The organism is Lentibacillus sp. L22, assembly GCF_040812445.1.
In the GTDB taxonomy this organism is placed as follows: domain Bacteria; phylum Bacillota; class Bacilli; order Bacillales; family Amphibacillaceae; genus Lentibacillus_C; species Lentibacillus_C daqui.
In genome coordinates this window covers 1-57,671 of sequence record NZ_JBFNXI010000007.1, presented here as the reverse complement: position 1 = coordinate 57,671, position 57,671 = coordinate 1, and the positions used below count along the sequence as shown (strand labels likewise).

The window sequence follows — 57,671 nt, the reverse complement described above, 5'->3', positions numbered from 1 at the left end:
TACATAAATGGTGCAACCAGCCAAGCTGATCATAAGTTAGCATCAATCGATTTTGATGATATATCGACCTTGGAATCCGAACATCGACTGAATTTGTGGTATTATCGACCTTAGTGTGCGAACATCAACCTAACCGACAAAAACATCGACCACATAGCCTAAATATCAACCCAATTCATGAAAATATCAACCTTGGGAGTGAACATCAACCGATTCCGCGAAACTATAATCTTGGAGCAAGCATTATATTAGACCTCCCACATTGAAAGACGTATCATTTCTCGTAAGGAATTATTACAAGGAGTGAATCAAATGACTTCTAATAAAGCAAAAACTTTTCATCATATCCCACTATCTGTTTTGGATCTTTCCCCCATTAATGAGGGAAGCAACCCTGGTGAATCATTAGCCAATAGTACAGATTTAGCTCAGCATGTGGACAAATGGGGATTCAATCGTTATTGGCTGGCGGAACATCACAATATGCCCGGAATTGCCAGCTCTGCAACATCTGTATTAATTGGCCACATTGCCGGGGCAACAAATCGTATTCGCGTTGGATCCGGTGGCGTAATGCTGCCAAACCATGCATCATTGGTGATCGCTGAACAATTTGGCACCTTGGAAACACTCTATCCTGGACGTATTGACCTGGGTCTTGGACGGGCACCAGGCAGTGATCAGGCAACCGCCTTTGCATTAAGACGAACATTAAATATGAGTGTAGAGGACTTTCCTTTACAGGTTGAGGAATTGCAAGGATATTTCGCAGGAACTGAACGGGTTCATGCAGTTCCTGGTGAAGGATTGGATATTCCTATCTGGCTGCTTGGTTCCAGTGACTTTAGTGCACAGCTTTCTGCACATAAAGGATTGCCATTCTCGTTTGCCAGTCACTTTTCACCGAATTACACCATTCCAGCGTTACATTTATACAGGGAGCGGTTCCAACCATCGAAGTCGCTTGAAAAGCCTTATGCTATGCTAGGTGTCAATGTTATTGCTGCAGATACGGATGAAGAAGCACAATATTTAGCAACGTCCCATCAGCAACAGTTTTTAAATATCCGCAATGGACGCCCGGCGAAATTACAACCGCCAATTGAAGATACAAAAAACGCTTGGTCAGAAATGGAACAGGCGGCGGTTGCAAGTTCCATGGAATCACCTGCTACCATTGTTGGCGGGCCGGAGACTGTGAAACGTGGTCTGGAAAGCTTTTTGGAACAGACCAAAGCCGATGAGTTCATTATCAGTTCGCAAATTTTTGACCATCAAGCCCGTTTGCATTCGTATGAAGTTATCAGTGACTTAATGGATTAAACCTCTTATCATAAGCTTGGACATCAATGATATACTTCCTTAACCGAAGAAAAAAGGCATGATTTTTCAATATATCATGCTTTTTTCTATTTCAAGATAATGCCTTTAGTCCAACAACGCCAATAATGATCACTATTAAACTCAACATCCGAAAGTAACTTTTCGATTCCCCGAAAAATATCATATTTAAAAGCACCGCTCCTGCTGTACCGATGCCAATGAAGACGGCATAGGCAACACTAATCTGCAAATATAAAAACGCCATGTATAAAAATGCAAATGACCCGCCAAGGCCACCCAGGTAAATAACCCCATTTTTCACTGTCCTTGCATGACTAAACAGCTTCAGTCCCAGCACGCCAATCACTTCAAACACTGCCGCCAAAAATATATACATCCAACCCATTAGTTTGTTGCTCCTTCTGTTTGTTGTTCATCGGAAAGTTTTAAGCCAACGACACCGGTAACGATAACTATCATAAACAAGATTTTTCCAGTGGTTAACTGCCGGTCAAAGAGAAATACATCCATCAGTGCTGTTCCAACTGTACCTGCAGCAGCAAAAATAGCGTATACCGTACCTGTAGGAAGATTTTCACACGCCTTGGCAAGAAAGTGCAAATCAAATGGAATTACACACAAGATTAATACCCAGTGCCACCACTCTGATGCAGTGTTAAATCCATACACCCACACTAATTCAAACAAACTTGTTAATACAACATATATCCATGATTTATTCAACATGTTCACTCCATTCATGACTGACAATCAGTCACTATAAACTTAAAAAACACTAGTCACGCAGACCCAGCGCATATTCTGCAAACATTAATACAGCTTTCTTTTTCATATCAATGGTTTCATCGTCCATTTGTGAATACAAAAAGCATTGTTCTGCAGTTGATTCAATCAATCCAATGAGTACTTCTGCGGTTCGCTGAATATCAAGTGCTTCCCGAATTGCTCCATCCGCTTTAGCCTGCATTAAAAAGTCACGCATCCACCAATAATATGGTTCATATATGGCTTCCCATTCCTTCAGATAATCTGTTGCTGCCAGCCCGGAATAGATCAAAGCAAAAATTTCCCGATACTCATCTGTTATTGCAAATACTACGTCAACCACTGTTTCGAGTTGTTTAGAAAAGGGAAGATTCTCATCCACATTTTCTTTTATCTGAACAAGTGTTTTCTCCATCATCTCTTCAGCTATTGACGGCATTACGGCAAACTTGGAAGAAAAGTATAAGTAAAATGTCCCTTGTGCAATACCAGCATCTTTGACAATATCAGATATTTTTGTTTTTTCAATGCCTTTTTCCCGAAAAACATGAATTGCGGATTGAATGATGCGATCTTTTTTATCCTCCACAAAATCCCTCCGTAACTGACTGATTATCATTCATTTTATCGACTTCATTTTAACCTGTCAATGAATAATATTTACTACCGGATTGTCAAATACTAAAACAAAACCAAAGACAAGAGAGGTGTACAATCATGCAACATCTGAAAGCATTAGGACTTAAATTTTTGGCCATAGCGTTTACCATATATACCATCTTCGGCATCTTTTCCGGTGCGGGGTGGGTAAACTTATTTTGGATTAGCCTATTCGTTACAGCCATTTCTTATCTGATTGGTGATATGATCATATTGAGACAGTTTGGCAATATTACCGCGACTATCGCTGACTTTGCCTTAACCTTCTTTTCGTTATTTATTCTGGGAGGCCTATTTCTCAATGCCAATATCCCAATCATTACGACCTCGATCCTATCAGCCTTTTTTATAACTTGTTGTGAACCATTCATCCACGGTTTTATTGTTAACCATTTTTCCCCTGATGAATATGAACGAAAAGACTGGCGAACGATGAACCAGCTGCAAACGGAATTCGCTGAGGAAACAAATGAACATACCTTAAGAGTTGAAAAAGAAAAGGACGATAAAAAGGACCGGGATAGATGATTATCCAGGATTTTTTACAACTAAAAATGGCTAACCGAAAATGATTCCGGTTAGCCATTTATGATTATTACTTATTTATTTCCCGCTTTAATCCGGCTAGCAATATCAACAGTCCGTTTTGCTTGTACTTCCACTGCTGGTTGTACATTGTTGACAATATTTCCTTCCGCATCAACGGTGGCACTTGCGCCATATGGATTTCCGCCGGTTGTGAACAATACAGGGTCAGTGTATCCTGGTGCAGCAATAATCGCGCCCCAGTGCATAAAGGAAGTATAAAGAGAGAGAATACTTGCTTCCTGACCACCGTGATCATTTTGGGCAGAAGACATTGCACTAACGACCTTATTTACTAATGCACCACTCGCCCATAGTCCGCCTTGCATATCAAGGAATTGCTTCATTTGCGAGGCAATGCCGCCAAATCGTGTAGCTGTACTAAAGATGATGGCATCTGCCCATTGCAAATCATCAGAGGTTGCCTCCTGGATATCTGCTGTTGCTTCATGATTGGCCTTCCAAGCTGGATTGGATGCAATTGCTGCTTCTGGAGCCAATTCCGTAACTTTCAACAGACGTACTTCGGCACCGGCTTTTGTTGCGGCATCTTCAGCCCATTTCGCCATTTTATAGTTTGTTCCAGTTGAACTGTAATAGATAATTGCTAATTTAACATTTTCCATCTTGTTTGTTGTCTCCTTCTTGGTTGAATGATTTCAAAATAATTTTTCCAAAAATCCAATGGTTTAAGTCTCCTTAAGCCACATCAGATTGAAATAAGTATCCATCACAAGGATGCATATTTATGTGTGTCCATAAAGTGAAACTTAAAATACTCCTGTACTTCGTTTTGTCTATTCTTTGCAAAAACCTCCTTTATTATTTACTTTTCTATATCAAAACGAAATTACAATACGTATTTTTATCAAGTTAGTTACTTTATGTAAGTATTATACATAAACATTACAATTGTGTCAAGTAAGTTTGTTATTATATGTAACCTTAGTGCATTACATTATCAAAATACAGATCAAACACGAAATTGTATGTCTATCCATTAATGATATCTAACAATTTCTAGTATAATGAACATAAATGATCATGGGGGTATGAAAAATGAACCTAACAGACATTATCGCAAAGCTAAACGGTCGAAAACCTACCATTCTTGGTTATGATAATTTTCACAAACACGCCATCCTGCTGCCGTTAATCGAGAAAAACAATGAAGTCCATATACTATTTGAGGTAAGGTCCATGAAACTGCGCAGCCAGCCCGGGGATATTTGTTTTCCGGGCGGCAAAATTGACCCGACCGATCCTGATCCTGAGTATTGTGCGATTCGCGAAACGACGGAAGAACTAGGGATATCGAAAACATCGATTGAGAATATCAGTCCGCTTGATTACATTGTTGCGGATAACGGACGGATGATTTTCCCGTTTACAGGTACGATCAAAAACGCTGAACAAATAAACCCAAGTCAAGCAGAAGTTGGAGAAATTTTCACCGTACCTTTATCCTATTTCCTTCAGGTAAAACCCGAGATATATAAAGTCTATTTTAAAGTAATACCAGCGGATGATTTTCCATTTGATTTAATTGTTGGGGGAGAAGATTATAATTGGCAGGTACGTCATAAGGATGAGCTCTTTTACCAATATAACGGTAAAGTGATTTGGGGTTTGACCGCCAGAATATTATACCACTTCCTACATTTAATAGACTCCTAATAAGCAGCTAATTCAATATTAGCTGCTCTTTTTTGCACTTTTTCTTAAACACGCCCCTTTCTCTCTTATTCATTCGTTAATAGTAGTGAATAGGCGATGACAATCATGGAAATTGGCAATTAAAAAGACGTCTGTCCAATTGCCATTTTTCCAACTGTCATACGCTATTATTGAAAAAAGAAAGAATGGGGGATATTTAAATGAAACTTTATTTGGATCCTGGTCATGGCGGCAATGATCCGGGTGCACAGGGAAAAGAACTAAAGGAAAAAGATGTTACGCTTGCTATAGCAAAGCACATCCATTCCATTTTAACGCAAGACTATGAAAATGTCAGCGTGAAAATGAGTCGAACCAGCGATAAGACTGTCAGTTTAACCCAACGCACCGATGAGGCGAATAACTGGGGAGCTGACTACTTTTTGTCGATTCACTGTAATTCGTTTAATGGTTCTGCCAAAGGATATGAGGATTATATTCATAGCAGCCTTTCCAGTTCATCCAAAACTGCTGCCTATCAGAATACCATCCATAAAGAAGTCGTCAAGAAAAACCAGTTAAATGATCGGGGTAAAAAGAAGGCTGACTATCATGTATTGCGAGAATCGAAAATGCCAGCACTTTTGACGGAAAACGGATTTATTGACAATTCCCATGATGCTGCATTGATGAAACAGGATGCATGGTGCAAAAAGGTAGCCCAGGGACACGTAAACGGGCTGGCAAAAACTTTTGATCTAAAAAAAAAGAAGGGTAGCTCCAAAACTATTTATCGGGTCATTGCCGGTTCCTTCACTTCTAAAGCAAACGCCAAAAAGCGTGCAGATATGCTGAAAAAGAAAGATATCGATGCATTTGTTGATACGATAATGATTTCCGGTAAGCAATGGTATCGCGTACAGGCAGGGGCATTTTCTGATCAGAAGCATGCGGAAAAACAGTTGAAAAAGGTGATTGATGCTGGTGTGAAAGATGCTTTTATCGCGAAAGAAAACCGGTAGACTGCAAGAACAGGCAATCCAAATGTTTGTATTTGCGATTGCCTAATTTATTTCTCTCTTCATTAATTTAGTTTCGCCAAGGCAACTATATTGCGAATATGAAGTTGAATAGTTTGCCTGCCCTCTGTTTCCCAGTGCCGAAGTGGAAGAAATATTAATGATACGTCCGAACCTATTTTTCACCATATATTTTTGCGCAGCACGTGTAGCGTTAAAAGAGCCTTTTAAATGGACGTCCATCACTTGCTGCCAGTCCTCATTGGTCATTTTAAACAACATATTATCCCGAATAACACCTGCATTATTGACCAGAATATCCAGTGAGCCAAATCTTTCTACCACTTCATCCATCGCTGTCTCTACTTCTTCGGAATGAACAATATTGACATTCTTTGTGTAATAGTCGTAACCGTTGTCTTCGAAAACATCGGCCGCCTCTTGTAACGCTTCGGCATTAATATCAACAATTGCTACTTTAGCACCTTCTTCAGCGAACCATTCTGTAATTCCTCTTCCAATACCTCGACTCCCGCCAGTGACAAATGCTACTTTTCCTTTAAATCTGTTTGTCATTATGAATTCCTCCCACCAATTAAGTATTGAACCTTCTTATTCTTTCTCGATCGGCTCAGCTTGAATATCACGCGTTTTCCCTAGTTTCAATTCAAATCTTCTATCGTTGTAGCATTCCCAGCTACCTATTATCGCGCTATTCCCTAATTAGCTTAAATGTTCCAGTGCCCTTTGCGAGCATCTCACCCTGCTCATCCAGTATTTCCCCTTCTGCTGTAACAGTACGATAACCCTGTTGAAGTATTCTTCCTTGGGCAAATAGGCTTCCACTATCGGCTGGAGCAAAGTAATTTACATTTAAGTTCATGGTGATACAACGGGTTCTGGTCGTTGATCGTATAACCATTCCCAGCACAAAATCAATCATGCTGGCATGCACACCTCCATGCAGTATCTGGTTTGCATTTAAAAGCTGCCTGGTAACAGGTAATTTTAAGCGAACATCCCCTTCTTGAAAATGGGTGATTTCAAAACCTAGATGGTAGAAAAACGGGCTTGTTTCAAAACTTTTTCGTACCTCTTCCAGCTGTTGCATCGTAAATAATCCTCCGATCTTTCTTCAATGGTTATAAGAAACTTCCCATTCGACAATATACGACAAAACCTGGGAAGTAACAGGCACCATTAAATACGCTCCATCATCACAGCCATACCCTGACCGCCACCTGCACACAATGTGGCAATACCAAGCTCATTCCCACGTTTGGTCATTTCGTGTAGTAAAGTAGTGATAATTCTAGCACCGCTCGCTCCTACTGGATGCCCTAAAGCAATCGCCCCTCCATTTACATTCACAATTTCAGGATCGAGTGATAACTCACGTATGACTGCCAGAGATTGCGATGCAAAGGCTTCATTCAGCTCGATTAAATCAATATCTTTCACTTGTTTGGATGTTCGGTTTAATAACTTTTTAACAGCTGGAACAGGGCCAATCCCCATCACTTCCGGAGAAACACCGGCAGTTGCCCAATCGACGACCCGGGCTAACGGTTTGAGCCCCATCTTTTTCGCCTGCGATTCTTTCATCATAACCATTGCCGTAGCGCCATCATTACGGCCGCACGCATTTCCAGCCGTCACAGTGCCATTTTCTTTAAACGCAGGCCGCAATTTTGCAAGCTTCTCCATCGTTGTTCCCGGTCGCGGATGTTCATCCTGCTCTACGATTCGTGTTTGCTTTTTCTCTTTTACTTCTACTGGGACAATTTCATCTTTGAACGTTCCCTTTTCGATTGCTCTTGCTGCCCGCCTTTGACTTTCTACCGCAAAAGCGTCCTGGTCTTCTCTTGATATATCATATCTTTCAGCGAGGTTTTCCGCTGTCATCCCCATACCTAAATTTTTCCCATACATTTCAATGGGTTGCTGACCGGCCTCTGTATTAGCATCAACCAGTGTTGGATGGTCTCCACCGAAACGGGCATTTCGCAAATAAAAAGGTGATCGGCTCATGCTTTCGGTTCCACCTGTCACAAGTACATCAGCTTGTTCAGAGTAAATTTGTTGCACCCCCGAAGCGAGCGCTTGCATTCCTGAGGCACACAGTCGATTAATCGTAAAAGCAGGAGAAGATTCCGGTATACCTGATCGTAATGCTGCGACTCTTGCAACATTCGAGGATTCTGTGGTTTGGCGGACTTCTCCCATAATCGTTTCATCCACTTGTTCCGGTTTGATGCCTGCTTTTCTGATCGCTCCTTCTATCGCAATGGAAGCCAAATGCCCGGAACTAATATCTTTCAAGGAGCCACCATATCTTCCTATTGGTGTTCTGGCGGCACTGACAATAACAATATTTTCGTTCATCGCTATCCCCCCAATTTGTTTAGCTATATTCCTTTTTCAACTGCCCGGCAATAATGTTCTTCTGAATTTCCGATGTTCCTTCATATATCCTGGTAATCCTTGCGTCACGGAAGAAACGTTCAATTGGGAAATCTGCAATGTAGCCAATTCCCCCATGAACCTGAACCGCCTTATCTGCCACCCTGTTATATACTTCTGATCCGTACAGTTTTAACATAGATGCTTCTTTAATTACTTTCTCCCCGTCATCAACCATCGAAGCAATCCGATAAGTAAAAGCACGTAAAGCTTCTGTTTCCATGGCCATCTCCGCTACCATATGCGCGACTGCTTGATGCTCAATTATTGGAGTACCAAATTGCTCTCGTTCCTGTACATATTGCATGGATAAATCCAATAATTTTTGACATGATCCCAGATTCCTGGCTGCCAATCCCGCACGACCATTAGCTAAAATTTTTAATGCGTTAACATATCCTTTTCCTTCTTCGCCTAAAACATTTTCAACAGGAACCTCGCAATCTTCTAAAATAAGTTCCGCAGACTGCGAGCCTTTTAACCCCATCTTCGGTTCAATGGCGCCAACTTGAAAACCGGGAAAATCCTTTTCAACAATAAATGATGTAATCCCCTTTGCCCCTTTATCAGGATCGGTAACAGCCATTACGGTGAAAATATCCGCATCTGTTGCATTCGTAATATAATGCTTTGTCCCATTTAAAATATATTTATCTCCCTTCTTAACCGCTGTTGTTTTTAAATTACTGGCATTTGACCCGGCACTTGGTTCTGTTAGTGCAAAGGCTCCAATTTTCTCACCAGTGGCAAGCGAAGGTAAATACTTGCTTTTTTGCTCCTCATTACCCAGTTCGACAATACCGACCGTTCCAATTCCGGTGTGTGCTCCAATGAGTGTCGTATAGCCATTGTGTGTTGCACCGATTTCTTCGTATAGCGCACATTTACCAACCATTCCAATTCCCAGGCCACCATACACTTCAGGAATACTTAAACCGAAAAGTCCCATCTCTTTTGACAGCTCAAGAATACGCTCCGGAATCCGGTTCTCTTTTTCAATGTCCATCGCAACCGCTTCCACTTCTGTTTGCACAAAATCGCGTACATTTTTCTTCAAGAAAGCAATATCTTCGTCTAAATGAAAATTCATGTTTTCCTCTCCTTTTTGTGCCGGGTACACATATTACGCATAATTGTTCAAACCCCAGGCAATTAAATAAAAAATAGATTATTTTTCCCATTAACTTTTTTCAGACTCAATCAGTTTTCGTTTTAAAATCTTTCCAACAGTGTTCCGAGGAAGTGATTCTCTTAGTTCAAATTGCTTTGGAACTTTATACGGTGTTAAGTTTCGGTAACAAAATCCTTTTAATTCCTCTACATCAATAGAATATTCTTCTTTTGGGACGATATAAGCTTTCACAATCTCACCTTTTTCGGGATTGGGTATCCCTGCGACTGCCGCTTCCTTCACATAAGGATGCTGATATAAAACACCCTCAATCTCTTGCGGGTAAATATTGAATCCGCCTGTAATTACCATTTCTTTTTTTCGGCCTACAATGTAGAAATAACCATCTTCATCCTGCATAGCTAAATCGCCAGTATGCATCCAGCCGTTTTGCAATGCACGATTTGTCTCCGTTTCATTATTCCAATAACCTTTCATAACTTGTGGGCCTTTGACAACCAATTCGCCAACCTCATACAGTCCAAGCTCATTTTGGTTGTTATCGATAATTTTACTATCTGTTTCAGGAACGGGAATCCCTACACTACCCGGTTTCACCTCTCCATTAACCGGGGTTCGATGCGTCGTTGGAGAGGTTTCAGACATACCAAAGCCCTCTGATATTTTCGATCCTGTTAGCTTTTCAAATTTATTCAGTATTTCTACAGGCAGTGGAGCTGAGCCACATGAGCAAACTCGAAAACAATCTAACCCATACTTCTCTGCATCCGGGTAATTAACAAAAGCGATATACATTTGCGGAACTCCCGGAAACACCGTGGGCTGGTGTTTTTTGATCAGGGGCATCACTTCATCCACCTTAAATTTAGTAACTAACAGTATATTGGCGCCCATAAAAATCCCTAAATTCATAGCACCTGTCATTGCATACACATGGTATAACGGTGTAGCAGCAAGAACAGTATCTTGACTCGCAGAAAGATTTTCCCTGTACATGATAAAACTTTGAATCACATTTGTTACCAGATTTTTATGAGTCAGCATAGCTCCTTTCATTTTCCCTGTTGTACCCCCTGTATATTGAATAACCGCGACATCATCTTCCGCATTAATAGCAACAGGGGTATTCAACTTCTCACCAGTTTCTGTCAGCGCTTTCAATTGGTGGGTTTGCTTATCTAATTCCAATTCTGCTAATTGTGATGTAACGATCGTTTGAAATGGATAAATATCCTTAACCGCCTGAACAGTCTCTATCGATTTGGGATCAGCCAAAATATAGGTTAACTGTACATCTGTTACGATTTGCAAAAGCTCTCTAGCTGTATAAGATGGATTGATTTGCACAACGATTAACCCTAATGCGTGGGCTGCATAATAAGACACAATATAATCAGGATGGTTTTGAATCATCAAACCTATCCTTTCGCCCTGTTTAAATCCCATCCGTCCCCAGTTCCCAGCCAAATGGTCAATCTTGTTTTTTAGTTCTTCATAAGTTATTGTCTTTTCCCGAAAAGTAATTGCTGTACGTGTCGCATACTTTTTTGCGCTTGTATTAAAAAATTCATAAAGAGAGATATTATTGGATCCGGCATCCTGTAATGAAAGTGTATAATATTTTTCCCAGGGTCGCTCTTTTGCTTCGTTCATTAAATCTCCTCCCTTTCTATGAGGTTCAAGTTTATCCTATTTAAACCGAATGAGCTTCCGAAGAGATATTATCAACTCTTCCCGGCCTTACGAATAACAAGAACAAGGTTGCAAAAATGAATACAATAGCAGCCATAAATAACACAGAATAATTGTAACCAAGCATCTTATTCGCCCCGGAAAGACTAATGATAAATCCAGTAATCATAGGACCGACAATACCTGCAAGATTTCCCGAGGAGGTTAAAATACTGGTCATTAGTCCTCCTCTTTCAGGCATTTCATTGATCATGATGGTTGGGCCAATAGGTATAATAGAGTATGTTAACCCTTTCCCTAAACTCATTGCAATAATGACCCAGATTGGATTCTGAACAATCATTAGAGATGCCATAATCACTGCCCCGACGATCATTGCGATACCGATAACATATACCCTGGAGATACGCCAGTTATTATTCTTCTTAAACAAACGATCGGACAGCACGGAAACCCCCATATATATGGCTACAGAAATAATGCCAATGATCATGACTACAACCCCCATTTGTGCTGAAGGCATCTCGATAACTTCCTCAAGATAAATCGGCAGCCATACGGAAAACCATACAATCAAGATATAAGTCGAGAAATAGGCTAGTGTCGTAAATAAGGCAGAGGGCGAAACAAGTAATTTTCCAAAATCCTTAAGTTTTATTTTTTCTAGTTTTTCCTTCTTTTTCTTCTGTACATTTTTATATGCTTCAACCGGACTCTCCTTCGTAAAAAATTGAAAAATTATCGCCCATACCAAACTCGCCAAACCTAACGTAGCAAATGCAATCTTCCAACCAAACATGGTGATCAAAGCGACCAGAACCGGAGCAATAATCATCGCTCCTACCGTTCCTCCAGAAACAATGACAGAATTGGCAAAACCACGTAATTTTGGAGGAAACCATTTATGGGCATGGCTATACGCAATCGGGCTGTATGGTCCTTCGAAAGTTCCCAATAGTATCCGATAAACAACTAATAGCGGTAAAGCTGTAACCGCCAAAACTCCAAATTGTAAGACCGACCAAATAACCATTAAACCAACTAATACTCTTTTGGCTCCTATTTTATCTGCCCAGGCAGCACCAAAAATTCCGGTAACAGGATAGAGCCAATAATAACTACTGCCCACTAATCCCCATTCCGTATAAGACAAATCCAGTTCATTCATAATTGGGACAGCAGCAAGGCCAACGATTGATTTATCAGCAAAGTTTAGAATCGCTCCGAAGAATAGTAGAATAAGAACAATCCAGCGCATACACTCCCTCTTTTCTTCTATTAATTTGCTACCTGTTTAGTTTTCTTCAAGTACCTTCCTTGCAATAACTAACCGTTGAACCTCACTTGTTCCTTCATAAATTTTCGTAATCCGGGCATCGCGATAAAACCGCTCCACAGCATATTCGTTTATGTATCCGATCCCGCCATGAATTTGCAGCGCCTTATCTGCCACTTTATTAAAAACCTCTGACGCATAAAGTTTTGCCATAGATGCTTCTTTGATAACCTTTTTCCCTTCATCTACCTTTTCTGCAGCCATCATTGTTAAAGTACGTGCAGCTTCGGTTTCGGTAGCCATATCCGCCAACATCCATTGAATACCTTGATTGTCTGCAATTGGCTTGCCAAACTGAACACGCTCTTTCGCATAACTGGCAGATAGCTCAATTAACTTTTCACAGGATCCGACCGCTCTGGCTGCCAAACCGATTCGGCCCTCTCCAAGAATTTTTAGTGCATTGATATATCCCATCCCTACTTCACCAATGACATTCTCTTCCGGTACCATACAATCCTCGAGGATAACCTGAGCAGTGTAAGAGCCTCGCAACCCCATTTTTTTGTCCGTTTTCCCAATATGTAGCCCCGGAAAGTCCTTTTCGATAAAAAATGCCGTAATACCGCCTTTTGCCCTCTTTTCTTTATCGGTTAGAGCAAATACAGTGAAAACGTCGGCGATTGGAGCATTTGTTATAAAATGCTTCATGCCGTTGACCACCCAATGATCTCCGCTTTTTTCTGCTTGAGTGGAGAGATTCGTAGCGTCAGACCCTGCACCTGGTTCGGAAAGTGCAAACGATGCGATTTTATTCCCGGCAGCCATCTCCGGTAAATATTTCTGCTTTAAATAGTCGGAACCAAGTTTGACTAATCCTGTGCTGCCAATTCCGGTATGAGCACTGATTAATGAAACCAGTCCGTTATGTGCTCTTCCCAATTGTTCCAGGACTATTGCCTTTTCCACCGTATTTAAACCAATTCCGCCATATACTTCGGGAATGCTCATACCGAACAAACCCAATTCCTTCATTTCATCTACCAAATGCGGTGGGATTTCATCTTGATCTTCTATTTGTTGACTATATGGTTCTACCTCCTTATCTACAAAGTTTTTTATCATGGTTTTCATCTGTTGCATTTCGTCTGTCATCACAGTCGACATCGCTATTCCACCCCTTACTTGATCTTCTTTCCATTTGGGAATGCAACTACAATGCCAACTTTTAATCTTTATCCAAAAAATAGTCAAAATCCGTAATACACACGCATTTATTGTTAATCCTATTTTCCATTGTTTATATGTAGCATTCAAAAACAATACAAAATTGAATCATTCTTATGTAAAAGTCAGTTTTCATCGATTCATTTTTAAATCAATGATTCATTTATGTATTAAAAGTCGGTTTTCTTTTTCGCAGCAATTCCTTTTACTAGACTCATCACAAAATAAAAATGCAACGGTATGAAATAATGGTACATAACGTTGCACTTGATTTAATAAAAGAACTTATTAACCTATTTTATCTTTAAGTTATATTTATTCAGTTTTCTAACGACTGTCGGTTGGCTTATTTCCAATGCCTTCGCAATTTCGTAACTGCTTTTATACTTTTCAACTGCATGTGATAATACCTTTTTTTCGGTTGTTTCTACTGCATACCTTAAAGGAACAGTTGAATCCATTTTTACATTAGTTGCGTCATCATATTCTGAGGGGAGATTATCTATATCGATAACTTCATCAGGCGTCGTAACAACCAGCCTTTCGATCAGATTAGAGAGCTCCCTTATATTACCAGGCCAATGATACGAATAAAAAAAGTCCTTCAGCTCATAACCTAATTGCTTTGTCATCCCATATTTCTCGTTTGTCTGCATTAAAAACAATTGGGCCAAAGATAAAATATCATCTTTCCTCTCTTTTAATGACGGTAAGGTAAACGGAATAACATTTAATCTATAGTATAAATCCTCCCGAAAATCTCCTTGTTTAACCTTTTCCAATAAATTTTGGTTAGTAGCCGCTATGATTCTTACATCTACTTTTTTCGGATTCGTTCCTCCGATTTTTTGAATGTCACCTTCTTGAATCACACGTAATAGTTTCACCTGTAATGCTAAAGGTAATTCACCAATCTCATCAAGAAATAGCATGCCTTTATCCGCAATTTCAAACATCCCGGGTTTCCCTTTTTGATTTGCTCCGGTGAATGCACCTTTTTCATAGCCAAATAATTCAGATTCCAATAAATCGGGAGGAATGGCCCCACAATTTATTTTAATGAAATCTCCTCCTTTTGAGCGAATGCTATGGTTAAATATATATTGTGCCAAAACATCTTTTCCCACTCCTGTCTCTCCTAAAATTAAAACAGTTGCATCAATGTTTGCCACTCTCTCCGCTGTTTCGAAAATTCGCTTCATTTGCCTACTATCTACAATTAACCCATCCGGTTGATCCGGTTTATTTTTTAATCGATTTATTTCTTGTTTGTATTTATCATTTAATTCATTTACTTTACTTAACTCAGCTTGCAGTTCATTCAGGTCGGACAGGTCTCTAATATTCGTTACAACTTTATCAACAGTGCCTTTTTCATTAAATACAGGGGTCCCTGTTATTAAAGTTTCCTTACCTGCGTAATTTTTTTGAACAACCGAAATCGTTCGCCCTTCCTTCACTACTACATGTGTGACGGAGTTTTCCAGTATTCCCCTTTTGATAAGTGCGTCTACATTTTTTCCGATATAATATTCTTTTGGGATACTGGTAATCCTTTCAATTGCCGAATTCGTCTTCAGCGTTACACCATCACGATCTGTAATATAAATACCATCATATGAATTTTCGATAATGGCATCTAATTCACGATTGACATCTTTCAATTCTTTGTTTTCGTCTTCCAGTTTAGACAGTGCAGATGTGTCCAACCCGAACCATAACATATTCTTCGTACCGGGTATCGGATTACGAATAAAAATAAAGGTTTTCTTACCGGATGACGCTGAAAAAATCTGGGTATGATCGTATACCTCTTCTAAGGTGAAAATTTCTTGGATATTCTCCCCAGCATTTATATCATTCTCTAAGCTAGTACCCATCGTTCGGTTATAGGAAACAATCTGATTATCTTCATTCACAATAATAGCTGGAACCGGAATGCGTTCTATTATATCCGCATGAAGCATGATCTCACCCCCGTGTCAGGTACAACACGATTCTGAACTTATATACCTGATACCATCTTATTTCTGCAACAGTTTCATGTAGTATGTTAAGTATTACATGGTTATGAATATTTGTAAATATATCTCCATGCTAAATACAAATACTATTCGGTATTTTTATTTGACACATTTAACGGCGATTCCTTTTTCAGTAGTCTCTAGCAAAGCAGGTTGAAAATGAATCGCTTCCGATCAAAGGATAACTTACATGCCCTCATCACAAAAGAGGGGTTCAGCAAACAGACAGGAAGAAATGACTCCTGAAGATTGTTTCTAAGCACTGCCCTATATAAGACAAAATTCGAAAAGTGACAGGCACTCACGAAAACAGGCACCACAAATCAATTTCTTCTTGCCAAAATAACCATTGTGCCAAACACCGTAATAATCATCAACGCTGCCAAAATATTCAGCACATCCATTGAAGTTAATGGTAAAATGTCAAACTGAATGATACCTGAAAGGACGATATAATAAACAACAAACGCAATGGCTGAATAAGTTAACGCTTTATACCGAATAAATTTCATCCGTTCATCTTTTTGCTTAAACTGCGGATACAGATAACTCATTGAAAACGACATGACGGCTAGCGCAAACAGCATATAGGTTTGCTGTAACGTGACCTGTCCAATTATGCTAACCACTAGCATAAATACAGCCATGCAAACAAACACACATCCTAAAACAATAAAACTCAATTGTGTGTTATCTTTACGCATACAGAACCCCCCTTATTATTTTTTATAATCCTTTTCCTCCAAAAAGAAAATACTTTCCACATTCGTCTGAAACGTCTTCGCAATAATCATCGCCAATGGGAGGGAAGGATTGTATTTCCCCTTTTCAATAGAAATAATGGTTTGCCGTGAAACACCTAGCGCTTCCGCCAAACCTTCCTGTGAATAACCGAATTTACGTCTATATACTGTCATGTTATTTTTCAATGCGTTCACCCTTCTTTTTTCCATGGTAACGTACAGGTTCTTTTACGTCAAGGTACCTTTACATGGCTTTTTAAAAAAACTACACTTGTTTCAAAGTGCAGTAATACACGTTTTTATTCATCGCTCTCCATAATAACACTTTCGACAAAATTCGGGAAGTGACAGACTCCATGCTATTTCTCTTTTCTCCGTAACACATCCTTCAATTCATCCTCAATCGTAATATCACTCCTTTTCACACCAGAGCGATACGCTGCCCGGATAATCAGATGACCGGCAACCGGAGCCGTTGTAAACACGAACAGAATACCAAGCAACAATCGTACACTAAATGATTCACTTGCCCAAAAATAAAGGAAGACCCCTGATAACGTCAGGAATACCGCTAAAGCAGAGCTTTTTGTTGCGGCATGTGAACGGGTATACACATCGGGAAAACGAATGAGGCCAATTGCACTAATGACACTGATGACACTGCCAATCAATATCAAAAGTGCCGCAATAAATTCAACTATTCCGCTTACGTTCAATGACCACACCCCTTTCGATATACTTCGAAAAGACAACCGTACTAATAAAAGCGAGAATACCAAGAATAAGAATTACATCCAAAAAGGTGGTTGTCCCAATAATAACCGAAATAATCCCAATGGCAGAAAGCAAAAGGAAACCGATCATATCCAGGGCAATGACCCGATCAGGCAAACTTGGCCCAAAAATAATGCGGAAAAGTGCTATGGCAATCGCAACACCGAACAATACCAGTGCAGTAAACAACATCATTTTAATCATTACCGTGTCACCCCTTTAATCGCCTTCTCAAATTTAGCCAATGATTGTAATAACATATCTTTTGAGTGTTCGACATCCATCCCGTGAATATAAAACGCATTCCCTTCAGGTGTAACTTCCATGACCACTGAACCAGGGGTTAACGTTAATAACATCGCTAGTAAAGAAACTTCCCACTCACTTTCCAAATCAGTTTCATATCTAAAAATGCCTGGTTTAATCGTTAATTTCGGACGTAAAATATGTTTTATTACAAAAAGGCTCGAACTGATTAATTCAGAAATAAAAATGAGGATCAATTTTATTAAGGCAAAAAACCTGCCCAAGTAAAACCGCTCACCAAAAAATCGGTGCATGAGAAACAAAATGGCAATACCAACGATATATCCTTCAAAGAATGTAATAAATCGTAAATGTTCCTCATCCTGAAACAACATCCATAACAGAGCAATCGCCATATTTAACAGAAATTGGGCTGGCAATGAACAGCCACCTCCTTATGATTGCTTAATCATTTAGTACCGCATCGATATATTTGTCTGGATTTAATAGTGTGTTCGCTGCTTCACTTACATATGTTGCAATCGATTCTGCTCCCAGTCCTAATCCAATAGTTGTAATTGTCAGGATAGCACACGGAATAAGCCATCCCTTTTTCGTGGTAATCATTTCTTCCTCATCAATAATTGTCTCTCCCCAAAAACAACTGAGAAACACGCGTAAAAGGGAATAGAGCACGAGAATACTGGAACCAAAGGCAAGTGCAAGTAATAGATAAGAACCTGATTCAATCGCTCCTTGTCCCACCAAAACTTTTCCAATAAAACCACTGAAAGGCGGAATACCTGCCATTGACAACATGACGATGAAAAACATCCAGCCCAATAATGGATAATTCCTAATCAGACCGCTTATTTGATCCATTCTGGCGGTTTTCGTTAAGGTAATCATGACCCCTGCAAGCAAGAACAATAATGCCTTCACAATCATGTCATGGATTAAATAGTAGATCGACCCTTCCATGGCTTCCGGTGTTGCAACCGCAAGACCAATTAAAATAAATCCAACCGAAATAATCACATTATAAACGACAATTTGCCGGATATCCCGATAAGCAACAGCTCCAATACTACCGCCAATTAATGTTAACCCGGCCAAAACCCCAATAATCGTATGGGTAAACACTGGTTGGTGATAAAATACGAGTGTAAACATACGGAACATTGCATAGATCCCGACCTTGGTCAATAGGGCACCGAACAGAGCAGCAATAGCAATCGGTGGAGCCGCATATGAACCTGGTAACCAGAAATATAACAGCAGGCCAGCCTTTAGGGCAAATACCGTTAAAAACACAATACTTATCACGGTTATCAGTGGTGGCTGTCCCGATTCAGCAATCCGCTGTGATAACTGGGCAAGATTCAACGTTCCTACCATACCGTATAAATAGGCAATCCCAACAATAAACAGCCAGGAAGAGACTACGTTGATCACCACATATTTTATCGCTTCTTTTAATTGCACCTTTCTTCCACCTAAAGCCAGCAAAACATACGAGGAAAGGAGCATGACTTCAAAGCAGACATACAGGTTAAACAGATCTCCGGTTAAAAACGATCCATTAACCCCTGCCACCAATAAATTAACGAACGAATAAAAGAACATCTTTTCATGACTGCGATCCATTGATGAAAAGGCAAAAAGCAAACAGATCGCTGTTACAATACTGGTTGTCATCACGAGTAGAACAGAAAAAGAATCAGCAACAAAAGAAATTCCAAATGGCGGCTTCCATCCGCCAAAGTCAAGTCTTAGTATTCCTTCTGTATGTATTTCATGTAACAAATAGATGCTTAAACCTAAATTGACCACCATGACGGCAAAGCTAACCCATCGTTGTAATGGGATATTCGAGCGAAAGAAAATCAGCAGGATACCAACTAATACAGGGAGGGCCAACGGAAGTACGAGTATATTATTCATCAGTAAACCCTCTCCATTCATACAAATCATCCGTTTTTGTTTCCTGATAGATACGGTAAGCCAATACGAGCGATATCGCAGTAACCGCAAAGCCAATCACAATCGATGTTAGTATCAGTGCCTGTGGTAGTGGATCCACGTGGTTATTTCCTTCACCGATAATAGGAACACTGCCTCTTTTTAGTCCGCCCATCGTCATAATTAATAAATGTGCGGCATGTGAAAGAATCGCTGTACCCAAAATAGTCCGAATCATACTCTTTGATAAAATCAAATAGGTAGCAGTAGTAACCAATACACCGGCGAGGATGGTTATTAATGTTTCCAATGCTTACACGTCCCTACTAATACTTAAAATAATGGATACGACAACGCCAACCACAGTAAGTGCGACGCCTGCTTCAAAGATGGTAACTGTCGTCAGATGCGTCTCCCCAAATATAGGAAGATTGAAATGTCCAAACGTTTGGGTTAAAAACGGCTCGCCAAAAATAATCGCGCCAAATCCGGTAGCAACTGCTATAAATGCCCCAAGTGCCGCAACCCGTTTAAAGTCAACAGGAATACCCTTTTTAATCGTGGCAATATCCTCAACAATAAACAGCAATACAAAAGCGGAAGCCAGAACAAGGCCGCCAATAAATCCTCCCCCGGGACTGTCGTGACCGGAGAAGAACAGATACACAGCCAATGTCAGAATGATAAACACAACAATTTTGATGACCGTTCTTAGGATTACATTATTGGTCTTCAACCCCGTTCATCCTCCTTTTTCGCTTTCAGCTTTGTAAAGGTATAAACGCCGATACCCGCGATCAGGAGCACGACAACCTCGAGCATCGTATCAAACGCCCGGAAATCACCCAGGATCGTATTCACAATGTTTTTTCCACCTGCCAATTCCTCAGCGTTTTCGTAAAATCCAGAGATGGTCGCAAATAATTTACCGTTCTGCACAGCAAGGGCAATAACTGTAAATATTACGCCGACACAAATTGAAATCAGCAAGTTAACGCTCTTGGATATCGATCGTCCTCTTTCCCTTCTCCATTCCGGCAAGAAATAATACGCCACAAGAAATAATACGGTGGTTACCGTTTCAATTATGGTTTGCGTCAACGCCAAATCCGGTGCCCGAAAGATGACAAATAACACTGCAATTCCATAGCCAAGTGCACTGTTTAACAAAATAGCCGTCAAGCGGGAGTTGGCAAAGATGATGGCAATACCAGCCGCCATCATCACCATCGCAATAATCCATTCAAACAGACTCACCGGACTGTTCCCAGAGATTTCAAATAGAAACGCCTTCGTATAAATGAGTATACCGCCCGCAGCAATAATAAGAAACAGATAAATATAGACCAAATAATCCCGTAAATAACCTGTCATATAAAAGTTTGTCATACTATTTGCCTTTTTGCCCAATTGATCAAGGATGACATCATATAATGCATTAAACGATAAATTATCCGGAAATAATTTATAAATTCCTTTCCAGTAACGGGAAAACTTGTACAAAATAATCCCTAAAGCAATAATCCCAAACGTCATCAATAATTCCGTATTGAACCCGTGAAAGGCAGCGATTGGAACCGTTAATTCACTTGGTGGAACAGATGGGTAAATGCTACTCATCGCCGGTGTTAAGATATACTTCCCAAGCACATTTGGGAAAAAGAAGATACCAACCACCAGCAGTGCAAGAACTCCAGGAGCAAGTAACATGCCAATCGTTGCTTCATGACCATGATGCTCCAACTTTTCCACTTGATAGGGACCAAAAAATGTTTTGAACACAATAATCATACAATAGACAAACGTAAAAACACTGCCTGTCCAAGCGATAGTCGGAAATAAGATTCCCCAGGTTTCCAATGAGAAAACATCAAATTGACTAATCTTCAATGCTGCCGTGAAAAACATTTCTTTACTCAAAAAACCATTAAAAGGCGGCAAACCAGCCATCGAAAAACTGCCAATGCATGTGATCGTAAATGTCACTGGCATGATCTTCAACAATCCGCCAAGTTTGCGGATATCACGTGTCCCAACCCGATGGTCAATGATCCCAACCACCATGAATAGAGCACCCTTAAATGTCGAGTGGTTAACCAAATGGAACAGGGCAGCAAAACTTGCTTGTGTATATATGGCTGTTTCCGCGGAGTAGCCCATGTATAATGCTACAGAACCAATCCCAAACATGCTCATAATCATACCAAGTTGACTCACGGTCGAATAGGCAAGCAAGGCTTTTAGATCCGTTTGCCGGACTGCATGAAACGAGCCCCAAAACATCGTAAACAATCCAATCCCGCCAACCAGCCAAAACCACGTACCTTCCCCGCCAAAAATTGGTGTAAAGCGGGCAACTAAATAAATCCCGGCCTTTACCATGGTTGCCGAGTGTAAATAGGCGCTCACTGGTGTGGGAGCCTCCATCGCATCCGGAAGCCAAATATGAAACGGGAATTGTGCCGATTTTGTAAATGCACCTAACAAGATCAACAGCATCGCCGGTACAAATAAACCCTGATCCGTATATTGACTAATCCCGGAGATAATCTCACGGATACTAAATGTTCCCGACATCACATATAACATGAGAAAACCAGCAAGCATGGACATGCCACCTGATACGGTGATTAGCATTGATTTCTGAGCACCTTGCCGTGATTTTTTTCGCTGGTTCCAAAAAGCAATTAACAAAAAAGATGAAATACTGGTTAATTCCCAGAAGACATATAACACCATCAAGTTGTCAGAAAACACAACACCGAGCATGCTCGCCATAAACAAAAGCAAATATGTATAAAAATGCTTTAAGGATTCATCAGTTGACAGGTAGTATATCGAATAAAGGGTTACAAGTGCACCTATACCAGTTATCAGCAAACCAAATAACATACTAAGCCCATCAAGATAGAATGTTAGATGGATGTCAAAGGATGGAATCCACTTCATTGAGGTGAAATATGTATGTCCATCAGCCAACGATGGCAAGTATCTGATCAGGAGAACAAATAAGGATGCAGGCACAAGAAAAACAAACCAGCCGATGTGCATGAATTGAGCATTACGCTTACGTCGAACCTGAATAAGTAGGACAGCTATAATTAGGACGAGTATGATTGAAAAGACAAATAGCAAGATAAATCTAACCCTCCATTTAATAATTCAACATCTTACATTTTGGATAAGAACTTTGATACAAAAATGAATGTCAAGGTTGTACAATAGGTGAATTAACATGTCAAATAATAGTCGTTATATCCCAACCAACAACGCTTGACTTAAAGGGGAGCAAACGAGATAATAGGGTCTATTCGATACAATAACATGGTTATTTCCTAATTAACCATGTTGCTATATTTATTATACACTAATTTAGGTCTTCATTCACTTTATAGCTTTTATATTTTCTTTAAAAAGGGTTCTCATATGGTATGGAACATGTTACGATAATACGGTTTTTAAAAGTTGAACCATAAAATGAGGTGAGATTGCGGCATGAAAAAGATAAAAGGTCGTATGGATGAGAGCATTCTGGTGTGTGTATATTATGGTCCCAATGGTGAGCGATTGATTCGGCGCGGTCAGAAATTAGCCGAAATCATGGATTGTCCATTATATGTCTTAACCGTTGATCAGCTTCCTTATGATGAATTCGATGCTGAAAAATCCAGCTACATTGAACACTGGAAAGAACTCTGTGATGAACTGGATGTTGAGGAATTTATTATTCGGGATAACGAAAAGCGTTCATCCGTCAAAGCAATCGCCGAGGTCTGCCACAATTATAATATTACGCAAATTATCATCGGACAAAGCCCACAAAAACGTTGGGAGGAAATCACAAAAGGCTCGTTTGTTAATGTGCTATTGCGCGCTATGACATTTATCGATATCCATATTGTTTCCATTGACCGGAGATTGAAAAGTAATGTGGATACATCATTTGAAAAAGGGGTACGCGGTTTTTTACGAAAGGATCAGGATGCCTATCGCCTTAGTTTCAAACGTTCAAAACTAAACCTTTATGAAGGGATTTTCTATAAAGAAACCGGCACCGACTTTAATAACGGGATATTTAAATTTATAAACAATGAAGGTAAAATCTGCCAAGTCCACATCACCGACGACATTGTCACCGGCAAAATGAACGAACCCCCAAACGTTAAATAACAACAGGGGGTTCTGTTCCACCCAAAAAATAGGAATTGCTGATATATTTATGTTTGAAAGCAATACCGCTGTTTAAATAATTTATTTGTGCTGCATGGATATATGAAGATCAAAAGATAACGATCCTTTAATTTCATTATCTTCATCCGCTAAAATCAAATACACCATTGATTACATTGGGTAATTCAATATCACCAACCACCCAGCCCTTAAGCGAAAACTCGAACGGCTCACAATCCCCACCAATGCCAACAGTCACGCTTAAATTCATTGGATCATAAACCACCGTATGCATTGTACCAAAATACTCCTGATAATCTTTAAAAAAGAAAGGCGATTCCTCTTCATTGAAAAGCTGGTACGCCAATAACGGGGTCAGCTTCTGCTTTGGTAAATATTCCAGATGGTTTAGACGGGTTTTTGATTGGGATATCTCCGGTCTATTGTTTTCCCTTAATACATCCATCTCAAAATGATTGGTGCACATGACTTGATTTTGGGAACGTACAACTTGATGATTCGGACTTGCTTCGATAACTACAGATTCTCCACTTCTATCCATAATGGAATAGTTATAACAGTACCCATGTGGAATATTTTGAAGTAAATGGACTGCGTCTTGTATCGTTGCACATTGATCCAATATCATCCGTACAATGGTTGTTCCTAAAAAGCCAGTACGATGATGTCGTTCATTTACTAGGTGCAATCCCACAATTAGCCCTTTTTCATTCATTCCATCGAGTCTGCCAATCATTTGCTGACTGAATCCCACACTAGCATAGCCATCATCCGGATTGCAGAACACGAATCTGGCATCATACAATTCGGGGCTAAAATCATAGTTGCGAACATAGAAAGTTTCACTTGCGAAGGCCGTACAACCCATTTGTGGAAATGTAACATCAAAACCGCTAAACATCCTTATGGCCATATCCTCTTTCATTCCTAACCCCGCTGCTACTCCCTTCAATTCCTCCAGCAAAAATGGCATATACTCCATCAATCGGGACTTTGTTTCATTCACATCACAATGTTTAGTCATCTCTTGAGTAAATTCAATCCGCTCATCCCGCTTCCAATCCTGCCCTTGTTTAAACCCAACTTGTTCATATGTTCCTTTTAATGCAACAACATCAACTGCCAGATCCATTTTGTCACCCATGTCATGCTCCTTTGCGTTTTCATTTTCCTAACCTTCACATTCTAAATCTACTAGTTGCACAATGAATTTGCAACCGCTTTATAACTAGAAGTTTCGCTCTATTCCAACGTCTGTTTTTTGCCGATAATCCCTAGTCTTTCCGCGCTGCATTTGTTATCCTTTAGATGGAAAACAAAACACTTATAGTGCGTGTTCAAAAAGGAGGATAAAAAGGACCGAGAAGTTCTAGGCGGCGTAGCTTTGAGCACCGGAGTGTACATAAAAGGTACATGAGGAGCGGAAAAGCAAGCCAACGAGCTTCTTCAAAGGTAGGCCGACTAAAAACGGGCTTGCGCTCAGGCGTCGGCATACCCCTTTTGCAGGGCCATGTCATTTTTACCGGCCTTTTTGAACATCCTCTTATATTATTGGGATAGAGATGGGGTTATGGTATGAAAAGATTGGTTATACTAGGTGGCGGCTATGGAGGGGTTAGAGTCATCGCAGGTTTACTGAATCACCAACTATCGGAGGATATTGCCATTACGGTTGTGGATAGAAATCCATATCAATCGCTAAAAACAGAATTTTACTCAATCGCAGCTGGCACTTCTGCTGACAAAGATGTACGGGTAAACTTCCCAGAGGATAAACGAGTAAACTATATATTTGGTGAAATTACAGCAATTAACACAGAGGATCGGGAAATTATATTAGAAGGAAGAACTGAACGTGTCGAGTATGATTATTTAGTGGTAGCACTCGGCTGTGAAGACATCTACCACGGGATTGAAGGAGCACAGGAATATACACATAGTGTTCAGACCTTCCAGCAAGCTAGACGGACCTGGGCAGCAGTCGGAAATCTTAAGGCGTATGGCAAAGTCGCCATCGTTGGGGCAGGATTAAGTGGTATTGAAGTTGCTGCCGAAATCAGGGAAAGTCGTCCCGATCTAAACATTCGGCTACTTGACCGCGGGGCTTCCGTGTTAAAGGCATTCAATCCAAAAGTCCAGGAATATGTGGAATCATGGTTTATTGAAAATCAGGTAGAGGTACTGCATCACGCCAATGTGGAATATGTGGAAAAAGATGGCGTTTGCAATAATGGCATCTGTTTTGTTAATGATGTCACCATTTGGACTGCTGGTGTGCAGCCACATCATTTAGCCAGGGCATTACCATTCCAAAAGGATCAACAGGGGAAAATTATCGTCAATGATTACTATCAAGTACCGGAAAACAAGCATATTTATGTTGTTGGAGACTGTGCTTCATCATTTCATTCGCCGAGTGGACAGTTGGCTATGCAGCAAGGTGATCAGATTGCGGAAGTTTTATTGGCGGTGCTTCATGATAAACAACCAAAAAAACCGAAAGCAATCAAACTAAAAGGTACACTCGGATCCCTTGGCAAGTCAGATGGGTTTGGAAATATGTTCCAGCAACCATTTACCGGACTTGTTCCACGCATTGCCAAATCCGGTGTTTTATGGCTTAGTAAGCGACATTAATTCATGATCAGAGCCTTCTAAAACGGGTAAACGGGACATGAAATCCATATAGAAAATCGATCGGGTCGCTTACAATATCGAGCGAATTGATCATAAAATCGATCGAGTCAGATCTAAATTTGATCGAGACAACCAAAAACTCGATCGGACTTTGCCTAAACTCGAATAAAAAAGTCACAAATTCAATCGAACACTATCAACCAATGGGGGGGAGAAGCAGGGTGAGACGAGTGATCAGCCTCACCTTGTCCCGCTACCGTTTATCCTTGTCCAAATGGGAAAAGTTTCAGCTTTTTTGCTTCATCTGCGTGATTATTAATGATTTCGTTCAATAATTGTTGTGGGCTTTTTCCCTTAGTGTCCATACCAAGTTTCTCCGCCGATTGCATGATCTTCTTTTCCTGGATCTCTTTAGCCAGATTGTAATAATCCTTGCCTTCTGTATCGATTCCTAGCTTGTCTGCTTCTTTGTTAATATAATGCTCAAATATAGCTTGTTTGATGGATTCCGTATCTTTTCCCTTGGTTGTAATTCCGAGTTTCTCCGCTTTTTTCTTTAATTTAGCTTCATAAACTTCCTTTTCCAGCGTTTTTGGTTCCTTACCTTCTGTTTCAATACCAAGTTTCTCGGCCATTTGTTTGACCTTTTTGTGATGTACCTCTGCAGCGAGCTTATCGATATCTTTATTTTTTGATTCAATGCCCAACTCGTCAGCGGCACGTCGGATTTCAGTCTCGTAAACCTCTCTAGCCAGATCTTCTGCATTTTTTCCTTCTGTATCAATACCCAGCTCCTTGGCACGGTGTTTAATTAATCCTTCGTTATGATGAATATCATAATTGTGGTGGTCGAGTTCGGGTTGGACGACAGATTCCTTCTCACTTGATGGAGCAGCAGCGGCAGGGACCTGAACGGAAATAATCAAACCCAATGCAACGGCCAATGCGGTCAAAAACCGTTTATACATTGTCATCTTCCTCCTGTCTTTAGGTTATGTCTTAGCATTTCCACATTCAATCAAGACATGTACACTTATTATAATCACCTTTAAGAGTGGAAAAAAATAAGGAGATAGCAGTGTACTTAAAAACTGCTATCTCCTTATAAACTGGCGCTGGTTGGAATCGCTGATAAACGATACGAAACACCGTACAGTAATTGTGATTCGCCGTATAAGCGGTCAAAGTCGCTGTATATTGAAATATTGCTAAAACGCTTGATTAGTCTTCTTTATTGATATACTCGTTTAGTTCCTCGCCGCCCTGGCTATTGTGATTTTTAAATTGGGCTTTTCGTCCATTACGATGCTCGCCATGATTCGTATTTTCCTTAAACATGTTATTTTTCTTTTCCTTATTGACCATGCCATATTACCTCCTTTTCCACCTATTGTTTGAAAAGCGAGAGGCTTTATACATGCTTAATCCCACAGATATGGCGTTTGCTGGTATACATAGTAATTCAGCCAATTGGAAAAAAGCAGATGAGTGTGTGACCGCCATGTATTTTGTGGTCGTTTATCTGCATTGTCGTTTGGAAAGTAGTTCTTTGGCAAATCTGTATCCAGTCCTCTGTCAAGATCACGCGTATATTCTTCAGCAAGGGTGCTTGATTCATATTCCAAATGACCGGTAATCATAATATGTTTCCTGTCTTGAGACATAATAATAAACGCCTCCGCTTCATCGGAATAGGAAAGAAGGTTTAGATCCGGATGATTTTCAATTTCTTTCATTGGTACCGATGTATATCTTGAGTGTGGCGCATTAAATACATCACCGAATCCCCGGACAAGCTCAACAGTCCGATCCGTGATTTGATGCTGAAACACACCGAACAACTTTTTTGGCAGAGCGTACTTCCCGATCCCATAATGATAATATAATGCCGCTTGTGCCCCCCAGCAAATATGTAAGCAAGAGGTTACATTCGTCTTTGTCCATTCCATGATTTGTGTCAGTTCTTGCCAATAACCCACATCTTCAAATTCCAAATGTTCAATTGGCGCCCCGGTAATAATCATGCCATCAAAGCGGCGATTTTTGATTTGGTCAAACGTCAAATAGAATGTGTCCAAATGCGATTTGCTAACATGCTTTGCTTCATGGCTTGCCATTCTTAAAAAATTTATATTTACCTGTAATGGTGTATTCCCCAATAAACGGAGAAGCTGCAATTCCGTTCGTTCTTTTTCCGGCATTAAGTTTAAAATAACAATATTTAGTGGGCGAATGTCTTGTGTTCTTGCCCGATCCTCATCCATTACAAATATCTTCTCCATTTTTAATGCCTCGGTTGCCGGCAGCTCTTTTGGTATGTTAATTGGCAATTGACATCTCCTCCTTTATGTAATGAAATATTGTATCTATTATAAGGTTAGGAAAATTTTTAAGCAATAGAATGGGCAGATTAATTCCTTTTTTATGTTTTTGCCGATCCTGAAATACAGGCAATGTTTTTGACAGATTTATGTCTGTCCTGTATTGTCGGGATAACCTAGCAAATTAGTAGGAATATTAGTTTATAATATATAGTAAATGTAACGTGGAACTTTGGGTAATCCTATTGATAAGGTGGTCATCGTATGAAAGCAATCTGGAAAGGTTATATCCATGCGTCACTTATATTGAAAATCACCATCGCACTCATTCTCGGCGTTATCGTGGGGTTAATATTCGGTAAGGATGCTGCAGTACTTGAACCATTTGGTGATTTATTGCTTCATTTACTCAAATTCCTTATTATTCCCCTCATTCTATTTACCTTGATCGTTGGGGTAAACCAAACTAGTATTACGAACCTGGGACGAATGGGCGGAAAGGTATTTCTGTATTATGTACTTACTTCAGCGTTGGCAATCGTTGTCGGCATCGCGGTTGCCAGCATCTTTAGCCCAGGCGCGGGGATGACATTGGATACGAAAGAAGGTTTTGAGGTGCCGGAAAATCCCGGGATCATCCACGTTCTACTAAGTATTGTCCCGGAAAATATTGTGACAGCCTTTAGTGAGCTTAATCTGTTGGGGATTATTTTCACCGCCCTTGTCTTTGGGATTGCCATATCTTCCTTACGAGCTTCTGAACAATATCATGAACTTGGCGAACAAGTTTATACGGTCATTAATGGCTTAAACGAAGCGACATTATCGATTATGAAAGTGATTCTGCAGTATGTGCCAATCGGGGTATTTGCGATTATGGCCAAAACAGTTGGCAACCAGGGCGCAGACACATTATTGTCCCTGGGTAATATGGTCCTGGTACTCTATATTGCGCTAATTGTGCATATTGGTGTTTACATTCTGTTTATGTTTGTGACAAAAGTTCCATTGAAACCATTTTTTCGTGAGGCACGCACCCCAATGGTTACTGCATTTGTCACGCAAAGCAGTTCTGGTGTGTTACCATTGACTTTAAATGCTGCTAAAAATATGGGACTTTCCAGAAGCTTATATGGATTTAGTTTGCCACTTGGAGCAACCATTAATATGGACGGTGCTGCGATTCGCATTGCCGTTTCTGCCGTATTTGCGGCCAATATTATTGGGGATCCACTAAGTTTTACCGATATGCTACAAGTGGTCTTGGTGGGAACACTCGCCTCGATTGGAACGGCAGGAGTACCGGGAGCTGGAATCATTATGATTGCAACCGTTTTTGCACAGTTGGGATTACCAATGGAAGCTGTTGGATTACTGACAGCCATTGATGCACTAGTCGGTATGGGATGTACCGCCATAAATGTAACCGGTGATCTGGTTGGCACGGCAATTATCGACAAGTCAGAGAAGAAGCGGGAAAATCCTGATACAGTAGAAAACAGCTATTCTCACTAATAATTTGGGATCGGTTGGATCGGATTGTATTCTGGTCAATTCAGTCTGTATTTCTGATTGGGGCAGGCAGCGGCATTCATTATGTTGTACAACATCCTCTATGCCTGTTCCTGTGATTAAATAGTTCAATTAGTAAGGCCGCTATTTCAGTAAAAAGAAATAGCGGCCTTGTTCATGGGATTAGTCCCCTTTATTTAAACCGTCGATTCACCTTATTTCCGTCATAGGAATAGACAACGGCTTTATCCTCCACCACTGTTTCCAGATATACAGATCGTCCCCAGAGCTGGTAAATATACGGTAGAACGTGTTCCAAATAATGCAAATCAAGCTCAATTCCTTCATACCGGTGCATTAAATAAAGATACCCATTACGCAGATAATCTCCATCCACTACCTCAATATAAGGAAATCCACCATTTACCCGCTGCTGGATAAGTTGATCACGTACCTGTTCATAATCTTTATCCGTCACTCGATAGTCAGCGCCTTGTTTCTCAAATAAATACATATCTTCTCGCTGAACGAGTTCCTTGGTTAAATAGTTGCGAATAAAGGATGTATCGGATTCAATTTCCCTGACTTCAAAAATTTTCTCCCGGCCGGAATTAGGTTCAACGCCCATTTGTTTCATTTTATCTGTTGGGTTATTATAGCGCTCTTCAATATCCTCAAACATTTTTACCCCAAGATAATATGGATTGATCTGTGTCTTTGACGGCTGGACAACCCCGGCATTTAACGTAGCAAATTCAACGGTTTCATCAGATGTCAGATCCATTTCCCGCAAAATCCGCTGGTGCCAAAATGATGCCCAGCCTTCATTCATGATTTTTGTCTCCAGCTGCGGCCAAAAATAAAGCATTTCCTCCCGCATCATGGTTAGGACATCTCGTTGCCAATCCTCCAGCTCCCGGCTATACTCCTCGATAAATAATAATAGGTCCTTTTCCGGCTGAGGGGGGAAATTCTTCTTTTTTGTTTCTTCTTCGGGCTTTTGCTCCATCATGGTTTCATCGATTTCCCACAAATCATCATATGCTGATCTTGCTTTTCGTTTTTCCGGCTCTTTATCTTCCTCCACCCCAAACGATGGTAGTTTTGATCTGACAAGTGATGGGTCAATATGTTCCTGAATGGATAATACCGCATCCAAAAACGCCTCCACCTCTTTCTTACCATGGATCATTTCATAATTGGCAATCCGTTCTGCGGTGGCTGTCATGCTCTCCACCATATCTCTTCTGGTATTGGAAAACCGGGCATTATTTTTGAAGAAGTCACAGTGGGCAAGAACATGAGCAACAATGAGTTTATTTTGAACCAGACTGTTGGTATCAAGCAAAAAAGCATAGCATGGGTCGGAATTAATCACAAGTTCATAAATTTGACTCAGGCCCAGGTCATAATGCAATTTCATCTTATAAAATTGTTTCCCAAAGCTCCAATGACTGAACCGGGTTGGCATTCCATAGGCGCCAAATGTATAGATAATATCAGCAGGGCAAATTTCGTAACGCATCGGGTAAAAATCAAGGCCAAACCCGGTTGCAATTTCTGTAATTTCGTCAATTGCCCGATCAAGTTCCTTCAACTCCGTCAACGAGCATCCCTCCAAATAAGCTTTATACATTCTATGATCCCCATGGATGATGATGAACCTCTTATTGATGATCTGCCTGTTATTAATCCAGCATGTTTTCCCTATGCAACAGCTTACAAGTGTGTATGATTTTGCCTGGTGTGGGTAACTTAATACCATGGAGGAATAGTGATGACCGAACAGAACTTATCAATTGAAGCGTTTAACGAACAATTACAGCAATGGACAGGAAAAACAATAAAGATCTCCAAGCAGGAACTATTAGACGATGATGCAACGATTATGGATTTACAACAAGTCACCTACGAAACGAACACACAACGGATTGATGATTACCAGCCGATGCATACACTGCAATTAAACGGAACTGGTCACATTGAAAACGAAGCACATGATATGCAGCCATTGCCTTCTTCACAATATGAAATTCCGCTTGAAGATTCGTCCCGATATCAATTCGATGGATCACGATTTTCATTGACAACAGACAGAGGGACATACACCATTGAAAAATTGTATGAATAAGGAATCTGCCAGGCACTTGTTCGGATAATTTCCATCGTACCTGGCAGCTTGCCAAAACCTATACAGGTGCTGTTTCTTTTTTGAAGAAACACTTCATCGCATGGTAGACATCGCGTTTTTCTTTCAAAATATAATGCCTGAACTTCTTACCTTCAATATTGCGATACGCCCGCATTAGTGTCGACGGACGATTATAACTGTTCACTTCCCCGTAACCAAACATACTTGATTTTTCCATTAGTTCGTTAACAAGCTTGATACAGGTTGGATTATCTGACGTAATATTCTCCCCATCGGAAAAATGAAATGGATAAATATTATAACGTGATGGGCTATATTGCTGTTCAATTAGTTCCAGTGCCTTATAGTAAGCCGATGAACAAATGGTTCCGCCACTTTCTCCTTTTGTAAAAAATGCTTCCTCAGATACAACCTTTGCCTCTGTATGATGGGCAATAAAGGCAATTTCTACCGATTCATACTTGGTTCGTAAAAAGCGGGTCATCCAGAAAAAGAAGCTTCTTGCTATATATTTTTCGAATGTGCCCATTGATGCACTCGTATCCATCATTGCGAGTACAACCGCTTTTGATTCTGGCTTGATGACATCATCCCATGTCTTAAACCGCAGATCGTCATTATAGATTGGCGTAATTCCCGGATGTCCTTCTGTTGCATTTCGCTTTAATGCTGTTAAAATGGTACGTTTCTTATCAATGTTTCCCATTAAACCTTTTTTACGGATATCGTTAAATTCAATATCCTCTGTAACAATTTCAGCCTGTTCCTTTTCTTCCAAATTTGGTAATTCCAATTCTTTAAACAGCGCTGATTCAATTTCTTCCAATGATACTTCTGCTTCATAATAATCACTTCCTGGCTGATTACCCGCTTGTTTGCCCTGGCCGGCACCTTTACCTTTGCCACTTGGATCACGGGCAACTACATCACCAACCTGACTATCGCCATCTCCCTGGCCGACATGCTTTGATTTATTGTAATTATAGCGGATTTTGTATTCATCCAATGAACGAATTGGTATCTTAATGATATCCCGTCCGTTTGACATGATAATACTTTCTTCACTGACTAAGTCCGGTAAATTATTTTTTATTGCTTCTTTCACCTTATCCATATGACGCTGCTGATCCTGTTGACCTTTACGATGGAGGGACCAGTTTTCTTTGGAGACGACATAATTTTCGTTACCTTCCTGCATAACATACCCTCCTGATTATTTATATTTATTCAGTCCAGAATACCCTTGGTGTGAAATATACCTTGTTCCCTATATTCTATGCAACCCTAGCCAAGTTATTGCGTACTATTTTCAGAAAACATATACACCCAGGTAGAAAACTCCATCCCTATTATGTAAGAAGCAAGACTAATAGGCTTATTAGTCTTGCTACCGTAAAGTGAAAATTTCACTCAGCACGGGTAGTGCAGCCCGTTCGTGCGTGATAACTTCTTAACGGTTAAGCAGGCTGCCGACGTATCTTAATAGTTCATTTGCAGAGGTAGAATTATAACCATATTCATCAATCAGCCTAGCTGTGACTTCGTTAATCTTTTTAAGTTGTGATTCATCCGGCGTTTTCGATGTCGTTGTGATTTTGACGACATCCTTCAAATCAGCAAATAATTTCTTCTGAATGGCTTCCCGCAGACGTTCATGTGAATTATAATCAAACCGTTTACCTTTTCTGGCATAAGCGGAAATGCGAATCAGAATTTCCTCTCTAAAGGCTTTTTTGGCATTTTCCGAGATACCAATTTGTTCCTCAATCGACCGCATGAGCTTCTCATCCGGGTTCATCTCTTCACCGGTAAGCGGGTCACGCAGTTTATTTTTATTACAAAATGCCTCAACATTATCGAGATAGTTATCCATTAATGTTTTCGCAGATTCTTCATAGGAATACACAAATGCCTTTTGTACCTCTTTCTTGGCAATTTCATCGTATTCCCGTCTGGCTACTGCAATAAAATTCATATATTGATCTTTGTTTTCATCTGAAATGGATGCATGCTGATCAAGCCCATCTTTCAGGGAACGAAGAACGTCAAGTGCATTAATCGATGGGGTTTCCTTACGAATAATAGTTGATGATATCCGGTTAATCACATAGCGCGGATCAATACCATCCATCCCTTCATCAGGAAATTCTTTGCGTAATTCATCTACATCCAATTGATTAAATCCTTCTATATTCTCGCCATCGTACAGACGCATTTTTTTAACACGATCGATACCTTGCTTTTTCGAGTCTTGCAACCTTGTCAAAACGGAAAAGATCGCTGCAACTCTTAGTGCATGTGGAGCGATATGGACATTTTGCATATCACTCTCTCTAATCATTTTTTCATAAATCCGCTCTTCCTGGCTTACTCTTAAGTTATAAGGAATAGGCATGACAATAATCCGTGAATGCAGGGCCTCGTTTTTCTTATTGGAAATAAAGGAACGGTATTCCGCTTCGTTGGTGTGTGCCACAATTAGCTCATCCGCACTGATCAAGGCAAATCTTCCTGCCTTAAAGTTGCCCTCCTGTGTTAAGGAAAGCAAATGCCATAAAAACTTCTCATCACACTTCAACATCTCCTGAAATTCCATCATGCCGCGATTTGCCTTGTTCAACTCACCATCAAATCGGTATGCACGCGGATCGGATTCGGATCCATATTCGGCAATAGTGGAAAAGTCAATACTACCTGTCAGATCAGCAATATCTTGTGATTTAGGATCAGATGGGCTAAATGTGCCAACCCCAACCCGTTTATCCTCGGAAAAGAAAATCCGTTCAACCATGACATCCTCTATCCGGTCATCATACTCCTTTTCCAGCCGCATCGTATTCAATGGCGAGAGACTGCCTTCGATCCGTACACCATACTTATCATAGAATTCCTCCCGCAAATGCTTGGGAATCAAGTGGAGTGGATCTTCATGCATTGGGCAGCCCTTAATGGCATAAACTGCTCCTTCATCAGTTCGCGAGTAGGCTTCAAGACCCCGCTTTAACATGGTAACAATCGTTGACTTCCCACCACTAACTGGCCCCATTAATAATAAAATCCGTTTGCGCACATCTAGTCGTTTAGCTGCGGGATGAAAATACTCCTCGACCAGTCGTTCTATCGCTTCTTCCAGCCCAAAGATCTCCTCACCAAAAAAGTGATACATCTTTTTGCCATCTCTTTCCGTCACTCCGGAACTTTTAATCATATTATAAACACGTGAATGAGCGGTTTGGGCAACTTCAGGATGCCGTCGTACAATTTCCAGGTATTCCGCAAATGTACCTTCCCACTTCAGCTGTTCTTCCTCTTCTCGATAACGCTTCACTTTATCTAGTATATCCATTTTGTTACCTCCATTCAGGGCAAGGTTTATATAGCCTATGCAAAAGAGGAAAGGGAGATGACGAAATCCGATATCCCGCCTGTCAGAATTGCAACATTTCAAGGTAATGGTTGCGATACGATGAAAATATACTAAAATAAAGAAGGGTCACTATCATCATATACATTGATACAAGAATGTTCTGAGGGTTTTTGGCTGGTATTCTTTTTTATTAAATACTATGGTACAATTCACGTAATTATTAAGGAGATAAGATTGATGAAACGAGCAATTCACACATTATTTACAAATTATTGGAACCCCTATGTAGCGTTGATCCTGGCGGGGATCCTCAGCGCGTTATATTTTGGTATAACCAAAGGGGTATGGGCGGTTACCGGTGAATTTACCCGATTGGGCGGACATATTTTGCAGTTGCTCGGGATTGACATATCTGACTGGGATTATTTTTCCCTTGTGCACATGCAGGGGACAACATTTTCCCGGACAGATGGATGGATTGTCTGGGGGATGTTTATTGGCGCTTTAATCATGGTTCTTTACAGCAATAATTTTAAACTGCGAATCCCCAGGCAAAAGCGCCGATTGGTTCAGGGGCTTATTGGCGGGATCATTGCTGGTTTTGGTGCCCGCCTTGCGATGGGATGTAACCTTGCTGCATTTTTTACGGGTATGCCGCAATTCTCTTTTCACTCATGGATTTTTATTGTAGCAACCGCACTTGGTACGTACCTTGGAACAAAAATAACCAAAACATCATGGTGGAAGGGAAAACCAAAATTGAAAAAAGGCGGTTCCAATCCTTCACCAGTAAAAAATCAAACCATTCAGCCTTATATTGGTGGTGTTATTACACTGGCATATGTAGCACTGATTGTTTATTTCTTTATCACTGGGAAAACGATGCTTGGAGTAGCCGCACTATTTGGCGCATTGTTTGGTATATTAATAGAGCGTGGACAAATTTGTTTCACTTCTGCATTCAGGGATTTATGGTTAAGCGGCCGAGGTCTGATGGCAAAAGCGATTATTGCGGGGATGGCAATTAGCTCGATTATTACGCTGATCATCATCCTTGTTTATGGCATTCAGCCCATCACGCAAGTAGCTGCACCAAGCACATTCGTTGGTGGTGTATTGTTTGGCTTGGGGATTGTCCTGGCAAGCAGTTGTGAAACAGGTATGATGTATCGGCTGATGGAGGGGCAGATACTCTACTTAACTGTATTTGTTGGCAATCTCATTGGTGTAACTGCACTCGCTTATGCCTGGGATCACCTTGGCGTATATCAATTCCTCGTTGCAAGCGGGAAACCTATCAATCTCATTCATATATTGGGAGCACCAGGGGCAATGATTGCTACCCTCATTTTGCTTGGCATCTGTTTTGCTATAATAGCTTATTTGCAAAGGCACTACCAATTCAACACCGGTTTAAAGAAAGGAGTTAAAAAACATGTCAGCTGATTACACGTTGGATTTGCGCGGAGAGTCCTGCCCATATCCAGTTATTTACACAATGGAAACACTGCAAAAGATGCATGACGGAGAATTGCTGCAAGTGATTACCGACTGTCCTTCCTCATTCCGAAATATACCTGAAGAGATCCAGAAACATGGCTACCAATTTGCCAAAGAACCAGTAAAAAATGGACCAGAATACTTGTTTTATATTATTGCTTAAAAAAAGAACTAAAAACAGACCTTCGCTTGATGGTCTGTTTTTAGTTGAAACACAATTTCCTAAGCAGCAAGAAATGTCCAACTCCGGTGACTTTGCTCCTTATGTACCGCTATCAATAAAAATCGTTAACACTTTCGCCCCATCATTATCTACCGGGACAAATAAATGCGGTTTTACCCCCTTGAAATAAGAGGTGTCCCCTTGCTCCATAAAATGCTTTTCGCCATCATAAAGCAAGTTTATCGATCCCTCCAAAATATAAATAAACTCATCTTGGGAATGGGTATATGGTTCATGTCTCTGATTGGTATCCTTTGGTGTTACATGCACGATTGTTGGCTCAATATTCGAAAATCGTGAACGTGCCAGCAGTTCATACGTGTAGCCCATACTTTCGTCGCCAACACTGAATTCCCGCTTTGATTTCGGCAGCAGAACAAGATCCGTTTCTGGATGGCCATCAAGTACCCAGGAAAGTGGAACATCCAATGCCTCACTAATTTTTGATAACGTTGCGACAGCGGATGCCGTTTGTCCATTTTCGATTTTGGATAATAAACTTTTAGAAATCCCGCACTGGTCGGCGACTTGCTGTTGCGTATTCCGACTGCGTAATCGTGCTTGCTTAATTTTTGTCCCGATATGTTGCAGGTTGATGATGATTCGCTCCCTTCCATTCGCTCCGATACAGAAGATGTTCAAAAAGTCCGGTAAAAATGACATGCCCCTGCAAAAGGGGTATGCCGACGTGGGCGCAAAGCCCGTTTTTAGTCGGCCTTCATTTGAAGAACTCGTTGGCTTGCTTTTCCGCTCCTCATGTACCTTCTATGTACACTCCGGTGCTCAAAGCTACGCCGCCTAGAACTTCTCGGTCCTTTTTATCCTCCTTTTTGAAGCACCCATACAGGTGTATTTATCATAGAATACTAACCTTATGTCGTCAAGATTAGAGGTTGGTAAGCCTAAGTATGAGCTGTTAATGTTGACTAAGAATCCCCAGTTCTGAAATCTTACAAGCCAAGAAAGGCCATCAGTCACCGGCTCACAAGTGACAGGATGGCTTTATTCATCACCTTTTTGTGTTATATGATCAGCCTTTCAAGCCTGACTGGCAGCGTAAGTTAATGACTTGCTTGGCAGTGCTTTTCCCAATTTGTTCTGGATATAAAAGGCGGCTTCCTGAAGTTTCTTCTCATCGACTCCTGTATCTATTCCCAGACCATGCAACAGATAAAGCACATCATTTGTCGCTACATTGCCGGCAGCTCCTGGAGCATATGGACAACCACCCAACCCGCCAATCGAACTGTCGAATCTGGTAATCCCGTATTCTAGTGATCTGGTAATATTAGCAATCGCCATTCCTCTCGTATCATGATAATGCATGATGATTTTGTCCTGTGGATATCGCCGCAATACCGTTTCCAGCAGCTGATCCACCTGGGATGGGACAGCGGTACCGATTGTATCCCCAAGTGAAATATCATCTACACCAAATTCGAATAATTTATCACAAACACGAATCACCTGCTCCGGAGTGATCTTGCCTTCAAATGGACAATCAAACACCGTTGAAACATAACCGGTTACATGTTTATGTTCCTGTTTTGCCTCTTTAATCACTTCTGCCAACACCGGGTACGTTTTTGCAATGGACTTATTAATATTTTTCTTATTATGGGTCTCGCTTGCCGACATAAATACGGATGCACCATCAATTCCGGCTTCCAATGCGAGCTCCAGTCCTTTCATATTGGGAACGAGAGCGGAATAACGGACATTTGGGTTACGATTTATTTTCAGACCAACTTCATACGCATCCGCTAGTTGCGGAACCCACTTCGGATGAACAAACGATGAATACTCAATTTCCTTCACCCCGGTTTCCGACAACATGTTGATCCAATTTATCTTGTCAGCAGTTGAGACAGGTTTCTTTTCATTTTGTAAACCGTCACGTGGTCCAACCTCTTTAATCTGTACACGACTTGGCCAATAAACCATTATTGTCCCTCCCTTTTAATTTGGAGTTATCCTTTACAATTGAATCCGCTTACACGAGAAATAGAAGATCTCTTTAATACATTATTCAAAACAGGGGTAATGCGATCATGAAATGAAACATTTGCCCAATTATATTCAATACAGTTTATCTATATTCAACCTTGTTGAGTTAAGTATATAATAAAAATTCTAAAAATGTCAACTGACTGGTGTGATAGGTGACCGCAAAAGGTGTAAAGGAAGTGCTATTTGGGATAAATTATCGAGGTTGCGAAATACTATGCATGGTTTTATTCAAAAATTGGTACCGTTTTTGAAAGGAGAAAGTAAGATGAATACGGAAAACAAAATTTTGTCATCCTTAAATTACTTTAGCATCTTTTTTGCCCCGTTTTTGTTTCCGCTTATCGTTTATTTTGTAACAAAGGATGGACGTGTCAAATACCATGCCCGACGTGCTTTGCTATCTCATATCATTCCGATCATCGTCATTGTTTTAGCCATTATTTTGGGTGTTATTTTTGGCATGTACAATTCTACGGGGCTTGCAACAGGGACGATTCTGATTGGCTATTTGATAGCAGGGATTTTATACATTGTTTACCTGGTTTGGAATGTCGTACAGGGAATAAAAATTTTTGGCTGAATGAATAAATCAGCCAAAATTACGTGGCATTTACCCAATTTGCACGTTATCCATTGGCAAACATATAGTGTAGAGGGATTTATCATGCATGAACCGGCAGTAAGACACCTTCTTATCTTGCAAGTAACATTGAAGATAAGGTGGTGCATCACGAGAACAGGTGGGAGGGTAGCATTCTGATGTATTATCATCCGCTTCAACCCTATCCGGGATCAATATATTGTTTGCCATTTATCCCGGTTAATCAACCGGTTGACAACTATCATCGAATACAACCGCAAACAGGGTATCCGGAAATCAGACGGCAGTATCCAAAAGTTGATCCAACCCTTTTTCATCAATCCGCTGAAACGTTTAAACAATTAATGAAGGATGGAAACGTCTTGTTGAATAAATTGAGTGAATCAAGGGAATTTGCCGGCAATGTAATGGATGCAGCACAGCGCGGTGATCAACACAAGGTAAAACAGTTGATCCACTCAGCCGGCATCAAAGAAAGAGTGGAGGTACGCTATACCCCGGACGGCATAACTTTTGACATGTATTCCGACAAAGGGCAATGTTGTAAATTGGCAATGTCACTGCGTTGGAAATAACAGGTTTTTCATGAACGGCTGTCTTAAACTAAGTGGTTTAGCCGTTCTGATCCTGTTTGATTCACGATTTCTTAAGTCCATAATACAATCAAGCCTGGTGTGATAATCGAAACAACCACTGCACTAACAACCATAGCTACTGTACTAATCGATCCCTCAAGTGGATTACTTTCCATCGCGCTGGCCGTTCCCATCGCATGAGAGGCACATCCCAGCCCTACACCCTTACCTAAATAGTGGTTAACACGGAAAAACTTTAAAATAAAGGAGCTGATCATGACACCACCAATCCCGGCAATCATCACAAACACAGCGGCAAGTGGGGTAATTCCTCCCGTTGAGTCAGCGATTGCCATTGCAACTGGTGTTGTTACTGATTTGGGGCCAAGGGAGTAAATAATTAATTTATCAAATCCGGCCCATTTTGCCAGCAATATACCGGTCGAAACACCAACTACCGCCCCAGTTAAAGTGCCGCCGAGAATTGGTATGATTAGTTGTCGCAATGTATCCCGTTGTTGGTAAAGCGGATAGGCAAGCGCAACAACAGCGGGGCCAAGCAGTTTATTAATCCAATCACCGCCTACCATATATGTTTCATAAGGAATTTTAAAAACTAATAATCCAACAATAATGAGAAACGTGGCGATAATGACAGGTGCGGTAAAACTGAAATTAATCCGTTGATGAACTTTTATCGAAAACAAATAGATTAATAGCGTACCAATAATCGCAGCTACCCCGATGAAAAGATTAATCATCCTTAACATCCTTCCAGCGAATAATCCATTGACTAACAAGCCCCGCCCCGGCCATCACCAGTACAGTACTTATTAGGATAATCACGATTAAAAGTGACCCCTTGCCAGCGAATATATTGGCATAGTTTAATATACCCACTGTAGCCGGGATAAAGAAAAAGGTCAGATGTTTAACAAAAAAACCAGCCCCATCCTTGATCCACTTCTCTTTGATAATATTCATGGATAACATGGCGAATAATAGTATCATACCGATCACACTACCTGGTATCGACAAATGAAGGACGTCTTGAATACCGTTACCAATCATATAGATAACGCACAAAATAGCAATCTGCACTACAACTCTACAAAATTGCAACCTCGGACACTTCTTTCCGTAAATAGAATAAAACCAGAAGCATCTATTATAGACCCGCCAAACAAATTTGACAATGCGGGACAAAGGGACAGGCACATTATCCCACTTCTTTTTTCAGTGCGGTCAGCGGCTTTGCCCATTTTTATCGACAGGACCATTCGCTTTTTTTCGGCACTTCCATAAAATGGTGGGACTGGAGAACCGCCCCTTTGTCCTATAGCCAGGCATCGAAAAAGTCCCGGTAGCCTTGTTTCATGATGGTGCTGGAAAAGTTATCAAATGCGTACTTCCGGTTTTCCTGTGAGACTTTGTATGGTGATGCAGCTGCCATATTGACAAGCTCAAACCAATTTTGCTCGTTTCCGGAAAAAGCGTGCTGCGAACTAATATGCCTGTAACATGGGTGTTCTGGCTTTACAATGATTTTTCCCATTGCTAACGCCTCAGTTAAGGGCATCGCATAGGTATCAAATTTCGAGCAGCTCCAAAACACTTTGGCACTATTCATCAATGCAAAAATCTCATCCTGTGACAGCGCAAACTCCAATTTTACATTATCCGGTATGACATATTTTTTAACACTTTCCCGATATCGCTCCCCACCGAATACCATCACCACTTCCTTATCCGGATTCTTTCGTGCATATTCAAAAACCAGATCGGGCCGGCGATTTTCCTCGTCCCTGCCAATCCAGAGAATCCGGTTATCGATGATTTGCTGTGGGTCAAAATATTTGTTGGCCATATTCTCATTAAAACCAATCGGAATAACCGTTACATCCTTCACATCAAATGTTGTCATCAATTTGTCTTTTAAATATTCAGTTTGCACAATCGCCTTATCCACTATCCCGTAAAATGGCTTCATCATTTCATAACCAGTTAATGCCGGATCCGGGATACTGTGTGGAAAAAGCACACTATGCTTAATAAACATGTTCAGATAGGTAAACCCCGATACGGTGTATATAACATGATCAATATTTTCCTTATCAAGTTTATCCAGCACAATGTCGTAATTGACCAAATCACCCTTTTCATACTCGTAACCTGGAAGATGATCATATTCGCTGACATGGCGCTCCGGGGAAATAAAAACGATTTCCACTCCCAATTCCTTGCCAATTTGCTTTAATCGATCAGCAAATACACGTGGCCCTTGTGCTTCTGCAAATTGTATCTTACGCATAACCAGCCCAACTTTTTTCATGTCTATCTCCTCGATTCTTACTATTTCAGCTTTATATTTATCATATCACAGCGATTGGGTAGTTGAAGTTTATTAGGCCCCCAAAAATTTCCAGTTGGGACTCCTTAATTGGGATTAGCAAGACGTAATAGTTTCTGATCTCGTAAACGTTTTGACGGTACAGCTTGTTTGCATTGTAAATTTGTCAACGATTCCGGATATTGTATCAGCGGTTTTGTACATTGTATCAGCGATTCTGGGCGTTATATCAGCGATTTCTCACATTATATCAGCGATTCCCGTTTTTTGGCGGGAAAAAAACATCCTTTCACCAACAACATTTTGGGTTGGGCGTCATTTGCTTGTCCACCAGTCACCCTCCACTATGTTCATTCAATATTCTGGTGAGGGCGGTTTGATATGTTTGATAATCTTGTTCGGAAAACAATACCATTTTGACAATGCCAAATGGATGTGCAGTTAAAAAGTTAATAATCGTTTTCATAGCTATTTCGGCCGCCCGGTCTATTGGAAACCGATAAACGCCTGTCGATATAGATGGAAATGCAATACTGTTCAACCCTTTCTCCAGGGCTAAGTTCAAGGAATTTTCATAACAGCTTTTCAGCAAAATATCCTGCTCATGATCTCCCTTTTTCCAAATGGGGCCGACTGTATGAATCACATAACTGGCCGGCAGTTCAAAGCCATCGGTAATAACCACCTCACCAGTTGGCAATTCCGCTCCATGTAATACCTCCGACCGGATCCTTTTACATGCAGCAAGTAATTCTTTCCCTGCTTTCCGATGAATGGCACCATCGACGCCACCCCCGCCAAGCAGTGTCCCATTAGCCGCATTAACGATCGCATCTGTTTGCTGATCGGTGATATCCCCAACCATTAGTACCAGTTCATTTCCATTCATGTTTACGTGCATTTATAGCCCTCCTATAGCTTTACTCCTTTGTACAACCGCTTCACTATCTTGTCAACTAATCGTTCCTGCATAGAATCAAAATCATTTTAATCAATTTACTTTCTAACCCTTGTTGTTTTTTCATTTATCTGGTACAGTACAAGTAGTTAAATATTTTCTTATTTCAATTCTTTTGATATAAGGATAGAGGAGCAAAGACATGAGTACATCATAGGAGGATCATGAGAATCCGGTGATCATGGTGGAAAGGGGAATTTGCCGAAGCGGAAGGAAGCTCATGTTCCGGACGCTGGTTCTGTTATTGAATAAATGCAGGACTGTCATATAGTGAGCTATATGGAGGGCTATCTTACGCAGAAATGTTCATATAAAACTATTCTGCAGCAATGAAGCCGTCGTTGCTGCTTTTTTGCGTTTAAGCCGATTGCCCTGATCATCCTTATTCCAAAAAAGGCAAGTAAAATTTTTCAAAGGGTGTGACGACATGTATTTCGGTCAGGTATTAACTGCAATGGTAACGCCATTTAATGCCAATGGTGAGGTGGATTATGAAGCAACCGCTGCTTTAGTGCAACATTTGATTGCCAATGGATCAGATGGTTTGGTCGTAGGAGGAACAACGGGAGAATCACCTACGTTAACAACTGAAGAGAAACTGCAAGTATTTAAATTTGTTAAGGATACTGTAGGGGAACAGATCCCTGTGATCGCCGGAACAGGATCAAACAACACGCACGCATCTATCCAATTAACACAACAAGCAGAAGAGATCGGCGTTGACGGGGTCATGCTGGTTACCCCGTATTACAACAAACCATCACAGGAAGGATTGTTTCAGCATTTCAAGACAATCGCCCAATCTACATCATTGCCGGTAATGCTTTACAATATTCCCGGACGCAGTGTAATCAATATGTCACCGGAAACGATTATTGCCCTGTCGAAAATCGATAATATCGTTTCAGTGAAAGATGCCGGCGGGAATTTGGATGATACAGCGGCAATCATTCAGGGAACACCAGTTGATTTCACCTTATATAGTGGCGATGACAGTATGACCTTGCCCGTATTATCTGTTGGCGGAACTGGGGTTATTTCCGTTGCATCGCACATTATCGGCAATGAGATGCAGGCAATGGTGCAACATTTTAAACATGGTGAGGTACAACAGGCCGCGGCAATGCATCGCAAACTTTTGCCGATCATGAAGGCATTATTCGAAGCGCCTAGCCCTACACCTGTAAAAGCTGCTTTAAACATAACTGGCATCCCGGTCGGCGGGGTTCGTTTACCACTCGTTCCATTAAATGAAACAGAAATGAATACGTTAAGACAAGTAATCCCTGTAAGACAAACGAGAGCTATCAGCTAACATGATTGACATCGCAACGGTACGAGACTGTTGCGATTTTTTTATGGGCTCTTTTTTTCACAAAAATCCTGTGTTGTATCCCATAAGGTTATTCAAATAGTTCAAAAGCTTATATTTCCTCATCAGGACAGGTGCTGATTATGCCTTTGAAAAGAAACGATGACATGATGGATTAAACCAATAAATCCAGGAGCCCATGCAGCGATGGAAATCACGAACATAATCTTAGGAATGATTAGTAGAAAATGCAGTCCCAATGCTTCAGAAAACTGATATGTACTTGTTGTATACATCGCCAGCGGAAAGGCCATTCCCCAAAATTGCGGATCATAAGTCAGTGGATAATGATGGATGATATGCCGCCAAATCGCCAGGATAAAAAGTAACGGAATCCACCATGTACCCGTAATCCAGAAGAATAACGTAAAGCCTTTTAAAAACGGGGTAATCTGATGTAAAAACGGCAATAAGTCCGCATGCATAATCAATGTTGACCCTGCTAATGTTGTAATAGCAACGGCCCCCATATTAATCCAATACGGCGGTGTCAGTGCCTCAAACTTGAACTCCACGAACGTAAACCGGTAAAAGATTAACGTAATAATGTTCAAATATAGCATACACCCTAGAAAATACATGGCTAATGTATAGAACAAAAGGATTCGTTGCGCCTCTCCGCCTACGTAAGGCGCCAATAATGTTCCCAAAATAGCAATAGACTGCGTGGCAACTGAAGCAATTAACCATGCCCCATTAATTCCCTCAGCGATTGTCGGCTTATTCTTGCGTACAGTAACCGCCGTAAAAAAGGTATACATAATAATCAACCATAAAATAATAGCCAGCGCAAACAGGTACTCAGATACGACATGATGATGCCCAACGATAATCAATTGACTGCCAAACACTGACGTTCCCGCAACCCATGTAAAAAAACCTGGCCCTTTCGAGTGGCTGGTTAAATCATTTAATACATTTGGAAGGAAGTAAATAATGCGAATAATCATTAGTGTCCATAATCCAATATAGGCAAATATGTTTATAACCAGCAATGTCTTGGCAATCATATGCATTCCGAGCAGGTATGAACCTATTGATAATGCACCAGTTGCCATTACCATTGCAAAATAACCGGAAAACAAATGCTCAGCTTTTTCCTTCAAAAAATGGATCATTAATTCCACCTCTAGTTCTGTTCCTACTACGTTCTTTATTAGGATAAGAGTAGCACAATGTAAAAGGAAAATCGATGGCGGGCCATGCGCATGTGATTTTGATCGCCACCAATATTGTGTGAGCAGGGGGTATCGACCACTTCATGCATGTATCAACCACTTCACAAAAATTATCAACCATTTAGGCTCCGATATCGGCCACTATCAAAAGATTTATCAATTGGAGAGTAATCTCGACTGAATGATAGGATGAATTGATTGACCTGAAAATTCTCCACCACCATTAATAAGCCATCACAACTTTTCACGTTATGATGGCAATGTGATTTACGTATAAAATGAATTAAAATCCGGTTAAAATAGACCTTTTACATATAAACGGCGGTCTGCCAAAGCCTTTATGTTGTAATGGGCATTTTTGTCTCATAGCAAAAAAGTTACCAAAAAAACCCTGGATAATACGGGTAATATCCATAGCCACCGTAACCACCATAATGCGGAAATAATAGATAACTTGTCAGCAGCCCACCTGCCAAACCGCCAAGGAAAGGTCCAAATCCATATCTGACAGGTACTGGTCCGCCAATATCACTCCCAAAACCAGGATATCCGTTAAAACCCACTCCGTACCCTTGAACCGGCTCTTGCATTTCCTCTTGTGAATTTCTTTGTTGTTCTGGCACTGCAGTTGACAAATTCCCTTCATAATTAGGCATTGCGGCTTGCTGATTCCATTCGTTATTCATTCTTTTCCCTCACTTCAAAATGTAGTATATGATATCCTTATGCATTTGCCTAATGAAGGTGTTGGGCGTTTTCACCAGAAGTAGGTAATTACAAGTTATTACATCAAATCAAATTTTCAAAAAATAGTGTTTGGTGTTAACATCAGCTTTGTGGCATCATATATCTAACAGATACATATCATATAGATAGGATGATCCTTTTGAAAGAATACAATCATACTACCTACGCAATACTTGGGATTTTGACAACTACATGCAAATCCGGCTATGCAATTAAACAATTCATTGACCAAAGTTTAAACCACTTTTGGAAAATTAGTTACGGGCAAATTTATCCAACCCTAAAATTTATTGAAGAAGAGGGATTGGCTACAGTAAAAACAGCTACACAGGAAGGAAAGCCTGATCGAAAGGAGTATTTCTTGACACAAAAAGGAAAAACAACCTTAAAAGAATGGCTCAAACAACCGATTGAACAAATACCTGTGGAGCGAAATGAATTGTTATTGAAATTATTTTTCGGACGTCATCAATCCACAGCAAATACGCTAAATCAACTGAACGATTACCAGCAAAAATTGAAAATAACTTATCAAACTTACACAAACATAGAACAAATGATTACGACAAATAAACATGATCAAAAAGATGCAATCTATTGGCTATTTACCTTAGATTATGGAAAAAGGGTAACACAGGCAGCGATTGAATGGTGCGAGGCGACTACCGAACGGATTAAAAAGGCAAAAGATGCTTCGTATTCGAAGTGAGTGAATTATCATATCTGGGTGTCATGATGGATCCATCAAATGGGAGGAATAAAATCATGAGAAAGTCAATTTACACTGGCCGTTACACTACCGACAATGACAGCGATCTTGTTGTATTTCTAATCGGCATGCGAATGAACAAGCGATTTGCGGTACACAAATGGCTACCAGTTTTCAAGGCAATGCGAGGCATGATTAAAGAACTATACATGAACAAGGAGGAGTTAGGTTTTTTATCCATGGAAAATTACTTTGGACTACGAACAACTCTCATGATTCAATACTGGCAGTCGACTGAGGATTTACTTGCCTATGCCAAAGGGGAAAAACATTTGGCTGCATGGAAAAACTTCAATCAACAAGTCGACAACAATGAAGCTGTTGGCATTTACCATGAAACTTATCCAGTTGATAAAGGCAAGTATGAAACACTTTATCGGAATATGCCACAACACGGGCTAGGAAAAGCAATAAAGCATATCCCAATTACTCCGGAAACCATTTCAGCCAGAAAACGGCTGCATCGTGATATAAAACATTCCGGAGCAAACTGAGAGTCCTTGAATTTACACATAGAGGACAGGCCTTGTTGCAACAATCAAGAAATGTTTCCCTGTTCAATAATCTCAACAAATTTGGTCGAAGCAGTTGATAATGGTACGCTTTTTAAATAGCATACACCAATACTTCTTTTCGGAATCCCGTCGATTAGCTGTACTTCATGGACCAGTCCTTTATCCAAATACGTTTTAGAAAATTCTTTAGTGACACAGGCAATTCCCAGATTAATTTTGGCGAACTCCAAAAGCAAATCATGGGAGCCCAATTCAAATTCCGGAGAGATCTTGATGCCCTTGGATAGCAAATAATTTTCCACATACACCCTTGAATTGGACTTTGGCTCAAGGAAAATCAAGGGCTGTTCCACCAGTTCCTGCAAACGAATTGGTGCAGACAGCTGCTGCCTGAATCTATTTCCGTAAACAAAAATATCCTGTATTTCAAGAAATGGCTGCATCTCCAAGTTGGGATCATCAACCGGGAAATTACAAATAGCTATATCAACGGATCCTGTCTTTAACATGGAAATCGCTTCAGCTGTAGTACCGTTGACAATTTTAAATTTGATATTAGGATAATCATTATGGAAAACTTCTAAATAGGGAAGTAAAAAATATCTGGATATCGTATCGCTAACGCCAATCTTTAACTCCCCAGTTGTTAAATGTTTGAACGCAAGTATTTTTTCTTCACCTGTATCAAGCAAGTTTAGTGCAGCGTGGACATATTTAAATAAGTGCTTGCCTTCATTTGTGAGCGTTACCCCTTTTGGTGTTCGATTAAAAAGTCGTGTATCGAGTTCACTCTCCAATTGCCGAATTGCCTGACTAACAGCCGGCTGGGTTAGATAAAGATCCTCCGCTGCCTTGGAGAAGCTCCTGTTTTTCGCAACAACCCCAAAGATTTTATATAAATCCAACTTACCTTTCATATAAACAGTCCTTATATTGGGTATAATATTTATTCATTTTACTTATACCACTTCTTCAGTGTATATTACAAGTAGGAACTATGGATATTAACCTTAATAGCAACAAGGAGAGATTATTTTGGAACGAGTAGTTGGAACCGTATCACGTGGCCTGCGCTGCCCAATCATCAATCAAGGTGACAATATTGATGAAATTGTTGTCGACAGTGTATTGAATGCAGCAGAAGTAGAAGGATTTACTATTCAGGATAAAGATATCATATCAATAACCGAATCCGTTGTTGCCCGTTCACAGGGAAATTACGCAACAATTGACGATATCGCAACAGATGTACAAGCGAAGTTCGGTGATCACACAATCGGCGTCATTTTTCCAATCTTAAGCCGAAACCGCTTTGCCATTTGTCTTCGTGGTATTGCCAAAGGTGCTAAGAAAATTGTTCTTATGCTAAGTTATCCATCAGATGAAGTTGGTAATCATTTGGTAGATATCGATGCACTAGATGAAAAAGGTATCAATCCCTGGACTGATGTGCTAACCGAGCAACAATTCCGTGATTATTTTGGATATATGAAGCATACCTTTACCGGTGTCGACTACATTGAATATTATAAATCGTTAATTGAAGCATACAGTGTCGAATGTGAGGTTATCTTCTCCAATAATCCGAAAACAATTTTGGATCACACCAAACATATCCTCACTTGTGATATCCATACACGCGAGCGGACAAAAAGAATCCTGAAAGCCAATGGTGGTGAAACGATTTATAGCCTGGATAATATATTAGCAACATCTGTTAACGGCAGTGGCTACAATGACGAATACGGTCTGCTTGGCTCCAATAAATCGACTGAGGAAAAGGTTAAGTTGTTTCCACGTAATTGCCAGCCAGTCGTTGACAACATCCAGCACATGTTGAAAGAACGTACTGGCAAAGATGTCGAGGTTATGATTTATGGGGATGGCGCGTTCAAAGATCCAGTCGGTAAAATATGGGAGCTTGCTGACCCTGTTGTATCACCCGCATATACAAAAGGACTGGACGGCACACCAAATGAAATTAAATTAAAATACCTTGCAGATAACAATTTTTCTGATTTAAAAGGTGAGGAACTGCAACAAGCCATTACCAAGTATATTGATGAAAAAGATGAAGATGCTGACCTGGTCGGAGCTATGGAAGCACAAGGAACAACACCACGAAAACTTACCGATCTGATTGGCTCGCTATCTGATTTGACCTCCGGCAGTGGAGACAAAGGGACACCGATCGTTTATATACAGGGATATTTTGATAATTATACGAAATAAGTTTATGTACGGGATGCCTGAGGAGGGCATCTCTTTTTTGTATGGTTTGTTCGATCAACTTTCGGTCTAGATCGATCAACTTTTCCTTGTTCCTGATCAACTTTCGGTCTAGCTCGATCAACTATTGGCTGTGTTTGATCAACTTTAAATGCTGTTTGCTTTTTCTGTGTGAGATTCTATCTTGTTTGGGTGCTGTCCTTTACCGTTGGGACGATGCCCTCTCCCGTTCTTTTCCCTACCTGCTATACTGCTATACTTTATTTAAAATACTCCATTACAAATTCCTTAAACTGGAGCGCGGCTGACGATAAATAACCACCATCCAGCCAGGCAATGCCAATAACCCGCTCACTTTTAGGCCAACGGATATGCAGGCGGGCGACTTTGGCTGGATCCAGTCCCGTTACATCCGGAATCAATGAAACGCCAAGTCCGGCACCGACCAATCCAGCTAACGTATGGATTTCTTCGCCTTCAAACAATATTTTTGGATGTATCCCTGCTTCTTCGCATAACTGATCCATAATTTGCCGCAGTGAATTTCCCTCTTTAATAGCAATAAAATCTTCGTCGGCGATTTCCTCCAGTGTGATACTTTCGCAACCAGCCAACCGGTGATCGGCTGGCACAATCACGAACAATTCATCGTTCCATAGTTTTTGCCAATTGACCTTAATGTTGGTTTCAATGGGAGTAGTCAGACACAGGTCGAATTCTCCGGACTCTAACTGCCGTACAAGTGCCGCGGAATTATTTTGGTTAAACTGAAAGCGCAATTTTGGATATTGTTTGCGAAAGGCACCAATTAAATTGGGGATTTTCTCCACACCGAGTGTATGGAGAAATCCTAGCGATATCTCCCCGTATTCCGGATCAATCAAATCACGAATTTCCTGTTTGCCATCCTGATATTCTTTCAAAATGCGATTGGCCCGCTTTAAAAACAATTCGCCATACCGATTTAACAGGATGGAGCGCCCTTTTCTTTTAAACAACGGAACGCCTAATTCCTCTTCCAAACGAGCAATCGACCTGCTCAATGCTGGCTGGGAAATGGATAAGATCCCTGCCGCCCTGGTAATATGCTGAACACGGGCAACTGTTTGAAAATATTCGATTTGCTGCCATTCCATTGACGACTCCTCCAATCATAACTAAAATGCATTGAATCTATGAAAATAATGCATTATACTTTTATTTTATTAGCCATTATAATAATACATATTGGATATCATTTAAAGAGGATGTTCAAAAAGTCCGGTAAAAATGACGTTCCCCTTCAAAAGGGGTATGCCGACGCCTGAGCGCAAGCCAGTTTTTAGTCGGCCTTCCTTTGAAGCTCGTTGGCATGCTTTTCCGCTCCTCATGTACCTTTTTGTACACTCCGGTGCTCAAAGCTACGCCGTCTTGAACTTCTCGGTCCTTTTTATCCTCCTTTTTGAACTCTCATTTAAAGGATGGTTAAATGCGATTTGCGGTTTCCGCGGAATCAAATTTGCCATTTTTTTAATTCATCTTTGGAGTGAACACGTATGAACTATGTAAAAAAGGGAACGACTGACTTTCGTAAAGTAAATATTGCCCTGTTCATTGGCGGCTTTATTACTTTTGCAAACTTGTATGTGGTTCAACCATTATTACCGGCGTTTTCCAAGCAATTTGATGCCTCGCCGACAATGGTGAGCCTGACCTTATCATTAACAACAGCTTTTTTGGCAATCGCCATGTTGTTGGTAGGTTCATTATCAGAGTCGTGGGGACGCAAAGGAATTATGGGAATCTCTGTGTTTGCTGTCTCCGTTGTGGCGGTCATCATTGCATTTGTGCCTAGTTTTCAAACGCTATTGCTACTAAGGGTATTGCAAGGGATTGTTTTTGCCGGTTTGCCATCCATTGCTATGGCTTATCTTGGTGAAGAAATCGATCCATCCAGCCTGGGAGTCGCAATGGGAATATATATTAGCGGAAACACGATTGGCGGACTAAGCGGGCGAATCATCACCGGCTCGATTGCGGATATGTTTGATTGGCGTATCGCGCTTATTGCTATTGGTGTCTTGAGTTTAGTTGCCAGCATTATTTTTTGGTGGGCTTTGCCAAAATCAAAACATTTTCAGCCACGTAAACTGGAGCTGGGCAAACTCGCCAAATCAATGGGAAGTCATTTAAAAGATCCAGCCATGCTATGCTTGTATGGGTTAGGATTTTTATTAATGGGCGGCTTTGTGACGATGTATAACTACGTGGAATTCCAATTGATCGCCCCGCCATATTCATTAAGTCAAACGTTGGTGGGCTGGATTTTTATCGTTTACCTTGTTGGGACATTCAGTTCAACCTGGTTTGGTAATTTAGCCATCAAATACGGCCGGCGGAACATGTTATTAATCGCGCTTTGTATTACGCTAATCGGTGCCTTAATCACATTGAATGTCAACCTGGTGATTAAAATCATCGGAATTGCCTTATTCACATTCGGCTTCTTTGCCGGACATTCCATCGCCAGTGGCTGGGTCGGTGCGATGGCTACGCATGACAAGGCACAAGCATCGTCACTATATTTATTTTTCTATTATTGTGGTTCAAGTGTTGGCGGAACCGCCGGTGGATTATTTTGGAGCAGTTTCGGCTGGGGCGGTGTTGTCAGCATGATTGTTGCTTTTCTTGTCGTGACCTTCGTCCTGTTAGCTATCCTTTCTAAAGTTGCTGTATTTAAGAAAAGACAGGTGCAGGTTGCCAATTAATCATAACAGGCTTGGAAGTCCAAGCTTGTTTTTTATCTGAATCAATTTTCCAGTTCTGTTCATTTGATTCATCATGTTATTAGCCGTATGATGATACAGTGATCATTTTACACACCATGTTGTGAGAGGATTGACTGACGTTGAAACTTATTTTTTCGTCCCTGCAATGGGCATTATTTATATTAACAAGCAGTGTTGTTATTCCAGTAGCAATTGCTGCCGATTACGGGCTTGATTCAATAGAAACGATTGAATTTGTCCAACGAACATTATTTGCGCTTGGATTGGCAGGACTTTTGCAGACATTCTTCGGACACCACCTGCCAGTTCAGGAAGGGCCAGCCGGTCTTTGGTGGGGAGTTTTTTCTTTATATGCCGGATTAGGAACCGTGCTGTTTGAATCTCATATGGAAACATTACGGGTGTTGCAGTATGCTTTTTTATTAAGTGGTGTTATTTTTATTCTTTTAAGTGTGTTTGGGCTGGTTGAGAAGCTGGCACGACTGTTCACCCCTGCTGTTACCGGCATTTATTTGATCCTGATGGTGATCCAGCTAAGCAGTTCCTTTGTACAAGGGATGTTCGGGCTGGAGAATCCCGACGATACCGTTCATACGAATGTGCTTATGCTTTCAGTTTTAATCATTATATTATCCTATCTATTTATGAAAATCCCTAAAATTGGCCACTACACAGTACTATTTAGTATTGTTTTCGGCTGGCTGCTATTTTCATTGTTTGGACTATCTGAACCCGTCACCAAGGTTAATACATTGATAAACTTACCGAAAATCTTTGCATTCGGTTCACCGCGAATTGAGCCCAACATGATTATTATGGTTATCTTTATAACATTATTGTTACTTGCCAATATGCTTGCTACGGTCCGTGTCGTTCAACAGGTACTGAAGCGTCATCATGTCCAGTTTGAGGAAAATCGTTTGAAACAATCTGGCATTATATCAGGAGTTAACCAATTACTAGGCGGATTGTTCTCAGCAATCGGAGCTGTCCCTATTTCCGGTTCGGCAGGATTTATTGCCACCACGAAAATAACCAGCAAGCTACCCTTTATCATTGGATCCTTGATCATCGTTGGCATTAGCCTGTTTCCACCATTTACAGCATTTGTAGCTGCCATTCCCAAAGCTGTTGGTTATGCCGCAATATTTCCGATTTTTGCCGGCATCATTGGTTTAGCCTTACAGGAATTTGAGGCTGCCGAAAATAAACGGATCTTGTTTCAAGTTGCTGGTATTTCACTATTTGCCGGAATTGGTACGATGTTTATCCCTTCCGACGCATTTTCTACCATGCCGCCAACGCTTGTGTCGATATTGAGTAATGGGTTGGTATTTGGCGCCCTCGTCGCTATTGTTACTGAGGCAATATTGACGAGAAAGGCGAAGGGGGATAAAAGAAAAATCCACTTAGAGAATAAAGAGAAAGAAGCCTAAATCTGGTCTCAACTCTAATGAGGAATTAAATCTTCTTTCCGATTCGCGCAAGAAATCATCGAAGTCTTGTAAAATTACGCTTTTCTTTTGAAAAATGCCAAGTACCGATACATATCTTGTTTCGGCCCTTGGCATTCTTTCACCCAACTAGCGCAATGATACCTTCCTGATCATCGAGCTCGAGTTTTATTTCAGCGGATGGGTTCTCACCCATAAATTCCTCCAGCCACATTTGTAATGCTTCCATGATATTGCCCGTGACAAGCACCTGCTGTCTATTTAACCAGTAAACTTCTGCGGAAAAACCGGTGTCATCATCATATATTAATTCTGCTTCCACCTGTTCTGGTTTTATTTCTTTCTTACGTGCGGTATATATACAGAGGGCATTGATAATATCTTGTTCCGAAATAATTAACTTCTCCATGGATTCGTGTCTTCTCTCTTTTTACGCTTAAACAATGAAACAATTTTGCTGATGATAGCAATCAATACAATCAATGCCAAAATATTGATGATAAAACCCATCATCGCACCAAAAATACCGAGGTGACCCAACAGACCACCGAACAGTAGGCTAGCCAGTCCACCAAGCATCAAGCCTTTCATCAGCCCGCCTGACATGAACCTGTTCTTTTTATTTGGGTTAGCATAAGAACGATTGTTTTGATAAGAATTCTGTTTTTTATTTTGGAAGTGAGAAGGATTATTTTTGTTGTTAAAATTAAATCCCTTTATTCCTGATTTATAACCTCTTGCATCAACAGTCGTAGGTTGATCGTGAAAAATATAAGTACCAATTGGCCCAAAAATGAGTGTTGCTGTAATAAATGCTGTTATTATCTTTTTCAACTTATCTCTCTCCTCTTCAATCATTCTCCTTATTAAATATCATACTATAGTTCATTGTGATTTGCATTGAAATCATTCTTTTTTTAAATGGTTAAATAAAGCCCGTTAATGCGTGACGAAACTGTAACATCTCAACAAAATCCTAATAAAATATTCTGAAACGTATAGGCGTTTGATCATATTTCACAAAATCGTTAGGGAGTGTGTTTATGCCAGCCATTAATGGACATGAATATATTGACCGAATCAACCACTTGCAAACGGATGTATGGGTGGATGGCGATCCTGTTACAGGAAAAATTTCCGAACACCCGGCATTTAAAGGAATTATGAAAAGTCAGGCAGCATTGTACGATCTGCAACAAGATGAATCGTTAAAAGATATCATGACATATCTTTCCCCGTCAACGGAACAAAAAGTTGGGATGTCCTATTTACAACCAAAGACAAAAGATGATCTGGTAAAAAGACGAAAGATGATTCAACAATGGGCTGGACTCACCAATGGTATGATGGGAAGAAGCCCGGATTATATGAATACCGTTGTAATGGCACTAGCCTCATCAGCTAACTATTTAAAGGAAAAAGAAAACTGTTTTCCTGAACATCTACTATCCTTTTATGAATATGCCCGGGAACATGATATATCGATGACACATACATTTGTGAATCCGCAAGTCAACCGCGGGCAATTTTATTTTGAGGACTTGGATGCGGAGCCAATTGCCGCAAAGGTCGTGGACAAAAATGATAAGGGCTTGATCGTAAAGGGAGCGCGTCTGTTGGCGACACAGGGTGGCATAACGGATGAAATCGTCGTGTTTTCAGCAGGCGGGGCTCAGGATAAAGCGAATGGATTTGCATTTGCCATTCCTAGTAATACCAAGGGTTTGAAATTCATTTGCCGGGAATCATTTGTCGTTGGTGACTCAACATTTAATTATCCATTAAGTTCGCGATATGAGGAAATGGATACGATTGTTGTCTTTGATGATGTGCTTGTTCCATGGGAGCGCGTCTTTTATTACGACAACATACAGGTTTCCAATACTTTTGCAAGGGCCAGCTCATTCCTGCCGTTTACATTGCACCAGGCCGCATCCAGGCAAGTCATCAAAACCGAATTTGTCTTGGGTGTAGCTCAGTCCATCATTAATACGATCAATATCAGTGAATACCAGCATGTGCAGGAAAAAGTTTCTGAGATTATTGTTGCATTGGAAACGATGAAAGCATTGGTCATCAAATCAGAGGCAGAAGCTGAATTGGATGAATGGGGATTAATGAGACCCGATCAAAAGACACTGCAAGTAGCCAGTAACGTATTCACAAAAGTCTATGCAAGGTTCGGCGAGATCATTCAGCAACTGGGTGCAAGCGGCCTAATGTCAATCCCAACAGAACGCGCATTCCAATCGTCTTTAAGAAGAGATTTGGATCAGTATTTGCAATCAAAATCAGACGATGCGGAATCACGTGTGAAGATTTTCCGTTTGGCATGGGAAGTAGCGATGAGTGCGTTCGGTACACGGGAAATTCAATATGAACGGTTTTTCTTTGGTGATCCAATTAGGCTTTCCAGTCAGCTGTATTTCTCGTATGACAAGGAACCGTATGTGAAACGGGTAAAGGCATTATTGGAGATGGATTGAATTTTTTATTGATTGTCCTAACTTTGTCCACATTCTTGTTCCTATTTCATTTTATTTGTTACCACAATTTGCTGCGGCTGCCACTTTTTTAAATGGATAGGATTAAAAAAGCTCCCTCAACAATATAAACTGAACCCTATAAAACAGACACGGATAAAAAACTACTTATCCGTTCCGTTTTATAGGGT

Annotated in this window: 58 protein-coding genes, 1 pseudogene and 1 riboswitch; of the genes and pseudogenes, 19 read left to right on the top strand and 40 right to left on the bottom strand. The window is 40.6% G+C overall.

All coding sequences use genetic code 11. From position 1 onward, the window contains the following. Window positions 1-312: 312 nt before the first annotated feature. Window positions 313-1,323, top strand: a complete 1,011-nt coding sequence (locus tag ABRT01_RS05345; RefSeq protein WP_367746482.1) for an LLM class flavin-dependent oxidoreductase — start codon at window positions 313-315, stop codon at window positions 1,321-1,323. Between the two features lie 91 nt (window positions 1,324-1,414). Here the strand turns inward: ABRT01_RS05345 and ABRT01_RS05340 are convergent, their stop codons facing one another. The 3 genes from ABRT01_RS05340 to ABRT01_RS05330 are packed head-to-tail and all read right to left on the bottom strand — an operon-like array spanning window position 1,415 to window position 2,698. Then, window positions 1,415-1,729: a DMT family transporter gene (locus ABRT01_RS05340; RefSeq protein ID WP_367746481.1), complete on the bottom strand. Its 315-nt coding sequence runs from the start codon at window positions 1,727-1,729 to the stop codon at window positions 1,415-1,417. After that, window positions 1,729-2,070 (bottom strand): DMT family transporter, encoded by a 342-nt coding sequence (locus ABRT01_RS05335; RefSeq protein WP_367746480.1) that lies wholly within the window; start codon window positions 2,068-2,070, stop codon window positions 1,729-1,731. The genes ABRT01_RS05340 and ABRT01_RS05335 overlap by 1 nt, the downstream gene beginning before the upstream one ends. Window positions 2,071-2,119: 49 nt before the next feature. Next, a complete protein-coding gene (locus ABRT01_RS05330; protein WP_367746479.1) occupies window positions 2,120-2,698 on the bottom strand; it encodes a TetR/AcrR family transcriptional regulator in 579 nt (192 codons plus the stop codon). A 128-nt stretch (window positions 2,699-2,826) separates the two neighbouring features. On the opposite strand from ABRT01_RS05330, the gene ABRT01_RS05325 reads away from it, so the two are divergent. Further along, a complete protein-coding gene (locus ABRT01_RS05325) occupies window positions 2,827-3,297 on the top strand; it encodes a YndM family protein (RefSeq protein WP_269410671.1) in 471 nt (156 codons plus the stop codon). Window positions 3,298-3,368: 71 nt separating this feature from the next. Here the strand turns inward: ABRT01_RS05325 and wrbA are convergent, their stop codons facing one another. Next, window positions 3,369-3,980 (bottom strand): NAD(P)H:quinone oxidoreductase, encoded by a 612-nt coding sequence (gene wrbA / locus ABRT01_RS05320; RefSeq protein ID WP_269410672.1) that lies wholly within the window; start codon window positions 3,978-3,980, stop codon window positions 3,369-3,371. 433 nt (window positions 3,981-4,413) lie between these two features. Between wrbA and ABRT01_RS05315 the strand changes: the two genes are divergently transcribed. Next, on the top strand, window positions 4,414-5,031 hold the full coding sequence (locus tag ABRT01_RS05315; protein WP_367746478.1) for an NUDIX hydrolase: 618 nt from the start codon (window positions 4,414-4,416) through the stop codon (window positions 5,029-5,031). 200 nt (window positions 5,032-5,231) lie between these two features. Further along, window positions 5,232-6,032 (top strand): N-acetylmuramoyl-L-alanine amidase, encoded by an 801-nt coding sequence (locus ABRT01_RS05310; RefSeq protein ID WP_269410674.1) that lies wholly within the window; start codon window positions 5,232-5,234, stop codon window positions 6,030-6,032. A gap of 99 nt (window positions 6,033-6,131) precedes the next feature. On the opposite strand, the pseudogene ABRT01_RS05305 reads toward ABRT01_RS05310, so the two are convergent. The 17 genes and pseudogenes from ABRT01_RS05305 to ABRT01_RS05225 all read right to left on the bottom strand — a co-directional run. Further along, window positions 6,132-6,605: pseudogene (locus tag ABRT01_RS05305) on the bottom strand (SDR family NAD(P)-dependent oxidoreductase); the annotation flags it as partial. A gap of 136 nt (window positions 6,606-6,741) precedes the next feature. Continuing rightward, window positions 6,742-7,140: a PaaI family thioesterase gene (locus tag ABRT01_RS05300; RefSeq protein ID WP_367746475.1), complete on the bottom strand. Its 399-nt coding sequence runs from the start codon at window positions 7,138-7,140 to the stop codon at window positions 6,742-6,744. A gap of 89 nt (window positions 7,141-7,229) precedes the next feature. Continuing rightward, complete coding sequence (locus ABRT01_RS05295) at window positions 7,230-8,414, bottom strand: thiolase family protein (RefSeq protein ID WP_367746474.1); 1,185 nt, start codon at window positions 8,412-8,414, stop codon at window positions 7,230-7,232. A gap of 19 nt (window positions 8,415-8,433) precedes the next feature. Further along, a complete protein-coding gene (locus tag ABRT01_RS05290) occupies window positions 8,434-9,582 on the bottom strand; it encodes an acyl-CoA dehydrogenase family protein (RefSeq protein WP_269410677.1) in 1,149 nt (382 codons plus the stop codon). Window positions 9,583-9,672: 90 nt separating this feature from the next. Beyond that, a complete protein-coding gene (locus ABRT01_RS05285) occupies window positions 9,673-11,277 on the bottom strand; it encodes a long-chain-fatty-acid--CoA ligase (RefSeq protein WP_367746473.1) in 1,605 nt (534 codons plus the stop codon). A 40-nt stretch (window positions 11,278-11,317) separates the two neighbouring features. Further along, window positions 11,318-12,574 (bottom strand): MFS transporter, encoded by a 1,257-nt coding sequence (locus tag ABRT01_RS05280; protein ID WP_269410679.1) that lies wholly within the window; start codon window positions 12,572-12,574, stop codon window positions 11,318-11,320. A gap of 36 nt (window positions 12,575-12,610) precedes the next feature. Continuing rightward, the gene (locus ABRT01_RS05275; protein WP_367746472.1) at window positions 12,611-13,759 is read right to left on the bottom strand and encodes an acyl-CoA dehydrogenase family protein; all 1,149 of its coding nucleotides are present in this window, start codon (window positions 13,757-13,759) and stop codon (window positions 12,611-12,613) included. Window positions 13,760-14,112: 353 nt separating this feature from the next. After that, window positions 14,113-15,786, bottom strand: a complete 1,674-nt coding sequence (locus tag ABRT01_RS05270; protein WP_269410681.1) for a sigma-54 interaction domain-containing protein — start codon at window positions 15,784-15,786, stop codon at window positions 14,113-14,115. A 380-nt stretch (window positions 15,787-16,166) separates the two neighbouring features. Then, window positions 16,167-16,547, bottom strand: coding sequence for a permease (locus tag ABRT01_RS05265; protein ID WP_367746471.1), 381 nt, complete (start codon window positions 16,545-16,547; stop codon window positions 16,167-16,169). A gap of 15 nt (window positions 16,548-16,562) precedes the next feature. Further along, window positions 16,563-16,772 (bottom strand): helix-turn-helix transcriptional regulator, encoded by a 210-nt coding sequence (locus ABRT01_RS05260; protein ID WP_269410683.1) that lies wholly within the window; start codon window positions 16,770-16,772, stop codon window positions 16,563-16,565. Window positions 16,773-16,945: 173 nt separating this feature from the next. Further along, window positions 16,946-17,302: a Na+/H+ antiporter subunit G gene (locus ABRT01_RS05255; protein ID WP_367746470.1), complete on the bottom strand. Its 357-nt coding sequence runs from the start codon at window positions 17,300-17,302 to the stop codon at window positions 16,946-16,948. Further along, window positions 17,280-17,564, bottom strand: a complete 285-nt coding sequence (locus ABRT01_RS05250; protein WP_269410685.1) for a Na(+)/H(+) antiporter subunit F1 — start codon at window positions 17,562-17,564, stop codon at window positions 17,280-17,282. The genes ABRT01_RS05255 and ABRT01_RS05250 overlap by 23 nt, the downstream gene beginning before the upstream one ends. After that, on the bottom strand, window positions 17,564-18,046 hold the full coding sequence (locus ABRT01_RS05245) for a Na+/H+ antiporter subunit E (RefSeq protein WP_269410686.1): 483 nt from the start codon (window positions 18,044-18,046) through the stop codon (window positions 17,564-17,566). The genes ABRT01_RS05250 and ABRT01_RS05245 overlap by 1 nt, the downstream gene beginning before the upstream one ends. Before the next feature lie 25 nt (window positions 18,047-18,071). After that, window positions 18,072-19,550, bottom strand: a complete 1,479-nt coding sequence (locus ABRT01_RS05240) for a Na+/H+ antiporter subunit D (RefSeq protein WP_367746469.1) — start codon at window positions 19,548-19,550, stop codon at window positions 18,072-18,074. Then, on the bottom strand, window positions 19,543-19,878 hold the full coding sequence (locus ABRT01_RS05235) for a Na(+)/H(+) antiporter subunit C (RefSeq protein WP_367746468.1): 336 nt from the start codon (window positions 19,876-19,878) through the stop codon (window positions 19,543-19,545). Before ABRT01_RS05235 ends, ABRT01_RS05240 begins: the two co-directional genes overlap by 8 nt. Before the next feature lie 3 nt (window positions 19,879-19,881). Next, window positions 19,882-20,304, bottom strand: a complete 423-nt coding sequence (locus ABRT01_RS05230) for a Na(+)/H(+) antiporter subunit B (RefSeq protein WP_269410689.1) — start codon at window positions 20,302-20,304, stop codon at window positions 19,882-19,884. Continuing rightward, a complete protein-coding gene (locus ABRT01_RS05225; RefSeq protein ID WP_367746467.1) occupies window positions 20,301-22,703 on the bottom strand; it encodes a Na+/H+ antiporter subunit A in 2,403 nt (800 codons plus the stop codon). The genes ABRT01_RS05230 and ABRT01_RS05225 overlap by 4 nt, the downstream gene beginning before the upstream one ends. Before the next feature lie 360 nt (window positions 22,704-23,063). Between ABRT01_RS05225 and ABRT01_RS05220 the strand changes: the two genes are divergently transcribed. After that, window positions 23,064-23,738: an adenine nucleotide alpha hydrolase family protein gene (locus ABRT01_RS05220; RefSeq protein WP_269410690.1), complete on the top strand. Its 675-nt coding sequence runs from the start codon at window positions 23,064-23,066 to the stop codon at window positions 23,736-23,738. A 142-nt stretch (window positions 23,739-23,880) separates the two neighbouring features. Here ABRT01_RS05220 and ABRT01_RS05215 read toward each other — a convergent pair whose 3' ends face one another. Continuing rightward, window positions 23,881-24,903 (bottom strand): C45 family autoproteolytic acyltransferase/hydrolase, encoded by a 1,023-nt coding sequence (locus tag ABRT01_RS05215; protein ID WP_367746466.1) that lies wholly within the window; start codon window positions 24,901-24,903, stop codon window positions 23,881-23,883. Between the two features lie 431 nt (window positions 24,904-25,334). Between ABRT01_RS05215 and ABRT01_RS05210 the strand changes: the two genes are divergently transcribed. Then, entirely contained in the window at window positions 25,335-26,396 is a 1,062-nt protein-coding gene (locus ABRT01_RS05210) for an NAD(P)/FAD-dependent oxidoreductase (RefSeq protein WP_367746465.1), read from the top strand. Window positions 26,397-26,656: 260 nt separating this feature from the next. Here ABRT01_RS05210 and ABRT01_RS05205 read toward each other — a convergent pair whose 3' ends face one another. The 3 genes from ABRT01_RS05205 to metA all read right to left on the bottom strand — a co-directional run bounded on the left by ABRT01_RS05205 (window position 26,657) and on the right by metA (window position 28,726). Continuing rightward, the gene (locus ABRT01_RS05205; RefSeq protein WP_367746464.1) at window positions 26,657-27,364 is read right to left on the bottom strand and encodes a hypothetical protein; all 708 of its coding nucleotides are present in this window, start codon (window positions 27,362-27,364) and stop codon (window positions 26,657-26,659) included. Between the two features lie 253 nt (window positions 27,365-27,617). Further along, entirely contained in the window at window positions 27,618-27,761 is a 144-nt protein-coding gene (locus ABRT01_RS05200; RefSeq protein ID WP_269410694.1) for a hypothetical protein, read from the bottom strand. A 56-nt stretch (window positions 27,762-27,817) separates the two neighbouring features. Continuing rightward, complete coding sequence (gene metA / locus ABRT01_RS05195) at window positions 27,818-28,726, bottom strand: homoserine O-acetyltransferase MetA (RefSeq protein ID WP_269410695.1); 909 nt, start codon at window positions 28,724-28,726, stop codon at window positions 27,818-27,820. Between the two features lie 255 nt (window positions 28,727-28,981). On the opposite strand from metA, the gene ABRT01_RS05190 reads away from it, so the two are divergent. Next, entirely contained in the window at window positions 28,982-30,232 is a 1,251-nt protein-coding gene (locus ABRT01_RS05190; protein WP_367746463.1) for a dicarboxylate/amino acid:cation symporter, read from the top strand. Window positions 30,233-30,422: 190 nt separating this feature from the next. Here the strand turns inward: ABRT01_RS05190 and ABRT01_RS05185 are convergent, their stop codons facing one another. Beyond that, window positions 30,423-31,865, bottom strand: a complete 1,443-nt coding sequence (locus tag ABRT01_RS05185) for a SpoVR family protein (protein ID WP_367746462.1) — start codon at window positions 31,863-31,865, stop codon at window positions 30,423-30,425. A 141-nt stretch (window positions 31,866-32,006) separates the two neighbouring features. Between ABRT01_RS05185 and ymzB the strand changes: the two genes are divergently transcribed. Further along, window positions 32,007-32,360 (top strand): protein YmzB, encoded by a 354-nt coding sequence (gene ymzB / locus ABRT01_RS05180; RefSeq protein WP_367746461.1) that lies wholly within the window; start codon window positions 32,007-32,009, stop codon window positions 32,358-32,360. Window positions 32,361-32,418: 58 nt separating this feature from the next. Here ymzB and yhbH read toward each other — a convergent pair whose 3' ends face one another. Both yhbH and ABRT01_RS05170 read right to left on the bottom strand, forming a co-directional pair. Beyond that, a complete protein-coding gene (yhbH, locus tag ABRT01_RS05175) occupies window positions 32,419-33,579 on the bottom strand; it encodes a sporulation protein YhbH (protein WP_269410698.1) in 1,161 nt (386 codons plus the stop codon). Window positions 33,580-33,831: 252 nt separating this feature from the next. Then, window positions 33,832-35,727 carry a PrkA family serine protein kinase gene (locus tag ABRT01_RS05170; RefSeq protein WP_269410699.1) on the bottom strand — a complete coding sequence of 632 codons (1,896 nt, stop codon included), beginning with the start codon at window positions 35,725-35,727 and terminating at the stop codon, window positions 33,832-33,834. A 258-nt stretch (window positions 35,728-35,985) separates the two neighbouring features. Between ABRT01_RS05170 and yedE the strand changes: the two genes are divergently transcribed. Both yedE and yedF read left to right on the top strand, forming a co-directional pair. Further along, on the top strand, window positions 35,986-37,194 hold the full coding sequence (gene yedE / locus ABRT01_RS05165; RefSeq protein ID WP_367746460.1) for a selenium metabolism membrane protein YedE/FdhT: 1,209 nt from the start codon (window positions 35,986-35,988) through the stop codon (window positions 37,192-37,194). Continuing rightward, entirely contained in the window at window positions 37,184-37,411 is a 228-nt protein-coding gene (yedF, locus tag ABRT01_RS05160) for a sulfurtransferase-like selenium metabolism protein YedF (RefSeq protein WP_367746459.1), read from the top strand. Before yedE ends, yedF begins: the two co-directional genes overlap by 11 nt. 99 nt (window positions 37,412-37,510) lie before the next feature. Here yedF and ABRT01_RS05155 read toward each other — a convergent pair whose 3' ends face one another. Together ABRT01_RS05155 and ABRT01_RS05150 are read right to left on the bottom strand one after the other, a co-directional pair. Then, complete coding sequence (locus tag ABRT01_RS05155; RefSeq protein WP_269410702.1) at window positions 37,511-38,134, bottom strand: helix-turn-helix domain-containing protein; 624 nt, start codon at window positions 38,132-38,134, stop codon at window positions 37,511-37,513. 375 nt (window positions 38,135-38,509) lie between these two features. Beyond that, a complete protein-coding gene (locus ABRT01_RS05150) occupies window positions 38,510-39,415 on the bottom strand; it encodes a hydroxymethylglutaryl-CoA lyase (protein ID WP_367746457.1) in 906 nt (301 codons plus the stop codon). Between the two features lie 331 nt (window positions 39,416-39,746). Here ABRT01_RS05150 and ABRT01_RS05145 point away from each other — a divergent pair, with 331 nt between their 5' ends. Both ABRT01_RS05145 and ABRT01_RS05140 read left to right on the top strand, forming a co-directional pair. Then, window positions 39,747-40,061 (top strand): magnetosome magnetite crystal formation protein family, encoded by a 315-nt coding sequence (locus ABRT01_RS05145; protein WP_367746455.1) that lies wholly within the window; start codon window positions 39,747-39,749, stop codon window positions 40,059-40,061. A gap of 179 nt (window positions 40,062-40,240) precedes the next feature. Beyond that, window positions 40,241-40,657 carry a YuzC family spore coat inner layer protein gene (locus ABRT01_RS05140; protein WP_367746454.1) on the top strand — a complete coding sequence of 139 codons (417 nt, stop codon included), beginning with the start codon at window positions 40,241-40,243 and terminating at the stop codon, window positions 40,655-40,657. 71 nt (window positions 40,658-40,728) lie between these two features. Here the strand turns inward: ABRT01_RS05140 and ABRT01_RS05135 are convergent, their stop codons facing one another. The 4 genes from ABRT01_RS05135 to ABRT01_RS05120 form a co-directional block, all read right to left on the bottom strand. After that, window positions 40,729-41,418, bottom strand: coding sequence for an LrgB family protein (locus tag ABRT01_RS05135; RefSeq protein ID WP_269410706.1), 690 nt, complete (start codon window positions 41,416-41,418; stop codon window positions 40,729-40,731). Then, a complete protein-coding gene (locus ABRT01_RS05130) occupies window positions 41,411-41,779 on the bottom strand; it encodes a CidA/LrgA family protein (RefSeq protein ID WP_269410707.1) in 369 nt (122 codons plus the stop codon). The genes ABRT01_RS05135 and ABRT01_RS05130 overlap by 8 nt, the downstream gene beginning before the upstream one ends. Window positions 41,780-41,993: 214 nt before the next feature. After that, window positions 41,994-42,989, bottom strand: a complete 996-nt coding sequence (locus ABRT01_RS05125) for a glycosyltransferase (protein WP_269410708.1) — start codon at window positions 42,987-42,989, stop codon at window positions 41,994-41,996. Between the two features lie 352 nt (window positions 42,990-43,341). After that, window positions 43,342-43,908 (bottom strand): O-acetyl-ADP-ribose deacetylase, encoded by a 567-nt coding sequence (locus ABRT01_RS05120; RefSeq protein WP_269410709.1) that lies wholly within the window; start codon window positions 43,906-43,908, stop codon window positions 43,342-43,344. A 176-nt stretch (window positions 43,909-44,084) separates the two neighbouring features. Next, window positions 44,085-44,263: riboswitch (Lysine riboswitch) on the top strand. 129 nt (window positions 44,264-44,392) lie between these two features. On the opposite strand from ABRT01_RS05120, the gene dapA reads away from it, so the two are divergent. Further along, window positions 44,393-45,280 carry a 4-hydroxy-tetrahydrodipicolinate synthase gene (gene dapA, locus ABRT01_RS05115; protein ID WP_367746452.1) on the top strand — a complete coding sequence of 296 codons (888 nt, stop codon included), beginning with the start codon at window positions 44,393-44,395 and terminating at the stop codon, window positions 45,278-45,280. Window positions 45,281-45,402: 122 nt separating this feature from the next. On the opposite strand, the gene ABRT01_RS05110 is transcribed toward dapA, so the two are convergent. Both ABRT01_RS05110 and ABRT01_RS05105 read right to left on the bottom strand, forming a co-directional pair. Beyond that, complete coding sequence (locus ABRT01_RS05110; RefSeq protein WP_269410711.1) at window positions 45,403-46,455, bottom strand: tellurite resistance/C4-dicarboxylate transporter family protein; 1,053 nt, start codon at window positions 46,453-46,455, stop codon at window positions 45,403-45,405. Window positions 46,456-46,892: 437 nt separating this feature from the next. Continuing rightward, entirely contained in the window at window positions 46,893-47,201 is a 309-nt protein-coding gene (locus ABRT01_RS05105) for a hypothetical protein (protein ID WP_483308148.1), read from the bottom strand. A 200-nt stretch (window positions 47,202-47,401) separates the two neighbouring features. Between ABRT01_RS05105 and ABRT01_RS05100 the strand changes: the two genes are divergently transcribed. Both ABRT01_RS05100 and ABRT01_RS05095 read left to right on the top strand, forming a co-directional pair. Continuing rightward, complete coding sequence (locus tag ABRT01_RS05100; RefSeq protein ID WP_367746451.1) at window positions 47,402-47,971, top strand: PadR family transcriptional regulator; 570 nt, start codon at window positions 47,402-47,404, stop codon at window positions 47,969-47,971. Between the two features lie 56 nt (window positions 47,972-48,027). After that, window positions 48,028-48,525 carry a DUF4188 domain-containing protein gene (locus ABRT01_RS05095; RefSeq protein WP_367746450.1) on the top strand — a complete coding sequence of 166 codons (498 nt, stop codon included), beginning with the start codon at window positions 48,028-48,030 and terminating at the stop codon, window positions 48,523-48,525. Between the two features lie 44 nt (window positions 48,526-48,569). Here ABRT01_RS05095 and ABRT01_RS05090 read toward each other — a convergent pair whose 3' ends face one another. Next, window positions 48,570-49,463, bottom strand: coding sequence for a LysR family transcriptional regulator (locus ABRT01_RS05090; protein WP_269410716.1), 894 nt, complete (start codon window positions 49,461-49,463; stop codon window positions 48,570-48,572). A 118-nt stretch (window positions 49,464-49,581) separates the two neighbouring features. Between ABRT01_RS05090 and ABRT01_RS05085 the strand changes: the two genes are divergently transcribed. Further along, window positions 49,582-50,778 (top strand): coenzyme F420-0:L-glutamate ligase, encoded by a 1,197-nt coding sequence (locus ABRT01_RS05085; RefSeq protein ID WP_367746449.1) that lies wholly within the window; start codon window positions 49,582-49,584, stop codon window positions 50,776-50,778. Window positions 50,779-51,035: 257 nt separating this feature from the next. On the opposite strand, the gene ABRT01_RS05080 is transcribed toward ABRT01_RS05085, so the two are convergent. Then, a complete protein-coding gene (locus ABRT01_RS05080; RefSeq protein ID WP_367746448.1) occupies window positions 51,036-51,911 on the bottom strand; it encodes a LysR family transcriptional regulator in 876 nt (291 codons plus the stop codon). A 399-nt stretch (window positions 51,912-52,310) separates the two neighbouring features. Between ABRT01_RS05080 and ABRT01_RS05075 the strand changes: the two genes are divergently transcribed. Both ABRT01_RS05075 and ABRT01_RS05070 read left to right on the top strand, forming a co-directional pair. Next, window positions 52,311-53,522, top strand: a complete 1,212-nt coding sequence (locus ABRT01_RS05075) for an MFS transporter (protein WP_367746447.1) — start codon at window positions 52,311-52,313, stop codon at window positions 53,520-53,522. A 140-nt stretch (window positions 53,523-53,662) separates the two neighbouring features. Continuing rightward, the gene (locus ABRT01_RS05070) at window positions 53,663-54,979 is read left to right on the top strand and encodes a purine/pyrimidine permease (protein WP_367746446.1); all 1,317 of its coding nucleotides are present in this window, start codon (window positions 53,663-53,665) and stop codon (window positions 54,977-54,979) included. Between the two features lie 139 nt (window positions 54,980-55,118). Here ABRT01_RS05070 and ABRT01_RS05065 read toward each other — a convergent pair whose 3' ends face one another. Together ABRT01_RS05065 and ABRT01_RS05060 are read right to left on the bottom strand one after the other, a co-directional pair. Continuing rightward, a complete protein-coding gene (locus tag ABRT01_RS05065) occupies window positions 55,119-55,406 on the bottom strand; it encodes a YxcD family protein (RefSeq protein ID WP_269410721.1) in 288 nt (95 codons plus the stop codon). Continuing rightward, a complete protein-coding gene (locus ABRT01_RS05060; protein ID WP_367746445.1) occupies window positions 55,394-55,855 on the bottom strand; it encodes a hypothetical protein in 462 nt (153 codons plus the stop codon). The genes ABRT01_RS05065 and ABRT01_RS05060 overlap by 13 nt, the downstream gene beginning before the upstream one ends. Before the next feature lie 185 nt (window positions 55,856-56,040). Between ABRT01_RS05060 and hpaB the strand changes: the two genes are divergently transcribed. Then, a complete protein-coding gene (gene hpaB / locus ABRT01_RS05055) occupies window positions 56,041-57,483 on the top strand; it encodes a 4-hydroxyphenylacetate 3-monooxygenase, oxygenase component (RefSeq protein ID WP_367746444.1) in 1,443 nt (480 codons plus the stop codon). Window positions 57,484-57,671: the final 188 nt, after the last annotated feature.

What these genes read in the sequence shown, in the direction of transcription:
- ABRT01_RS05270 (WP_269410681.1), bottom strand. Translation starts at nt 15,786, where the DNA reads ATGCTTCATGCGGATATAATAGAACGCATTCCGGTTCCAGCTATTATT.
- yedF (WP_367746459.1), top strand. Translation starts at nt 37,184, where the DNA reads ATGTCAGCTGATTACACGTTGGATTTGCGCGGAGAGTCCTGCCCATAT.
- ABRT01_RS05325 (WP_269410671.1), top strand. Translation starts at nt 2,827, where the DNA reads ATGCAACATCTGAAAGCATTAGGACTTAAATTTTTGGCCATAGCGTTT.
- ABRT01_RS05345 (WP_367746482.1), top strand. Translation starts at nt 313, where the DNA reads ATGACTTCTAATAAAGCAAAAACTTTTCATCATATCCCACTATCTGTT.
- ABRT01_RS05250 (WP_269410685.1), bottom strand. Translation starts at nt 17,564, where the DNA reads ATGATTAAAATGATGTTGTTTACTGCACTGGTATTGTTCGGTGTTGCG.
- ABRT01_RS05205 (WP_367746464.1), bottom strand. Translation starts at nt 27,364, where the DNA reads ATGTATAAACGGTTTTTGACCGCATTGGCCGTTGCATTGGGTTTGATT.
- ABRT01_RS05290 (WP_269410677.1), bottom strand. Translation starts at nt 9,582, where the DNA reads ATGAATTTTCATTTAGACGAAGATATTGCTTTCTTGAAGAAAAATGTA.
- ABRT01_RS05090 (WP_269410716.1), bottom strand. Translation starts at nt 49,463, where the DNA reads ATGAAAGGTAAGTTGGATTTATATAAAATCTTTGGGGTTGTTGCGAAA.
- ABRT01_RS05210 (WP_367746465.1), top strand. Translation starts at nt 25,335, where the DNA reads ATGAAAAGATTGGTTATACTAGGTGGCGGCTATGGAGGGGTTAGAGTC.
- ABRT01_RS05300 (WP_367746475.1), bottom strand. Translation starts at nt 7,140, where the DNA reads ATGCAACAGCTGGAAGAGGTACGAAAAAGTTTTGAAACAAGCCCGTTT.
- ABRT01_RS05200 (WP_269410694.1), bottom strand. Translation starts at nt 27,761, where the DNA reads ATGGTCAATAAGGAAAAGAAAAATAACATGTTTAAGGAAAATACGAAT.
- wrbA (WP_269410672.1), bottom strand. Translation starts at nt 3,980, where the DNA reads ATGGAAAATGTTAAATTAGCAATTATCTATTACAGTTCAACTGGAACA.
- ABRT01_RS05310 (WP_269410674.1), top strand. Translation starts at nt 5,232, where the DNA reads ATGAAACTTTATTTGGATCCTGGTCATGGCGGCAATGATCCGGGTGCA.
- ABRT01_RS05220 (WP_269410690.1), top strand. Translation starts at nt 23,064, where the DNA reads ATGAAAAAGATAAAAGGTCGTATGGATGAGAGCATTCTGGTGTGTGTA.
- ABRT01_RS05150 (WP_367746457.1), bottom strand. Translation starts at nt 39,415, where the DNA reads ATGGTTTATTGGCCAAGTCGTGTACAGATTAAAGAGGTTGGACCACGT.
- ABRT01_RS05075 (WP_367746447.1), top strand. Translation starts at nt 52,311, where the DNA reads ATGAACTATGTAAAAAAGGGAACGACTGACTTTCGTAAAGTAAATATT.
- ABRT01_RS05060 (WP_367746445.1), bottom strand. Translation starts at nt 55,855, where the DNA reads ATGATTGAAGAGGAGAGAGATAAGTTGAAAAAGATAATAACAGCATTT.
- ABRT01_RS05140 (WP_367746454.1), top strand. Translation starts at nt 40,241, where the DNA reads ATGTATTATCATCCGCTTCAACCCTATCCGGGATCAATATATTGTTTG.
- ABRT01_RS05215 (WP_367746466.1), bottom strand. Translation starts at nt 24,903, where the DNA reads ATGGGTGACAAAATGGATCTGGCAGTTGATGTTGTTGCATTAAAAGGA.
- ABRT01_RS05170 (WP_269410699.1), bottom strand. Translation starts at nt 35,727, where the DNA reads ATGGATATACTAGATAAAGTGAAGCGTTATCGAGAAGAGGAAGAACAG.
- ABRT01_RS05110 (WP_269410711.1), bottom strand. Translation starts at nt 46,455, where the DNA reads ATGATCCATTTTTTGAAGGAAAAAGCTGAGCATTTGTTTTCCGGTTAT.
- ABRT01_RS05315 (WP_367746478.1), top strand. Translation starts at nt 4,414, where the DNA reads ATGAACCTAACAGACATTATCGCAAAGCTAAACGGTCGAAAACCTACC.
- ymzB (WP_367746461.1), top strand. Translation starts at nt 32,007, where the DNA reads ATGACCGAACAGAACTTATCAATTGAAGCGTTTAACGAACAATTACAG.
- ABRT01_RS05095 (WP_367746450.1), top strand. Translation starts at nt 48,028, where the DNA reads ATGAGAAAGTCAATTTACACTGGCCGTTACACTACCGACAATGACAGC.
- ABRT01_RS05105 (WP_483308148.1), bottom strand. Translation starts at nt 47,201, where the DNA reads ATGAATAACGAATGGAATCAGCAAGCCGCAATGCCTAATTATGAAGGG.
- ABRT01_RS05335 (WP_367746480.1), bottom strand. Translation starts at nt 2,070, where the DNA reads ATGTTGAATAAATCATGGATATATGTTGTATTAACAAGTTTGTTTGAA.
- ABRT01_RS05340 (WP_367746481.1), bottom strand. Translation starts at nt 1,729, where the DNA reads ATGGGTTGGATGTATATATTTTTGGCGGCAGTGTTTGAAGTGATTGGC.
- ABRT01_RS05280 (WP_269410679.1), bottom strand. Translation starts at nt 12,574, where the DNA reads ATGCGCTGGATTGTTCTTATTCTACTATTCTTCGGAGCGATTCTAAAC.
- ABRT01_RS05155 (WP_269410702.1), bottom strand. Translation starts at nt 38,134, where the DNA reads ATGTCATTTTTACCGGACTTTTTGAACATCTTCTGTATCGGAGCGAAT.
- hpaB (WP_367746444.1), top strand. Translation starts at nt 56,041, where the DNA reads ATGCCAGCCATTAATGGACATGAATATATTGACCGAATCAACCACTTG.
- ABRT01_RS05265 (WP_367746471.1), bottom strand. Translation starts at nt 16,547, where the DNA reads ATGCGTAAAGATAACACACAATTGAGTTTTATTGTTTTAGGATGTGTG.
- dapA (WP_367746452.1), top strand. Translation starts at nt 44,393, where the DNA reads ATGTATTTCGGTCAGGTATTAACTGCAATGGTAACGCCATTTAATGCC.
- yedE (WP_367746460.1), top strand. Translation starts at nt 35,986, where the DNA reads ATGAAACGAGCAATTCACACATTATTTACAAATTATTGGAACCCCTAT.
- ABRT01_RS05275 (WP_367746472.1), bottom strand. Translation starts at nt 13,759, where the DNA reads ATGTCGACTGTGATGACAGACGAAATGCAACAGATGAAAACCATGATA.
- ABRT01_RS05185 (WP_367746462.1), bottom strand. Translation starts at nt 31,865, where the DNA reads ATGTATAAAGCTTATTTGGAGGGATGCTCGTTGACGGAGTTGAAGGAA.
- ABRT01_RS05135 (WP_269410706.1), bottom strand. Translation starts at nt 41,418, where the DNA reads ATGATTAATCTTTTCATCGGGGTAGCTGCGATTATTGGTACGCTATTA.
- ABRT01_RS05080 (WP_367746448.1), bottom strand. Translation starts at nt 51,911, where the DNA reads ATGGAATGGCAGCAAATCGAATATTTTCAAACAGTTGCCCGTGTTCAG.
- ABRT01_RS05190 (WP_367746463.1), top strand. Translation starts at nt 28,982, where the DNA reads ATGAAAGCAATCTGGAAAGGTTATATCCATGCGTCACTTATATTGAAA.
- ABRT01_RS05125 (WP_269410708.1), bottom strand. Translation starts at nt 42,989, where the DNA reads ATGAAAAAAGTTGGGCTGGTTATGCGTAAGATACAATTTGCAGAAGCA.
- ABRT01_RS05285 (WP_367746473.1), bottom strand. Translation starts at nt 11,277, where the DNA reads ATGAACGAAGCAAAAGAGCGACCCTGGGAAAAATATTATACACTTTCA.
- ABRT01_RS05120 (WP_269410709.1), bottom strand. Translation starts at nt 43,908, where the DNA reads ATGCACGTAAACATGAATGGAAATGAACTGGTACTAATGGTTGGGGAT.
- yhbH (WP_269410698.1), bottom strand. Translation starts at nt 33,579, where the DNA reads ATGCAGGAAGGTAACGAAAATTATGTCGTCTCCAAAGAAAACTGGTCC.
- ABRT01_RS05240 (WP_367746469.1), bottom strand. Translation starts at nt 19,550, where the DNA reads ATGAATAATATACTCGTACTTCCGTTGGCCCTCCCTGTATTAGTTGGT.
- ABRT01_RS05145 (WP_367746455.1), top strand. Translation starts at nt 39,747, where the DNA reads ATGAATACGGAAAACAAAATTTTGTCATCCTTAAATTACTTTAGCATC.
- ABRT01_RS05065 (WP_269410721.1), bottom strand. Translation starts at nt 55,406, where the DNA reads ATGGAGAAGTTAATTATTTCGGAACAAGATATTATCAATGCCCTCTGT.
- ABRT01_RS05295 (WP_367746474.1), bottom strand. Translation starts at nt 8,414, where the DNA reads ATGAACGAAAATATTGTTATTGTCAGTGCCGCCAGAACACCAATAGGA.